The organism is Streptomyces sp. NPDC059373, from assembly GCF_042751495.1.
Classification (GTDB): Bacteria; Actinomycetota; Actinomycetes; order Streptomycetales; family Streptomycetaceae; genus Actinacidiphila.
Genome location: NZ_JBHYXC010000002.1, coordinates 553,306 through 610,976 on the forward strand (window position 1 = coordinate 553,306; position 57,671 = coordinate 610,976).

General features: G+C 68.3%; 51 protein-coding genes and 2 pseudogenes (1 of these 53 running past the window's edge). 35 read left to right on the plus strand and 18 right to left on the minus strand.

Going from position 1 to position 57,671, the window contains the following annotated elements:
• The 4 genes from mobC to ACFXJ5_RS06850 form a co-directional block, all read left to right on the plus strand.
• On the plus strand, positions 1-558 hold a 558-nt coding region (mobC, locus tag ACFXJ5_RS06835), incomplete at its 5' end, for a plasmid mobilization relaxosome protein MobC (protein ID WP_384627831.1).
• On the plus strand, positions 555-2,270 hold the full coding sequence (locus ACFXJ5_RS06840; protein WP_384627834.1) for a relaxase/mobilization nuclease domain-containing protein: 1,716 nt from the start codon (positions 555-557) through the stop codon (positions 2,268-2,270). The genes mobC and ACFXJ5_RS06840, both read left to right, overlap by 4 nt.
• A gap of 196 nt (positions 2,271-2,466) precedes the next feature.
• Entirely contained in the window at positions 2,467-3,276 is an 810-nt protein-coding gene (locus tag ACFXJ5_RS06845; RefSeq protein WP_384627835.1) for a hypothetical protein, read from the plus strand.
• On the plus strand, positions 3,263-4,432 hold the full coding sequence (locus ACFXJ5_RS06850; RefSeq protein ID WP_384627838.1) for a helix-turn-helix domain-containing protein: 1,170 nt from the start codon (positions 3,263-3,265) through the stop codon (positions 4,430-4,432). Before ACFXJ5_RS06845 ends, ACFXJ5_RS06850 begins: the two co-directional genes overlap by 14 nt.
• A 108-nt stretch (positions 4,433-4,540) precedes the next feature.
• On the opposite strand, the pseudogene ACFXJ5_RS06855 reads toward ACFXJ5_RS06850, so the two are convergent.
• Positions 4,541-4,705: pseudogene (locus tag ACFXJ5_RS06855) on the minus strand (IS5 family transposase); the annotation flags it as partial.
• Between the two features lie 299 nt (positions 4,706-5,004).
• Here ACFXJ5_RS06855 and ACFXJ5_RS06860 point away from each other — a divergent pair.
• Positions 5,005-6,186: pseudogene (locus tag ACFXJ5_RS06860) on the plus strand (recombinase family protein); the annotation flags it as partial.
• A 794-nt stretch (positions 6,187-6,980) separates the two neighbouring features.
• Here ACFXJ5_RS06860 and ACFXJ5_RS06865 read toward each other — a convergent pair.
• Both ACFXJ5_RS06865 and ACFXJ5_RS06870 read right to left on the minus strand, forming a co-directional pair.
• Complete coding sequence (locus ACFXJ5_RS06865; protein ID WP_384627842.1) at positions 6,981-7,889, minus strand: IS5 family transposase; 909 nt, start codon at positions 7,887-7,889, stop codon at positions 6,981-6,983.
• A gap of 425 nt (positions 7,890-8,314) precedes the next feature.
• A complete protein-coding gene (locus tag ACFXJ5_RS06870; RefSeq protein WP_384627845.1) occupies positions 8,315-8,812 on the minus strand; it encodes a hypothetical protein in 498 nt (165 codons plus the stop codon).
• Between the two features lie 196 nt (positions 8,813-9,008).
• On the opposite strand from ACFXJ5_RS06870, the gene ACFXJ5_RS06875 reads away from it, so the two are divergent.
• The 9 genes from ACFXJ5_RS06875 (at position 9,009) to ACFXJ5_RS06915 (ending at position 18,835) form a co-directional block, all read left to right on the plus strand.
• Positions 9,009-10,244, plus strand: coding sequence for a helix-turn-helix domain-containing protein (locus ACFXJ5_RS06875; protein WP_384627847.1), 1,236 nt, complete (start codon positions 9,009-9,011; stop codon positions 10,242-10,244).
• On the plus strand, positions 10,241-10,804 hold the full coding sequence (locus ACFXJ5_RS06880) for a flavoprotein (protein WP_459253980.1): 564 nt from the start codon (positions 10,241-10,243) through the stop codon (positions 10,802-10,804). The genes ACFXJ5_RS06875 and ACFXJ5_RS06880 overlap by 4 nt, the downstream gene beginning before the upstream one ends.
• A gap of 98 nt (positions 10,805-10,902) precedes the next feature.
• Positions 10,903-11,475, plus strand: coding sequence for an ATP-binding protein (locus tag ACFXJ5_RS06885; RefSeq protein WP_384627852.1), 573 nt, complete (start codon positions 10,903-10,905; stop codon positions 11,473-11,475).
• The gene (locus ACFXJ5_RS06890; RefSeq protein WP_384627855.1) at positions 11,472-11,879 is read left to right on the plus strand and encodes a hypothetical protein; all 408 of its coding nucleotides are present in this window, start codon (positions 11,472-11,474) and stop codon (positions 11,877-11,879) included. The genes ACFXJ5_RS06885 and ACFXJ5_RS06890 overlap by 4 nt, the downstream gene beginning before the upstream one ends.
• Before the next feature lie 151 nt (positions 11,880-12,030).
• Positions 12,031-13,260 carry a methyltransferase, FxLD system gene (gene fxlM, locus ACFXJ5_RS06895; RefSeq protein WP_384627857.1) on the plus strand — a complete coding sequence of 410 codons (1,230 nt, stop codon included), beginning with the start codon at positions 12,031-12,033 and terminating at the stop codon, positions 13,258-13,260.
• A 76-nt stretch (positions 13,261-13,336) separates the two neighbouring features.
• Positions 13,337-13,528, plus strand: coding sequence for an FxLD family lanthipeptide (locus ACFXJ5_RS06900; RefSeq protein WP_384627860.1), 192 nt, complete (start codon positions 13,337-13,339; stop codon positions 13,526-13,528).
• Between the two features lie 81 nt (positions 13,529-13,609).
• On the plus strand, positions 13,610-16,657 hold the full coding sequence (locus ACFXJ5_RS06905) for a lantibiotic dehydratase (RefSeq protein WP_384627862.1): 3,048 nt from the start codon (positions 13,610-13,612) through the stop codon (positions 16,655-16,657).
• A complete protein-coding gene (locus ACFXJ5_RS06910; protein ID WP_384627863.1) occupies positions 16,654-17,802 on the plus strand; it encodes a lanthionine synthetase C family protein in 1,149 nt (382 codons plus the stop codon). Before ACFXJ5_RS06905 ends, ACFXJ5_RS06910 begins: the two co-directional genes overlap by 4 nt.
• Before the next feature lie 22 nt (positions 17,803-17,824).
• On the plus strand, positions 17,825-18,835 hold the full coding sequence (locus ACFXJ5_RS06915) for a thiopeptide-type bacteriocin biosynthesis protein (RefSeq protein ID WP_384627866.1): 1,011 nt from the start codon (positions 17,825-17,827) through the stop codon (positions 18,833-18,835).
• Between the two features lie 149 nt (positions 18,836-18,984).
• Here the strand turns inward: ACFXJ5_RS06915 and ACFXJ5_RS06920 are convergent, their stop codons facing one another.
• Positions 18,985-19,842 carry an SIR2 family protein gene (locus ACFXJ5_RS06920; protein ID WP_384627868.1) on the minus strand — a complete coding sequence of 286 codons (858 nt, stop codon included), beginning with the start codon at positions 19,840-19,842 and terminating at the stop codon, positions 18,985-18,987.
• A gap of 760 nt (positions 19,843-20,602) precedes the next feature.
• On the opposite strand from ACFXJ5_RS06920, the gene ACFXJ5_RS06925 reads away from it, so the two are divergent.
• Positions 20,603-22,261: a GmrSD restriction endonuclease domain-containing protein gene (locus tag ACFXJ5_RS06925; RefSeq protein ID WP_384627871.1), complete on the plus strand. Its 1,659-nt coding sequence runs from the start codon at positions 20,603-20,605 to the stop codon at positions 22,259-22,261.
• A gap of 30 nt (positions 22,262-22,291) precedes the next feature.
• Complete coding sequence (locus ACFXJ5_RS06930; RefSeq protein WP_384627873.1) at positions 22,292-22,954, plus strand: RadC family protein; 663 nt, start codon at positions 22,292-22,294, stop codon at positions 22,952-22,954.
• Between the two features lie 25 nt (positions 22,955-22,979).
• Here ACFXJ5_RS06930 and ACFXJ5_RS06935 read toward each other — a convergent pair whose 3' ends face one another.
• The 9 genes from ACFXJ5_RS06935 to ACFXJ5_RS06975 all read right to left on the minus strand — a co-directional run bounded on the left by ACFXJ5_RS06935 (position 22,980) and on the right by ACFXJ5_RS06975 (position 34,270).
• Positions 22,980-24,128: a restriction endonuclease subunit S gene (locus ACFXJ5_RS06935; protein ID WP_384627875.1), complete on the minus strand. Its 1,149-nt coding sequence runs from the start codon at positions 24,126-24,128 to the stop codon at positions 22,980-22,982.
• Positions 24,125-25,630 carry an N-6 DNA methylase gene (locus tag ACFXJ5_RS06940; protein ID WP_384627878.1) on the minus strand — a complete coding sequence of 502 codons (1,506 nt, stop codon included), beginning with the start codon at positions 25,628-25,630 and terminating at the stop codon, positions 24,125-24,127. Before ACFXJ5_RS06940 ends, ACFXJ5_RS06935 begins: the two co-directional genes overlap by 4 nt.
• A 1-nt stretch (position 25,631) precedes the next feature.
• Positions 25,632-25,799: a hypothetical protein gene (locus ACFXJ5_RS06945; protein WP_384627881.1), complete on the minus strand. Its 168-nt coding sequence runs from the start codon at positions 25,797-25,799 to the stop codon at positions 25,632-25,634.
• 85 nt (positions 25,800-25,884) lie between these two features.
• Positions 25,885-26,484 (minus strand): hypothetical protein, encoded by a 600-nt coding sequence (locus ACFXJ5_RS06950; RefSeq protein ID WP_384627883.1) that lies wholly within the window; start codon positions 26,482-26,484, stop codon positions 25,885-25,887.
• A gap of 82 nt (positions 26,485-26,566) precedes the next feature.
• On the minus strand, positions 26,567-29,035 hold the full coding sequence (gene hsdR / locus ACFXJ5_RS06955; protein WP_384627885.1) for an EcoAI/FtnUII family type I restriction enzme subunit R: 2,469 nt from the start codon (positions 29,033-29,035) through the stop codon (positions 26,567-26,569).
• A 195-nt stretch (positions 29,036-29,230) separates the two neighbouring features.
• Positions 29,231-29,971 carry a restriction endonuclease gene (locus tag ACFXJ5_RS06960; RefSeq protein WP_384627887.1) on the minus strand — a complete coding sequence of 247 codons (741 nt, stop codon included), beginning with the start codon at positions 29,969-29,971 and terminating at the stop codon, positions 29,231-29,233.
• 470 nt (positions 29,972-30,441) lie between these two features.
• Positions 30,442-30,723 carry a type II toxin-antitoxin system RelE/ParE family toxin gene (locus ACFXJ5_RS06965; protein WP_384627890.1) on the minus strand — a complete coding sequence of 94 codons (282 nt, stop codon included), beginning with the start codon at positions 30,721-30,723 and terminating at the stop codon, positions 30,442-30,444.
• 4 nt (positions 30,724-30,727) lie between these two features.
• Positions 30,728-31,009 (minus strand): type II toxin-antitoxin system Phd/YefM family antitoxin, encoded by a 282-nt coding sequence (locus tag ACFXJ5_RS06970; RefSeq protein ID WP_384627893.1) that lies wholly within the window; start codon positions 31,007-31,009, stop codon positions 30,728-30,730.
• A gap of 402 nt (positions 31,010-31,411) precedes the next feature.
• Positions 31,412-34,270 carry a PKD domain-containing protein gene (locus tag ACFXJ5_RS06975; protein WP_384627895.1) on the minus strand — a complete coding sequence of 953 codons (2,859 nt, stop codon included), beginning with the start codon at positions 34,268-34,270 and terminating at the stop codon, positions 31,412-31,414.
• A gap of 123 nt (positions 34,271-34,393) precedes the next feature.
• Between ACFXJ5_RS06975 and ACFXJ5_RS06980 the strand changes: the two genes are divergently transcribed.
• From ACFXJ5_RS06980 to ACFXJ5_RS07020, 9 genes are all read left to right on the plus strand, one after another.
• Positions 34,394-34,771, plus strand: a complete 378-nt coding sequence (locus ACFXJ5_RS06980) for an insulinase family protein (RefSeq protein WP_384627898.1) — start codon at positions 34,394-34,396, stop codon at positions 34,769-34,771.
• An 11-nt stretch (positions 34,772-34,782) separates the two neighbouring features.
• Positions 34,783-35,871, plus strand: a complete 1,089-nt coding sequence (locus tag ACFXJ5_RS06985) for a methyltransferase domain-containing protein (RefSeq protein WP_384628342.1) — start codon at positions 34,783-34,785, stop codon at positions 35,869-35,871.
• A 194-nt stretch (positions 35,872-36,065) separates the two neighbouring features.
• Positions 36,066-37,496 (plus strand): VCBS repeat-containing protein, encoded by a 1,431-nt coding sequence (locus tag ACFXJ5_RS06990; RefSeq protein WP_384627900.1) that lies wholly within the window; start codon positions 36,066-36,068, stop codon positions 37,494-37,496.
• Between the two features lie 347 nt (positions 37,497-37,843).
• On the plus strand, positions 37,844-38,254 hold the full coding sequence (locus ACFXJ5_RS06995) for a hypothetical protein (RefSeq protein WP_384627903.1): 411 nt from the start codon (positions 37,844-37,846) through the stop codon (positions 38,252-38,254).
• A gap of 355 nt (positions 38,255-38,609) precedes the next feature.
• Positions 38,610-41,060 (plus strand): helicase-associated domain-containing protein, encoded by a 2,451-nt coding sequence (locus ACFXJ5_RS07000; RefSeq protein WP_384628345.1) that lies wholly within the window; start codon positions 38,610-38,612, stop codon positions 41,058-41,060.
• A complete protein-coding gene (locus ACFXJ5_RS07005) occupies positions 41,057-41,233 on the plus strand; it encodes a hypothetical protein (protein ID WP_384627906.1) in 177 nt (58 codons plus the stop codon). Before ACFXJ5_RS07000 ends, ACFXJ5_RS07005 begins: the two co-directional genes overlap by 4 nt.
• A complete protein-coding gene (locus ACFXJ5_RS07010) occupies positions 41,230-41,649 on the plus strand; it encodes a PIN domain-containing protein (RefSeq protein WP_384627909.1) in 420 nt (139 codons plus the stop codon). The genes ACFXJ5_RS07005 and ACFXJ5_RS07010 overlap by 4 nt, the downstream gene beginning before the upstream one ends.
• A 418-nt stretch (positions 41,650-42,067) precedes the next feature.
• Positions 42,068-43,489 carry an ATP-binding protein gene (locus ACFXJ5_RS07015; RefSeq protein WP_384628347.1) on the plus strand — a complete coding sequence of 474 codons (1,422 nt, stop codon included), beginning with the start codon at positions 42,068-42,070 and terminating at the stop codon, positions 43,487-43,489.
• Positions 43,474-43,608 carry a hypothetical protein gene (locus ACFXJ5_RS07020; RefSeq protein ID WP_384627911.1) on the plus strand — a complete coding sequence of 45 codons (135 nt, stop codon included), beginning with the start codon at positions 43,474-43,476 and terminating at the stop codon, positions 43,606-43,608. The genes ACFXJ5_RS07015 and ACFXJ5_RS07020 overlap by 16 nt, the downstream gene beginning before the upstream one ends.
• 22 nt (positions 43,609-43,630) lie before the next feature.
• Here ACFXJ5_RS07020 and ACFXJ5_RS07025 read toward each other — a convergent pair whose 3' ends face one another.
• Positions 43,631-44,317 carry a TetR/AcrR family transcriptional regulator gene (locus tag ACFXJ5_RS07025; protein WP_384627914.1) on the minus strand — a complete coding sequence of 229 codons (687 nt, stop codon included), beginning with the start codon at positions 44,315-44,317 and terminating at the stop codon, positions 43,631-43,633.
• Positions 44,318-44,436: 119 nt separating this feature from the next.
• Between ACFXJ5_RS07025 and ACFXJ5_RS07030 the strand changes: the two genes are divergently transcribed.
• Together ACFXJ5_RS07030 and ACFXJ5_RS07035 are read left to right on the plus strand one after the other, a co-directional pair.
• Positions 44,437-45,069, plus strand: a complete 633-nt coding sequence (locus tag ACFXJ5_RS07030) for an NADPH-dependent FMN reductase (RefSeq protein WP_384627916.1) — start codon at positions 44,437-44,439, stop codon at positions 45,067-45,069.
• A 15-nt stretch (positions 45,070-45,084) separates the two neighbouring features.
• A complete protein-coding gene (locus ACFXJ5_RS07035) occupies positions 45,085-46,506 on the plus strand; it encodes a DHA2 family efflux MFS transporter permease subunit (protein WP_384627918.1) in 1,422 nt (473 codons plus the stop codon).
• A 19-nt stretch (positions 46,507-46,525) separates the two neighbouring features.
• Here ACFXJ5_RS07035 and ACFXJ5_RS07040 read toward each other — a convergent pair whose 3' ends face one another.
• From ACFXJ5_RS07040 to ACFXJ5_RS07050, 3 genes are all read right to left on the minus strand, one after another.
• Complete coding sequence (locus tag ACFXJ5_RS07040; protein ID WP_384627921.1) at positions 46,526-47,755, minus strand: PP2C family protein-serine/threonine phosphatase; 1,230 nt, start codon at positions 47,753-47,755, stop codon at positions 46,526-46,528.
• A 99-nt stretch (positions 47,756-47,854) separates the two neighbouring features.
• Positions 47,855-48,613 (minus strand): IclR family transcriptional regulator, encoded by a 759-nt coding sequence (locus ACFXJ5_RS07045; protein WP_384627923.1) that lies wholly within the window; start codon positions 48,611-48,613, stop codon positions 47,855-47,857.
• Between the two features lie 79 nt (positions 48,614-48,692).
• The gene (locus ACFXJ5_RS07050) at positions 48,693-48,824 is read right to left on the minus strand and encodes a hypothetical protein (protein WP_384627926.1); all 132 of its coding nucleotides are present in this window, start codon (positions 48,822-48,824) and stop codon (positions 48,693-48,695) included.
• 224 nt (positions 48,825-49,048) lie between these two features.
• On the opposite strand from ACFXJ5_RS07050, the gene ACFXJ5_RS07055 reads away from it, so the two are divergent.
• Positions 49,049-49,654, plus strand: coding sequence for a DUF4328 domain-containing protein (locus ACFXJ5_RS07055; protein ID WP_384627928.1), 606 nt, complete (start codon positions 49,049-49,051; stop codon positions 49,652-49,654).
• A 123-nt stretch (positions 49,655-49,777) separates the two neighbouring features.
• Positions 49,778-50,008 carry a hypothetical protein gene (locus tag ACFXJ5_RS07060; RefSeq protein ID WP_384627931.1) on the plus strand — a complete coding sequence of 77 codons (231 nt, stop codon included), beginning with the start codon at positions 49,778-49,780 and terminating at the stop codon, positions 50,006-50,008.
• A 105-nt stretch (positions 50,009-50,113) separates the two neighbouring features.
• Here the strand turns inward: ACFXJ5_RS07060 and ACFXJ5_RS07065 are convergent, their stop codons facing one another.
• The gene (locus ACFXJ5_RS07065) at positions 50,114-51,961 is read right to left on the minus strand and encodes a sigma-54-dependent Fis family transcriptional regulator (protein ID WP_384627934.1); all 1,848 of its coding nucleotides are present in this window, start codon (positions 51,959-51,961) and stop codon (positions 50,114-50,116) included.
• A gap of 284 nt (positions 51,962-52,245) precedes the next feature.
• Between ACFXJ5_RS07065 and ACFXJ5_RS07070 the strand changes: the two genes are divergently transcribed.
• The 6 genes from ACFXJ5_RS07070 to ACFXJ5_RS07095 all read left to right on the plus strand — a co-directional run.
• Positions 52,246-53,889 (plus strand): methane monooxygenase, encoded by a 1,644-nt coding sequence (locus ACFXJ5_RS07070; protein WP_384627937.1) that lies wholly within the window; start codon positions 52,246-52,248, stop codon positions 53,887-53,889.
• A gap of 107 nt (positions 53,890-53,996) precedes the next feature.
• Positions 53,997-55,028 carry an FAD-binding oxidoreductase gene (locus ACFXJ5_RS07075; protein WP_384627940.1) on the plus strand — a complete coding sequence of 344 codons (1,032 nt, stop codon included), beginning with the start codon at positions 53,997-53,999 and terminating at the stop codon, positions 55,026-55,028.
• Positions 55,029-55,074: 46 nt separating this feature from the next.
• Positions 55,075-56,193, plus strand: coding sequence for an aromatic/alkene monooxygenase hydroxylase subunit beta (locus tag ACFXJ5_RS07080; RefSeq protein WP_384627943.1), 1,119 nt, complete (start codon positions 55,075-55,077; stop codon positions 56,191-56,193).
• Positions 56,190-56,558 (plus strand): propane 2-monooxygenase effector subunit MimD, encoded by a 369-nt coding sequence (mimD, locus tag ACFXJ5_RS07085; RefSeq protein ID WP_384627946.1) that lies wholly within the window; start codon positions 56,190-56,192, stop codon positions 56,556-56,558. The genes ACFXJ5_RS07080 and mimD overlap by 4 nt, the downstream gene beginning before the upstream one ends.
• A 17-nt stretch (positions 56,559-56,575) precedes the next feature.
• Positions 56,576-57,619: an amidohydrolase family protein gene (locus ACFXJ5_RS07090; protein WP_384627949.1), complete on the plus strand. Its 1,044-nt coding sequence runs from the start codon at positions 56,576-56,578 to the stop codon at positions 57,617-57,619.
• Positions 57,616-57,671, plus strand: the start of a protein-coding gene (locus ACFXJ5_RS07095; RefSeq protein WP_384627952.1) for an iron-sulfur cluster assembly protein. The gene runs 661 nt beyond the window's last position; the window shows 56 of its 717 coding nt (coding positions 1-56); its start codon is at positions 57,616-57,618; its stop codon lies off the right edge, out of view. The genes ACFXJ5_RS07090 and ACFXJ5_RS07095 overlap by 4 nt, the downstream gene beginning before the upstream one ends.

Consider the following 57,671-nt stretch of genomic DNA (forward strand, 5'->3'; position numbering starts at 1 on the left):
TTGTGTATAAGAGACAGGTTGTCCACCGCGCATGCCCTCGCCCAGGGGGGCGAGGGACCGGCTGGTTCCCGCACGAGGGCGCGCGGGAACCAGCCGGACCTGCGGCACCAGGGGGCGCCACAGGCCGGACCCACCAGCGAGCCCGAGCCCGCCTTCCCCGACCGCCGGCCACGCCGCCGCCCCTACCAGCCCAAGCAACGCAAGGACAGCATCACCGCCCGCTACACACCGCAGGAGAAGGCCGAAGTCACCGCCGCCGCGAAGGCGGCCAACGTCTTCCCCGCAGGGTTCCTCGCCGACGCCGGCCTGGCCGCCGCACGCGGCCACCTGCCCGCCTTCCGCGCCAACGACCAGCTGGACCAGGCGATCGACGAACTCGCGGCCCTGCGCACCCAGATCTCCCGCGTCGGCAACAACATCAACCAGATCGCCCGCGTCTACAACACCGACGGCCAACCCCGCCCCGGCGAACTCCACCAGGCCCTCGCCCACCTGGTCCGCACCCTGACCCGCATCGACGACGCCGCCCACGACCTCGTACACAAGCGAACCCGATGATCCCCAACATCCGGCGCGGCTCACGCACCCGAGGCCTGCTCCACTACCTCTACGACACCCGCAACCCCGACCACACCGACCCCCACCTCATCGCCTCCTGGGACGGCTTCGCCCCCGACCCCGGACGCGACCGAGACCTCGACCTCACCACCGGTCTCACCCAGCTCACCCGCGCCCTGGACCTGCGCGTCAACCAGCTCGGCGACCGCGCCCCCACCAAACACGTCTGGCACTGCTCCGTCCGTACCGCCCCCGAAGACCGGCACCTCACCGACGCCGAATGGGGCGACATCACCCGCCGCATCCTGCACGCCACCGGCATCGCGCCCGAAGACGACCCGGACGGCTGCCGCTGGGTCGCCGTCCGCCACGCCGACGACCACATCCATATCCTGGCCACCACCGTCCGAGGCGATCTGCGCCAACCCCGCAGCGCCTGGGACTTCAATCGCTCCCAGGCCGAATGCCGCAAGATCGAAAAGGACTACGGCCTCACCCAGCTCAACCACGGAGACGGCACAGCCGCAAAGCGCCCCACCCGCGCCGAAACGGAGAAAGCCCACCGCACCGGCCGCCAGCGCACCGCCCGCGAACACCTGCGCACCACCGTCCGCACCATGGTCGCCGTCGCCACCACCCCGGAAGAGTTCGTCGACCTCCTCTCCCGGACCGAGGGGGTGCTGGTGGAGATCCAGCACTTCCCTTCCGGCGACGTACGCGGCTACAAGGTCGCCCTCGAAAACGACACCAACGCCGCAGGCCAGCCCATCTGGTTCTCCGGCTCCACCCTCGCCCCCGACCTGTCCTTCCCCAAGATCCACGAACGCCTGACCGCCACCGAACCCCAGCCCACCACCCAGCAGCCCGGCGGCCGGCGCAGGCCCGATCCCTGGCACCAGGCCACCGCCGCCGCCGAACGCATCCCCACCCTCCTCGACCGAGACGACGACCAAGCCGCCCAGGCCCACCTCGCCGCCTTCGGCGAAGCCCTCGACGCCCTCCCCCTCATCGCCCCCGCAGCCATCCGCCCACAACTGCGCCAGGCCGCCAACGCCTTCGAACGCGCCACCCGCTCCCGCATTCACGCCGAACACCACCACGCCCGCGCCCTACGCGGCGCCATCCGCGCCATGCTCCGCGAACCCACAACCCCAGACGGCACCGGCCTCGCGATGTTCCTCGACGCAGCCGTCCTCATCGTCATCGCCGCCACCCGCTGGCACCACCTCCGACACCACGACCAACAAGTGGCCGCCACCCGCCAGACCCTGGCCCACCTGCAGGACGCCTACCAGCAAGCCGCAGCAGCACCCCTGGCCATCCTGGCTCAGCGCACACCACCGGCCCACACGATCGAACGCCACGCCCAGCACCTACGCGCCTACCTGCCCGAGCACGCCGAACAGGTCCTCGACGACACCAACTGGAGGGCACTCGCCGCCGCCCTGACCAGCGCCGAAGCCGCAGGCCACGACCCCAAACGCCTCCTCCAGCAAGCCGCCGACGAGCGAGCCCTGAACGACGCCCACTCGCCCGCACAAGCCCTCACCTGGCGCATCCACCGACTCACCCAACGGCCCGCCCCCAGCGCCCGAGCCCGCGCTGCACAAGCCCGCACAACGGCAATGACGCAGGCACCAGACCTCACCCACGCCGAGCCGATTCCACGGCCCCGAACTGACTCGATGCCAGGCCCCCGTCGACACCGCTAATTCAGTGTCAGCCACTGAGGACCTGGGCACCTCTGCCGCCACTCCAGCCCGGCAGGGGTGGCCTTCAGTCGAAAACGTACCGCCTGAGTGAATAGCGTGTCTCACAGAAGCGCTTGTGCAAGAAGTTAGACATCAACTAAAGTGCAACGCGTAGTGAAGTGCTCCAATGCGAAGTCCGGCCCGAGGAGTCGTCCGCATGAGTGTGCCTATTTCCCCCTGGGCAACCGACGTGTTCGGCAAACAGGCGCTGGCAGTCCGTGTGCTCCTGGGCCAGGCGCTGCGGAACATGCAGGCCAATGCTCAGGCTGCGCAGGAGCAAACCGATTCCCGCACCAACCACACCTACGGTTCGGCTCGGTGGCAGGGCCAGTTCGAGCGTGTGCAAGAGGAACTCAAGGATCTGCCGGGTGCCACACCCGTCCGGCCGTTCGGGTTCCCGTTCGAGCTCATGCTCATCGGCCACGGGCTGATCTATCCGTTCCTATACGCAAAGACCAAGTCGGATGTGCGGACGGCGCGCGTACCAAGCGAGTCCCGGCTGGTGAAGGAGCTGTTCACCCTCGCGCCCGAGTCAGCCCATGTACAGGACACGTTCGAGCTCGACGGCTTTGATGAGAACGGCGAGACGGTGGAGCGACGCGGTGGCCTCGCGACCGTGCCGCCTGACACGCGTCTGATCGTGGTTCCCTTCGCCTGCAACGCCTCCGAACTGCTGCAGGCCCACTGGGGCATCGCCGCATTGGGCGAGGAACGGCACCTGGACTGGAAGACCACCCCCGAGCCCCTCGCCCTGCCCGCTACCGTCACCTCGCAGAGTCAGCGCCTGACCAGCATCCCCACGCAGCCGAGATCGCCCGAACGGGAACACACCAGTTTCAACGACGGAACAGAGCCATCTCTTACGCTGTCGTCACGCGCGGAGGCGGACCGGCTGCGGGACGTTCCGCCGCAGACCGAAGCAGGACCAGCCGACGACCAGACCAACGAAGGCGATGCGACCCACTAAGCAAGACCTCATCCCGGGCCTGGAGGAGCGGGGCACAACGCCCCGTGCCATTTCCGACGGCTTCGATCCCGCCCGACTCACGCAAGCACGCCGGCTGGCCGAGATGACGAAGAAGGACGTCGCAGCAGGGCTGGGGGTGACTCCGGCGGCGGTGGGCCAGTATGAGACGGGGGTGTCCCGTCCCCGCCCCGAGCTGATCCCCCGTCTCGCTGAAATTCTCGGGGTTCCCGCCACCTTCTTCTTGCTCGGCCGTCCGGCAAACCGGCTCGACGCCTCCATGGCCCACTTCCGCAGCCTGCGCAGCACGCCAAAGTCCCAGCGCGAGCGAGCGCTAGCCTTCGCCGAACAGGTGTGGGAACTGACCTACGCATTGGAGCTGAGGATTCAGCTACCACTCGTGGATCTGCCTGGTTTCGCAGGCGGGGAGGTCCATCCCGGGGCTGAACTACCCACTGACCCAGCCGACGCGGCACGTGAGCTGCGTCAACACTGGGGAATGGGAGACGGCCCCGTCACCCATCTGGTGCGCCGCATGGAATCCCACGGCATCGTCGTGGTGATGCCGCCTGCGTCCGACCCCTCAGCCGCGACCGTGGACGCGTTCTCAACGCGGGCGGCCCGACCGCTTGTGATTCTCACGGCCAATCGGGCCGACGACGTTTACCGGCACCGCTTCACAGCAGCTCACGAACTCGGCCACCTGGTGCTTCACGGCGACGCCACCGGCGACAGCCGACAGGAAAAGGAAGCCGACGCCTTCGCGGCGGAGTTCTTGACCCCTCACACCAGCATCTTGCCGCTGCTGCCCAAGCGGATGGATCTGGCGCGGCTCGCCGAGCTCCGGCAGGTCTGGGGCGTCTCCATTCACTCGCTCGTCTACCGGTGCCGTGAGCTGGGACTGATTTCCGACGCCACCGCCAGCCGGACGTACCAGCGCCTACGGGCCTTGGAAGGCCAGCCCGGCTTTACCGCTGAGTCCGTGGCGAACTTCTCAGGCGAACAGCCCTCGCTCCTGCGACAGGCTTACGAGCTGGCCTCCAAGGAAGCAGACCTGTCAGTGGCCGCGCTCGCGCACGAACTGGCCTGGACGAGCAAACGTGTCCGCGAGCTGCTAGCCGTTCAAGAACAGCGGCCCGTTCTACACCTCGTGCAATAGCTCTACGGCACCGTCCCGGCCTGCCCGCGAACGTCTTCGTGGGCAGGCATGCCCTTAGAGGGCGTTTCGTCCCATTGTTTCATCCCGTATTGCCGGTTTAGCGATGGTTTAGGTGCCACGCCAGGTGGGGGTGGATTCGCCGGTCAGTCTGCGGGCCATGAGGTCGATCATCGCAAGGTGGATCATGGCTTCTGAGCGGTGCGGGCAGGCTTCATAGTCACGGGCCAGGCGGCGGTGCTGCATGAGCCAGCCCAGCGTCCGCTCCATCGCCCAAGCACACTGCGCTTATGGATAGTCAAAGCAGCGAGTGGACACCGATAATCGGCCGTGAGGGCCTGCAGCGGTTGGTCGTTGTGGCCCGACGGTTGCGGGGCCGGCTGAGCGACGAGGGGAACAGGTCGTCATGCGCGACGACAGTGACGTCGGCCCCAGAGGACGATTCCGGTGGTGCCGGACGGGCAGGTGTGGGCAGCGCTGCCGGAGGTGAGCCGGCAGATGGCGGTGGGGCACTTGGTGCGGCCGGCGAGCCGTGCGTTGTCGGCCGCCGCGACGGTGAATGAGCGGGACCGGCGATGACCTCGGTGACGCCGTGGGAGCGGTCCGGCAGCAAGATCGACGACCGTCACCTGCAGCGGCTCGCGGTGATCTATATCCGTCAGTCCACCCGCCAGCAGCTCGTCGACCACCAGGAGTCGACCCGGTTGCAGTACGCACTGGTGGACCGGGCGGTCGCGCTGGGCTGGCCGGCGGACCGGGTCCTGGTGATCGACGAGGACCTGGGCAAGTCGGGGTCGAGTGCGGTGGCCCGCACGGGCTTCCAGCGTCTGGTCACCGAGATCGGGCTGGACCACGTCGGTCTCGTGCTGGGGATCGAGATGTCCCGCCTGGCCCGCTCCGGCAAGGACTGGTACCAGCTGATCGAGCTGTGCGCCCTGTCCGGTGCGGTGCTGGCGGACACCGACGGGATCTACGACCCGGCCGAGTACAACGACCGGCTGCTGCTGGGGCTCAAGGGCACGATGAGCGAGGCCGAACTTCACCTGATCAAGCAGCGGATGTGGAGCGGGCGCCTGAACAAGGCCCGCCGCGGCGAGCTGGCCTTCCCCCTGCCCAGCGGTTACGTCCGCCGCCCGTCCGGAGAGGTCGCCTTTGATCCGGACGAGCAGGTGCAGACCGTGATCCGCCTGATCTTCGCGCAGTTCGAGCGGCTCGGCACGTTGCACGGCGTGCTGCGCTATCTCGTCGAGAACGACATCCAGTTGGGCATCCGGCTGCGGGAGGGACCGGACAAGGGCACCCTGGAATGGCGAAGGCCGAACCGGATGACGCTGCAGACCCTGCTGCACAATCCCGCCTATGCCGGCATCTACGCCTACGGGCGGCGCCGGGTCGACCCGCGCCGCCAGGACCCGGCCCGGCCGAGCACCGGACGGGTCGTCCGATCCCGGGACGGATGGCATGTGGTGATCCCGAATGTCCTGCCCGCCTACATCAACGTCGCCCAGTTCGAGGCGAACGAAGCGAAACTGGCTGCCAACCGCGCCCGCGCCGAAGCCATGGGCGCGGTGCGAGGCGGCCCCGCGCTCACGGCCGGGCTCGTGCACTGCGGACGTTGCAACCGGCGCATGAGCGTGCGCTACCACACCCAGCACAGCAAGGCCCTGCCCGAATACGTGTGCACCCGGGACATGACCAACTACGGCGCCCAGAAGAGCTGCCAGCTGCTCAACTCCGCCTGCGTGGACGCCTTCGTCGAACAGCAGGTCCTCGCGGCACTGACGCCCGCCGCCGTCGAGGTGTCCCTGCGCGCGGCCGAGCAGGTCCTGGCCGAGCGGGCCGAGCTGGAACGGCTGTGGTCGCAACGGCTGGAACGCGCCGCACAGGACGCCGACCGGGCCCGCCGCAGCCACCATCTCGCCGAACCGGAGAACCGCCTGGTCGTGCGCCATCTGGAGAAGGAATGGGAGGACGCACTCGCCGCCCAGCAGCGGCTCCGCGAGGACTACGACCGTTTCACCCGCAGCAGCCCGCACATCCTCACTCCGGCCGAGCGGCAGACCATCACGGCTCTGGCCGGCGACATCGAGGGCTTATGGCGTGCGCACAGCACCACGACAGCGGACCGCAAGGAGATCATCCGCGCGGTCGTCGACAAGGTCGTCGTCACCGTGCTCGGCACCAGCGAGCAGGTGAAGGTCACGATCGTCTGGGCCGGCGGGACGAATACGGCGGGAGAGGTCATCCGCCCGGTCCAGCGGCTGGAACAGCTCAGCTACTACCCGCAACTGACCGATCGGATCCGCGAACTCGCAGGCCAGGACATAGGAGCCAACGGGATCGCCGACCGCCTGGAAGCTGAGGGCTTCCGGCCCGCGAAGGGCGGCAAGCGAATCTCCGCTGCCACCGTCCGCGACCTCATGCGCCGCCTCGCCTGCCCCGCAGGCCGTGTCCACCAGCACCGCCCCGCACCACCCGGCGAGGAGCCCGGCCCGGACGAGTGGTGGCTCAAGCACCTGGCCGCCGAGCTGGACATGACCACCTCCACCCTCTACGTCTGGATCCACCGCGGTTGGATCACCACCCGCCGGGAGAGCTGCTGGCCCCACCGGCTCATCGCCCACGCCGACCAGCAAGAACTCGCGGAACTCCGCGAACGCCGCACACGTCCGCCTGGCTGGTACAGCCGCCGCATCTGGACCGAGACCGCCGAAACAGCAGGCCAACAGACTCCATGAGTGCACTGTGCTTGACAGATCTCTGCCACCCAGCGCCTGGGCAGCACCACGAATCCCTGCATGTCGTCGGTGCGTTTGACGATCTCCAAGGTCAGCGCGAGTTTCTGACGGCACCAGTCGACGAGGGAGCCGGTGTAGCCGCCGTCGGCCCAGACGAGGGTGATGTCGCGGTGCAGGCGGCGCAGCCGCCTCAGCAGGCCCACGGCGGCGTCCCGGTCGCCGATGTTCGCGGCGGTGACCGCGACGACCAGGAGCAGACCGAGGGTGTCGGTCACGATGTGCCGTTTGCGGCCCGGCACCTTCTTCCCGCCGTCGTAGCCGCGGGAGGCGGCCGGCACCGTCGCGGCGGCCCGCACCGACTGCGCGTCGATGATTCCCGCCGTGGGTTCGACCTCGCGGCCTTCGTGCTCACGGACCTTCCCGCGCAGCCGGTCGTGGAACTCGGTGATCAGCCCGTGCTCGCGCCAGCGGCAGAAGAAGGCGTAGACCCGGCCCCAGTCGGGGAAGTCCGTGGGCATCGCCCGCCACGAGATCCCGCCCGCGACCAGGTAGCGGATCGCGTCGAGCAGTTGGCGGTGGCAGTAGCCCTCGGGCTGCCCGCCTCTGCCCTGGAGCCAGGCCGGCACCGGCAGCAGCGGCCGGATGGCCGCCCACTCCGCGTCCGTCATGTCCGACGGATACCGGCGTTCCCGGTCGGGATGGTCGGCCGCGTTGCCGTACACGTGCGCGAGGCAATCACACGATGGTGCAGCCGAGTTGAACTGGACGGGCTCGGACGCGTACAACAACGACACCAGGGCCTCCCGGCATTGCTTGGTTAGATTCGCATCCCCGAGCTACCGAGAGGCCCTGTCTTCATGCGCGCACAACGGGAAGATCACCCCGGCGAGAAACCTGTTCGACCCACACGTTCCATGATCGGTTGAGATACGGCTTCTCAGTACACCCCACACGGCGGGGCAACTTGTGGGAGACCGTCGTGCTCATTCTCGGCGTGATCTTCTGTATCGTGGCTCTGAGTGTGGCAGTAGTCGGTGCCTCCAAAGCAGCTGGCGGGAACGGGCGACCGACCATCACCAGCGTTCAAACTCGAAGGCCCTCGATCCGATCTGAAACTGAGGTTCGACATGGGCGGCCCAAGCGGAGATCATCCGACATCATCGACGTGTGGACACAGTGGGCGCTGCTGGTAGCCGCCGCGAACACCGGCGCCGATGGAGATCCAGAACTCCTTTGAGTCGGAGAGGTGGCCGCCGAGGGTGTGCCATGACAACCCTGGGTACTCGGTGCGCAGCGCGGCAAGGCCAGCGGTAGCCAGTCCGCACCGCTGGTAAGGCGGTTGGGTGTAGGGCTGCTCGACCCAGCCAAGTCGGCAGCGCCGGCAGACCTGGTAGTCGACCTCGAAGGCGAAGTCGCCGTGCAGGTTGGCCGCGCGCTGACGCCAGCCCAACCGCTCGCCCGAAACCGTGTCCTGCCACGGTGTGCTGAGCTCGGGCACGACCGGCGGGCCGTGGCGGCGGCCCAGCCGCCCACCACTGATCCACTGCAGTACTTTGCGCCAGGGTTCCCGCCCGGACACGCGCCCAACCTGGCGAGCCTGCCCAGCAAGGCGTAGCACTGCCTGCATGTCGTCGTCGATTGCCATGCCCTCATCGTGCCCGACCAATCGCGAGGGGTATCCAGCCATTGCTCAGACCCGGACAGATCGTCCGCGTCTCCGCCGGTTGCTTCCGTCACCCTGAGCCGAGCAACGCAGGGATCGTCCGAGTCCTCGGCCCAGTCCGTCTCGGTGCCGCGTCGCTATCGTGGGGGACGCCCCTACATCACGGGAGGCAGTTCGTATGCGTGGTCTCGGAGATCACCTGAGCATCGGCGAGCGGATCGCCTTTCACCGCAAACGCCGTGGCTACACGCAGCAGGTACTGGCCGGGCTTGTCGGCCGCAGCACTGACTGGCTGGCGAAAGCGGAGTCCGGTCGGCGGAAGCCGCCGCGTATCGACATGCTTGCCGAACTGGCACGCGTGCTCCGAGTACCCCTTGGGGAATTGGTCGGCCAACCCGTGCTCATGGAGGACGACAGGCAACAGGACGACGTCCCGGCCGTGCGGGACGCGTTGATGAGTCCGCGTCGTCTGTCCCGGTTGTTGTTCGGCCCGGAGGCCGAGGCACAACTCCCAATCCCGGGCCCGGTGGCTGAGCTCGTAGAACAGGCGTGGAACGACTACCAGGCGGGGCGGCTCGGCAAGGTGATCGCCGGGCTCCCCGGTCTTCTGCAGACTGCCCAAGAGCTTGAGGACCGCGCTGCGCGGTCGGCAGCAGAACGCCGGGACTGCTGGGCTGTCTCCTCCCGGGTCCATCACCTGGCCGCCACGACGCTTGCCAAGATCGGCGAGTCTGATATCTCGTGGCTCGCGGCTGAACGCGCCATGCGGGCGGCTGACGAATCGGGCGACCCGCTGGTGGTGGCGTCCGCCGCGCGCTCCGGTGCCCATGCCCTGCTGGCCAATGGCCGGTATGACGAAGCGATGGAATTGGGTCAGACGGCGTCGGCGTGGTTGTCGGTCCAAGTCGACGAGAGCGATCCAGCCGCTCTGAGTCTGCTGGGCATGATCCATCTTCGGGCAGCCATTGCCGCCGCGCGGCACCAGGACCGGCCTACGGCGACGAGCCTGCTGAACCGGGCCGAGGCGCTCGCCGAGCAACTCGGCTCGGATGAGAACTACTGGCAGACGAGCTTCGGGCCAACGAATGTCGTGCTGCACCGGCTCTCCGCGGAACTGGACCTGGACAACGTCTCCTACGTCGTGGAACACGGTCGGATCGACGTGGACCACATGCCTGCGGAGCGAGGCGTCTCCCACCGCATCGACTTCGCCCGCGCCCTGTCGCTGGCGCGGCAAGGGGACAACGCCTTCGCGGAGCTGCGTACCGCCGAACGCGCGTCGCCGCAGCTCGTACGGAACAATCCCCGTGTGCGAGACACGCTGCGCGACCTGATCAAGCAGTCCCCGGTCGCCGGCAGCGCTCGTTCGTCGGAGTTGTTCATGATGGCTCAACGATGCAGGGCGGTGCAGTGAACAGCAAGAAGCGCGGAGTCCTGGGAGTCGTGGGCACAAGCGCCGGCGGAGTCGAGGACTTGCGGACCGGGCTCGTCGAACCGGCTCTGGCGCGCGGGTGGCAAGTCGCCGTGACGCTCACGCCCACGGCGGGCCGTTGGCTGCGGATGAGCGGCGAGGCCGACCGGCTGGAGAAGCTGACGGGCTTGCCCGTACGCGACGGGCCACGGCTGCCCGGCGAGGCGAGGCCGCACCCGAACGTCGACTGCTACGTGGTCGCCCCTGCCAGCGCGAACACGGTGGCGAAACTCGCGACGGGCATTGCCGACAACCAGGCGCTGACGCAAGTCGGAGAAGCCATAGGCACCCTGGGGTTGCCCGTGGTCGTCTTTCCGCGGGTGAACGCAGCCCATGCCCGCCACCCTGCCTGGCGGCGCCACATCGCAGCGCTCCAGGAGGCAGATGTCCACCTCGTCTACGGCCCGGACGTCTGGCCGCTGCACGAGCCACGGGAGGCGCCCGCCGGGCGCGACCTGCCTTGGGCCGCGGTGCTGGACGCCATTGACCGAGCCGTGGAATGACGGTTCGTCAACCTTTCTGAGCTGCATGAACAGAGGACCCGGACAAACTGTCCGGGTCCTCTGTTCATGGCGCATCGAAGCTTGCTGCCATGCCGGACATGCCCAAGCAGCACAGCGCGGGGAGCACACAGATGGACCACCGCACCCAGCGGTACGGCCCGCTCGAGCCCGCCGATGCCGTCGTCCGCGCTGCCGAGGTCCGGAGACACCTGGAGGCACAGCCACAGGCGACGGAAACCCTCCCCAACGAGGAAACCACGGCCGCCGGGACCGGGCGCCGACGGGAGATGAGCGTGGACATCGCCCCGCAACTCCACCTTGTAGCCCGCGTACGACACGCGGTAGTCGGCGCCCTCCGGCTGTGGGGTGTCCTAGGGATCGCGGACGACATGGGGCTGATCGCGACGGAGCTCGTCGGCAACGCCATCCGGCACGGCTCGGGCGACGGCGTCGGAGTGCTGCTGGCCGTACAGGACGGTCTCGCCCTTCTGGAGGTCACCGACGGCACCAGGGAGGAGCCGACCCACCGCCAGCCCGAAGACGGGGACGAGGACGGCCGGGGGCTGCTGATCGTCCGCGCGCTCGCCAAGGACTGTGGGTGGCGGATCAACGGCCGGGGCGGCACAACCGTCTGGGCCACTATGCCCTTCCCTCTCAGGAGGGCCGCATGAGGTCTGACTCCAGCCCGGGGGAGGATGCGCGTGTCCGGTTCGCCTGCGAGTGCTTCGCCTGGGGCGAGTTGCCTGGTGGCGGGAGCGCGTACGTGCGGCCCATGCACTGGATCAGCAGGATCACGGCCCTGGACGTCGATACGGCGGCGGCCTGGGTAATGGATCGCCTCGATCTGCTGGCCATGCTGCTGGACGAGCCATCCATCCACCGAGCACCACGGCAGATGGACGGTCCCGATGCCCGGTGGTGGGTAGCGGCCACGCTGCGCGCGGGCAGAAGTCTGGAGCTGGACATCACCGACTCCGAACAGGTCCGCTACCAGGTCGTCGTCATCCCCGTACGCCGGCGCTGCCGGACACCGCCTCGTGCGCGCTCACCTGCTGTCGCGACAGCCGCCGCATAGACCGCTGTCCCCGCCGCCCGGGCCCCCTACCCCGGGCGCCGGGGACAGCGCACCACGCCGCCTCTCTGAGGGGCGGCGGCCCCTCTGATCTGACGCCACCGCGGGGCGCGCACCGCTGAGAAGGAGAGAGTTCGTGAATATCGTCCCTGGCATGACGACTGACAGCTCGAAGTCCCCCATGTCCGAACAGCAGTTGCGCGACGCGATGGTCGAGGAACTGATTGAGCTGGGTGCCGCCCGGAGCCCGCATGTGGTGGACGCGTTCCGCCGGATTCCCCGGCACCTGGCCAGTCCCGGTGAGGAGATGGGCAAGGCGTACCAGGCGGAAAACGCCGCGATCACCAAGAAGGACGCTGACGGTGTGGCCATCAGCTCGGTGTCCGCTGCCCGCATCCAGGCCATGCAGATCGAGCAGGCGGACGTCCAGCCAGGAATGCGGATTCTGGAGATCGGCTCCGGGGGTGTCAACGCCGCCTACCTTGCTGAGATCGTCGGCCCGCAGGGCCTGGTCGTCACTGTGGACATCGACCGCGACGTCACCGCGCACGCTGAACGGTTCCTGGCGGAGTCCGGATATGACCGGCGGGTGCTGGTTGTCACCGCCGACGGCGAGTACGGCATGACCGAGCACGCCCCGTATGACCGCATCATCGTTACCGTGCAGGCCGCCGACATCCCGCCGGCCTGGGTCGAGCAGCTCGTCGACGGCGGCCGGCTCGTCGTGCCGCTGCGGATGCGCGGCATGACCCGCACCGTCGCGCTCGTCCGGCACGGCGACCGCCTCGTGAGCGACAGCGTCGAGCTGTGCGGCTTCGTACCGATGCAGGGCGCCGGGGAGAACCGCGTCCGCCTTGTCCTGCTCCACGACATCAAGGGTGAAGAGGTCGGCCTGCGCCTGGACGGGCACCCGGACCCGGACGTCGACGGGCTCCGGGCCGCTCTGGGCAGCCCCCGCCTCGAAGCCTGGACAGGGGTGACGCTCGCCGGCGACGAGTCGAACGAGCACCTGGATCTATGGCTTACGACCGCGCTGGACAACCTGCCGCTGCTAGCCGGGACACCTGCCGCCCGCGAGCGCGGCCTGATCGCATCGGTGTCGCCGCTCGGCGTGCCCACGCTCGTTGACGGGGACAGCTTCGCCTACCGCACGGTACGCCGCACCGACGACCCGGAGCGGTTCGAGCTCGGCGCTATCGGCCACGGGCCGCAGGGCCAGAAAGTCGCCGAACGGCTGGTCGAGGAGATCCAGCTCTGGGACCGCGAACACCGTGGCGACCGGGCCCAGGTCGAGATCCACCCGGCGGGCACGCCGCACGAGCAGCTTCCCGCGGGCCGCATCGTCGACCGGCCGCACACGCGGGTCCTGATCACCTGGCCGTAGCGCCGAGAGCGCTGTGGACCGGGCAGTAAAGGCACAAGTAAGGCACATCCCACCACCTGCACAGGAGGATATCGAGATGGCACCGCAGGGCAGCATCACGCTCAAGGCCGCCACGGACTTCGCGGCCGGCTCCGACTCGGACTTCGACCTCAACATCGAGATCATCGCGTCCGCCCCGGTCGTGGCCGGGCTGCTGAACGACACCGGCGACGGCTGCGGCTCGACCTGCCAGTCCGCCTGCTCCAACAGCACCTGCATCGGCGGCTGACCCACGCACCTGTGGGGCCGGGCCGGATCCCTCCGCCCGGCCCCACATCGCCGAGCCCGAGACGACCAAGGAGGCACTGCGATGTACCACGCCGTTGACGCGGCTCTGATCAGAGCCGCCGCACGGCCTCTGGCTGCCCAGCTGCCTACCTGGCCGGACCTGGACGGCAGCACCCTCGGCGACGCGGAACGCTGGCGAGCGTGGATCGGCGAGGTCTGGGCGGACGACGCCACGGCGGCGGCGATCGAGATCGCCAGCCCCCCGCTGGTCGAGGCCGTGCACGGTGTGCTCGACGGCCATGTGCAACGTCCCCGGGCAGTCCGGCGCACAGTCATCTCCCTGGTGCGCTACCTGCTGCGGATGCAGCACCGCGCCACGCCGTTCGGCCTGTTCGCCGGCCCCGCGCCCATACGCCTCGGACACCAGACCAAAGCCCACTGCGGCACCAGACATCGGGCTTTCGCCCGAGCAGACGCCGAGTGGCTCGCCGAGATCGTCACCACCCTGGAGGAGAACACTGATCTGCTGCGGCGCTTGCCCGTGATCGCCGACTCCACCTGCATCGTCCGAGGCGGCACAGTCGCAGTACCGCATCAGCCGGGCAAAGACGGCCCTGCCGAGGTCACCCTGCGGCGCACCCCTGCAGTCGAGACGGTCCTTGAGATCGCCCGCTCCGCGATCACGGTCGAGGACATCGTGGCCAAACTGCGCGCCGACTACCCCGACACCCCTGCCGCCGTGATCGAGGACATGGCGCATGGCCTTGTCTCACACCGGATCCTGATCACCAGCCTGCGTGCGCCCATGACCACCGACGATGCTCTGGGCCACGTCGTGGCCCAGCTCGACGCCGCCGACGCCCAGACCATCCCCTCAGCGGCAGCCACCCTCGCGCAGCTCCGGCAGATCCAGCAGCTTCTTCTCCGGCACGACTCCGCCTCCGTCTCCGAGCAGCGGACCCTCCGCATGGAGGCCACCCGGCGTATGACGGCCATGACCGGCGTGGCCGGGCGCACTCTGGTGGCGAATCTGCGGCCCGACTGCGATGTCGTCCTGCCCGCCGCCGTCACCCAGGAAGCAGAACGCGCCCTGGAGGTCATGGCCCGGATCACGCCGTACTCAGCCGGGCCTCCAGCCTGGCTGGACTACCGCACCCGCTTCCTGGAGCGCTACAGCATGGGCGCCCTGGTGCCGCTCCGCGACCTCACCGATCCCGACATCGGTCTCGGCTTCCCGGCTGGCTACCGCGACTCTGTCCTCAACCGTCCCGTCCAGGCCACCAGCCGCCGGGACGAACACCTCCTCGCCCTCGCCCAGGACGCTGCCGCTAACCACGTCCGAGAGATCGTCCTGATGGAAGACGACCTCGCCGAGCTCACTGCCGGTGACGTCACCCAGGTCTCCGCCCACGTTGAGCTGTGCTTCACCGTGCTCGCCACCTCCCTGGACGCCCTGCAACAAGGCCAATTCGCACTGAGCCTCGCGGGCCTTTCCCAGTCAGCCGGCACCACGACTGGCCGGTTCCTGGAGATGCTGGAGCAGCCCGACCGCGAGCGCATGACAGCCGCGTACGCTGCCCTGCCGACCCTCACTGCCAACGCGGAGCGCGCGCAGGTCTCCGCCCCGCCGCTTCGCCTGCGCACCCAGAACGTCAGCCGGGCCCCCGCCGTCGTGCCGCACCTGCTCGCGCTGGGCGAGCACAACCCGGCCGCCACCCTCGACTTGGACGACCTCGCCGTGACAGCGGACTCCCAGCGCCTCTACCTGGCCTCGCTGTCCACGGGCAAGCTGATCGAGCCGTCGGTGATGAACGCCGTCGAACTCACCAACGCTACCCACCCCTTGGTCCGCTTCGTCGCTGAGGTGCACCGCTCGCACACCGCCGTGCTGGCCCCCTTTGTCTGGGGCGCCGCCGCCCGGTTGCCGTTCCTGCCCGAAGTCCGCGTCGGCCGCACGATCCTCTCGCCCGCCTGCTGGCGGCTCCGGCGGCGCGACATCGGCCACCAGGACGGGCCTGGCTGGCTGCGGGACTTCACGCACTGGCGCTGCCGCTACGGCGTGCCCCGCACCGTCTTCATCGGCTCCGATGACCAGCGCCTCCGGCTCGGCCTCGACAACCCGACCCATCTGCAACTGCTCCGCATGGAGCTGAAGCGCACCGGCACGGTAACCCTGTACGAGGCGCCCGAGGAGGACGCGTACGGCTGGCTGGGCCGCACGCACGAAATCACCATGCCGTTCGCCTCCACCCTGCCGCCCGTGGCCCACCACACCCGGCAATTGGTCGTCACACGCCGCGACCACGGGCGCCTGCCCGGCACATCCCCGTGGGCGTACCTCAAGGTCTACTGCCACCCCGAGCGCGTCCGGGAAATCCTGACCGCGCATCTGCCCGCCCTGTTTCAGGAATGGGAAGGCAGCACACCCCAGTGGTGGTTCACGCGGTACCGCGACACCGGAACCCATCTCCGCCTACGGCTCCGGCTGCCGGGGCCGCACGCCTTCGGCGGCACCGTTCAGCGCGTCGGGGCGTGGGCGGCAGCACTCCGCAACGCCGGACTGGTCAGCCACATCCAGTGGGACACCGACGAGCCCGAGACCGGCCGCTACGGCAGCGGCCACCTGCTGGAAGCCGCAGAACAGTACTTCGCCGCCGACTCCACCGCCGCCACCGCCCAGATGGCGCTCGGCCTTCCGACTGGCCTGCGTCCGGCCGTGATCGCGGCGAGCTACGTGGACATCGCTGCCGCCTTCACCGGCAACCCAGCAGCCGGACGCCGCTGGCTGGTCGAGCACCTGCTCAAGGCTGAGGGCACGGCGCCGCCGCGCGAAGTCCAAGCGCAGGCCGTACGTCTGTCCTCCCTGGACAGCGGCTTCTCCGCACTGCGCTCCCTGCCAGGAGGCGAGCAGGTCGCCGCCGCCTGGGCCCACCGCCGCGACGCCCTACACACCTACCGGACCGCGCTCACCGACCACGGTGCGGACCCGGCCACGGTCCTGCCGTCCCTGCTGCACATGCACTACAACCGGGCCGCCGGCATCGACCCCGACGGCGAAGCCATCTGCCGCCGCCTGGCACGTGCCGCTGCCCTGTCCTGGACCGCACGCGCCGAAGGAGCACCGCGGTGACGGCCGCCCCGCCCCTCCTCAACACGGACGCCGCCACGCGGCAATCCCTCGCCCACGGTCCCCTCGGCATCGCCCTGCTCCACATCGAACGCGCCCGCCAAGGCACCGGATCGTGGCAGTCGGTCCACCGCCAACTCGCCGGCATCGGCCCCTTGATTGATGCGGGCGAGGCCAGCCTGTTCCTCGGCGCACCCGCGATGGCATACGTCCTGCACTTGGCTGCCGCCGACACTGGCCGGTACACCAGCGCCCTCCACACCCTGGACCGGATCGTGGCCACGCACACCCTCCGCCGTCTGGACGTCGCCCACGCCCGCATCGACAAGGGCGAGCCGACCAGCTTCACCGAGTACGACCTGCTGCGCGGCCTGACCGGCCTCGGCGCACTCCTCCTACGCCGCGCCCCGGAAAGCGCAGAGCTCAAGGGGGTCCTGGAGTATCTGGTGCGGTTGACCGAGCCGCTGCCCCGGCCCGACGGACGGACGCTCCCGGGCTGGTGGGTGTGGCACAGCCCGGTGAACCTCAGCGCACCCACCCCCGGCGGCCACGCCAACGCCGGCCTGGCCCACGGCATCACCGGCCCCCTGGCCCTGCTCGCGCTCGCCAAGCTGCGCGGCATCACCGTGCCCGGCCACCAGGAGGCGATGCAGCGGATCTGCCGCTGGCTGGACCGCATACGCCACAGCGACCGCCACGGAACCTGCTGGCCACGCTGGGTCACCGCGACCGCATCGATCCCCACCCACCCGGGGGTGCCGTCTTGGTGCTACGGCACCCCCGGCCTCGCCCGCGCCCAGCAACTCACCGCTCTGGCCCTCGGAGACGCCCCCCGTAAACGCATGGCGGAACGGGCACTCCTGTACTGCCTGGCCGACCCCCTCCAGCTCGACCAGCTCACCGACCGCGGTCTGTGCCACGGCGTCTGCGGCCTGCTCCGCGTTGTCCAACGCGTCGCCGAGGACGCCGACAAACCCGACGCCTTCACCAACCACCTCGCGCAACTCCGCGAATGCTTCCTGACCGCAGGGCCCCCGGCAGAGACCGGATTCCTCGAAGGAGCAGCCGGAGCGGTCCTCGCCTTCCAGGACGCCGAAGCGGGCACGGCGCCTGCCAGTGACTGGGACGCTTGCCTACTCCTCATCTGACTACGCCCGGAGAAGAGACCTGGTGGACCTGGACAGCAGCGCGGCCGAGCAGGCCATCCTGGCCGTCCTCACCGGCACGCCTATCGTGGAGGCCGCTCGCTGGGTGCGCGCCTCTCCCGAACGTCTCGCGGAAGCCGTCGAGCTGTACCGCGACGCCGGACGCGCCACCCTCGACGCACGGCCTGACTCCTCTGGCTGGCAGCAGACAAACATCGAATTCGCCTACTACCCGACCGCCGACCGCGTCTTCCGTACCTACCTTCTGCCACCACTGCGACAGGCAGAGGACACCGGGAGGATCGGGTCCTGGTGGTTCATCCGCAAGTACCCTTGCTGGCGCCTCCGCCTCACTCCCGGTCCACAGGCGCTGGTCGAGGGCATGACGAAACCGATCGCCGAGGCCCTCGACAGCGCGATCTCGCGAGGCGTCGTCAAGAGCTGGCGGCCGTCGTCCTACGAGCCAGAGACCACGGCGTTCGGTGGCCCGGACGGCATGCACATCGCCCACGCCTTGTTCCACGCAGACAGTGTCGGAGTGCTCGACTACTTGCAGCCCACGGGCACAAACAGCAGCGGATTCTTGGATCCCAAAGCGACTTCGCTCCTCGTTATCAGTCTCTTCCTACGTGCCGCCGGCCAGGAATGGAGCGAACAAGGCGATGTGTGGGCACGCGTCGAAATGGCAAGGCCCCTGCCGGACGACGTTCCAACAGAGCGCGTGACCGCCATGACCGGTTCGCTCCGCAAGCTCCTCACGATCGACACCTCCTCCTACGCGGTCAGCACCCTTCTGGCGCCCCTCGCCGAATGGACTGACGCGATGACGCAGGGTGGCCAGGCCCTCGGCCAAGCGGGACGCGAAGGGCGGCTCGGCCTCGGAACACGCAACATCCTGGCCCGACATGTCATTTTCCACTGGAACCGCATGGGCTTCACCACACGCCAGCAAGCCATCTGGGCGAGAGCAGCGCGGGAGACAATCCTCGGAGACTCGCCATGCACAGGGATGATGCGTTCTCAACTGGCGAGATGATCCGATCGCCTGCGTGCGCGCTGTCGCCGACGGTTCAACTGGGGTATGGACGGCGACTCCCTGGACGAGGCCGTGGACGCCGCTCGGCTGGTACGTGGACGACGGTCGACGAACCCGACGACACGCTGCTCGACGGATTAACCAACGGTTCAGGCGGACAGAGCACCACCAGGGCCTATTGTGAGCCGCTTACAGGTACCGGGCAGGTCGGCGTACAATTCAGGAAACAGTGTGTTAATGTCGATGCCTCCAAAATGCGATATTGCGTCGAGCTTTCCAAGCTCCGCCAGCATTCCTCTGTTGAAATCTGACTCCCGAAGTTCGCCATGCCACGCCCAGGAGATATCCATGCCGAGTGCGTTTTCCTCCTGAATGCGGTCCAGTAGCGATCTGGTGAAAGCGTCTTGCCACCCGCCGTATCCGCACACGACTACGTAATGCCCCCGCAGGCGTTCCCGGATTGACCCACCGAGTTTGTGCCGCTGCCGAGTCAACTGCCCCTGGGTGTGCAGCGTGTTGCCCATCCGCCAATAACCGTGTACGTGGGCAATTTCAACCACATCTTCTACGTCGGGGCGCTCTATCCGGCCATCGCCGTCCATCCACTGCGTTGAGGTCCCGCCACCAGACCTCCGCACGGAAATCTCTAGCAAGGGGTCGAAGTTGGTGGTGAGGATAGGTCCCCTCATGGACTCGTCCAACCACGTCAAGAAGCAGCCTAGCGCCTCCGCTCCCTCATTAAGTCGCCACGCCGATCCTTTCCTTGTCTCTATCTTCCGGAGCTCACTCTCATCGAGAAGCAGATTTCTAACCTCATTATCGGTCAGGTTAGCCCGCCCGCGCCAGGCTCGAAGCACGCCCAAGCGAATTATGCGGTTAAGTGAATCCTGGGATTGCCTATGCCTTATGAAGGAAGCGGCTTGCTGATATTTTTCACTCTCTGTCGGGCCTTCGACCTCGGAGTCGAACTTTTCGCGGAGTTTCTCTGTAGGCAGGCTTTCGCGCATGGCGGAAACGTACTCTTCCACCCCAGGAACCGATCCACGGGTTAGACCCGAGCCCACGACGAATGCAACAGGCTTAGTCGGGTCCTCGTCTACCCTATGGATGATTTGGTCATGGAGAGCTGACTGGTCACCAAATAGCATGGTGAGCCCCTTGTCTCGCGACCCATAGGGGACTTTTTAAGACTACGTCTTGCGAGTACGGGATGCATCTTGGCCCCGCATTCTGCCTGGGTAAGTCAACAGCGTTCGCGAATGACCCGACGACGAGGGAGTGCTGGCGCCTGGCCTCGTGCCCACCGCGAGGGCCGACCTCGCCCGGCCGTGCGAGCGCAAGAGCGGCGACGCTCAGCTGGTGACGCGTTCGCGCTTTCCCCTACATTTTCGTGGTCTCGCCCGCCTCATGTGAAGGCGCGCGATCGACTTGCACGCCCTCTGGCACTCCTCAGAGCATTCACGACCGGACGGTCGCTCGGGACCCAACACGAGAACTTCGGCGGCCACGGCCCGGTGCACGCTGGCAGGTCGGCGTGTCCTGGACGGTACCCCGTCAGCGGACAGGCGCGGCAGAAAAGCGTGCCCAGCTGCTGAGCGCGATCAACCGTGGGTAGCCGCTCAGGCCCTCCCACGCTTCGCTTGTCAGTCCCGCTCCGTAGGATCCATGCGGACACTCTTCTAGGGATCCGGGAAAAAGGGGGCATGCCCAGTGAGCGCACCAGGCCGTAGGCGTCAGTCGGCGAGTCCGGAACCGACGATCGCGCCGGTGTCCCGGCTTGCGGACCGGGTGCTCACCGGCGAGATCGTGCTGCCGAAATACCAGCGGGCATTCGTGTGGGGGCCGCACCAGATCCTTCATCTCCTGGATTCGGTGCTGCGCAACTACCCCATTGGCAGCCTGCTGCTTTGGGACACCACAGAGCAGCTCGCTAGCGAGGAGACTGTTGCGGGCCTAGAAGTGGAACCGCCGCGTCCTGGCCGCCCGGTCAAGTACATCCTCGACGGCCAGCAGAGACTGGCCAGCATCATTGGCGCACTGCATGGCGGTACCGGTCCCTGGGACATCGTTTACGACCTGGAAGAGGAGCGCTTCTTCCAGCGCACTCCCGAGACCTCGATGGAGCCGCACATTGTTCCCATGCGGAAGGTCAGCTCGGCAGGCTCCCTCTTTGGACAGGTAGCCGACCTCGCCCCCGAACTGCGCGAGCGCGCCACCGAGCTGTACGAGCAGTTCGCCAACTACCTTGTTCCGGTGGTGACGCTGGACCACATGTCGGCGGAGGAATCAGCGGAAGTCTTCGTGCGGATCAACAGCACGGGCACGACGATGAACATCGTCGACGTGGCGCGGGCCGGTACCTGGAGCCCGGACTTCGACCTTAAGGAGGAGATCGAGTCACTGCTCCAGGTCCTCGACGCAAAGCACTATGGCCGGGTCGACACCAAGACCATGCTCCGTACGATCGCTGTCGCGGCCGGATTCGGATTCTCGACCAAGGACATCAATCGCCTGAGGGAGTTGGACAAGGAGCGGTTGCGGAAAGCCGTTGGTGAGGCGGCGAAGGCGGCTGAGCGAGCGGTGGATTTCCTGAGCACTCAGATCCGTACACCTACGGCCGACGCACTCCCCTACTACAACCAGTTCGCGGTGCTCGTGGAGGTGTTCCGGCAACTGCCGAAGCCTTCATCCGCGCAGTACGACACGTTGCGGCGCTGGTTCTGGCTGACCGCGAGCGGTGAGTATTTCAAGGGCTGGAGCGAGGCTCAGATGGGTCCTGACCTGCAGGCGATCACCGCCTTCGCCGAGGGGGAGACGCGGGAGATCGACACGGGTGCAGCCCTGCCGCGCAGTGCCCTGTGGTGGCGCAGTGCGTTCTCGAAGAGGAACGCGCCCAGCAAGCTTCTTGCCCTGATCCTCGCGTACGAGGACCCGCTGGACTTGCTCACCGGACAGCGGATCGACGTGGGCAAAGCCTTGTCCTGGCAGAACGACAAGGAATTTCACCACTTCTTCCCCAAGGCCTTTCTTCGGTCGCGCGGAGTGAGTAGTGCCCGAACCAATGTCTGCGGCAATCTGGTCATGCTCACCTCACACAGCAACATTTGGGTGACTGACCGGCCACCGTCCCAGTACCTGCGGGACTTGGCCGACATCGAAGGTGAGGGACCCCTGCGTGAGCGATTGCGGACGTGCCTGGTGGAGGAGGAGGCGTACCAGGCAGCGCTGCGGGACGACTACGACACGTTTCTGCGCGTGAGGTCGGAAACGTTGCACCAGCGGCTGATGGAGTTGATCGGCTCAGCGGCGGCGCCGGCGAGCGTGGGCACGGCCGGTGATGCTGAGTCGTCTCCCAGCGGCGATGTGCTGGACGCGGACACGGGCTTGCTCCTGGACGAACCGGTTGACCGCGATTCGGCGGACTGAGCAGATTGACGGGGGTGTATGCGAGTGCGGATGGTCGAAGTGCCAGTCGCTGACCGGCCACGGGAGCGACTCCTGAGTCGGGGACCAGAGGCGCTCTCCGACAGGGAGCTGCTGGGGCTGCTGTTGGGCTCGGGGACAAGCGGCTGCGATGCCGTGGAACTTGCCGGGCGGCTCATCGCCCGGCACGGCGGGTTGTACGAACTGTCCCGGGCGGCTGCGCATGAACTGGCGGCAGGGCTGGCGGGGGTGGGTCCGGCAAAGGCAGCGCGGGTGGCGGCGGCGTTCCAACTGGGGCGGCGGACGGCTTCGGGGGACACTGGAGGCCGGCAACGCGTATGCGGATCGGGCGACTTGGCCACGGTTGCGGCACCCATACTGACGGGGTTGAGGCACGAGCGGGTCGTGGTCGTCGTGTGCGATGGCGCGGGCGCAGTGTTGCGTACTGCGGTGCTGACCGAGGGCGCGACTGACCGCTCTCTGCTTCCCGTCCGCGACGTGCTGGCCTTGGTGCTGGCGGCGGGCGGTACTGCCTTCGGGGTGGCCCACAACCACCCCACAGGCCGTGTAGAACCAAGCGATCCCGACCGCCTCGCAACGGCCCGCCTGGCGGCCGGGGCGGAGACGGTCGGGCTCAGGTTCCTGGATCATGTGGTGGTCACGGACCGGGAGTGGCGACGGGTGGAGTACGGCTGAGGAGTGGCTCGGGTGGGTGGGGCGGCTACAGTTTTCCGGAGAACGCGGCGTTGAGGAGCGCGGGGCGGAGGGAGGCTAGAACTTTGTCGCGGTGACGCTGGCGGTCGTCAAGGTGTCGAACCTTGTGCATGAATGCATTGACATCGGCTGCCGCCTGCCCGTGGTGCTCGGGTGGAATCTCGGGGATTTCCATGGCCAAAAGAAGACCCGACCGAAGGCGCGGAAGCTGGAGGTTGTGGGTGGCGTGCAGAACCTTGTCCAAGGTGGATTTACTCCGCAGGCCAGCTGCAATGAGCTCGCCAGGCATCGTGCCATTTGGGCGAATTACGTACTGCTCCACACTGCAGAGCCCAGCTCGATCGGAGAGCCACACCTTGTTCAGGTACGGGCGCAGGTAACCGTAGAGAACATCCCCAGGGGCGAATCTGAACTTACGTCCCTTCTCATCGCCGATGGCGCGTGATCCAGTCCGCGTGCCGAAGTGCGGTGCGATGTGTTCCAGACCGACGAACTCCTTTGCCGGGCTTGGATCGTCACCCGGGTGGACGGTGTCGTTTACGAGTGTGCAGGTCTGATCCAATCTGACGGTACCGGTCGCCCAGCGGGCGAGTACCTTGTCGAGCCCGGATACCGCAAGCTGCCGGGCACTCTCCGAGCTGGGAGAGGCTGCAGCAATTGCATTGAGCTTTGCCGTAAGGGTGTCAAGTTTGTTCGCGATTCGTCGCTGCTCGTCCGGGGCGGGTAGGGGAACCGTTGCCTTCTCGAAGTTCTTTGGTGAGAGCGTCTGGTTGCGAGCGACGGTTCCCGTGGAGGTCGAGCGAATCAACGAGCGTCCGTCTGTGCTTTGGAAGTAGTAGTTCAGGTAGCGAAGATCAACGTCGCCAGTCGCTCGGTAGCTCAGGAATCTGGCCGATCCGACGAATCCCTTCTCGCTCTCCGTCGATAGGCCGATTGCGCCCTCCCAAGCCATGATGTTGCTGACGATTAGGCGGTCGGGATGCACTTCAAAATATCTGAGCTTGCTTAGGTCGCTACCCAAGCAAGGGTCACGGTGAAAGATCCCATTGCCGAACGACTTGATGCCGATCTGATCATATTCCATCTCCAAGTCAACGTCGACGGGGATGCGTTCTAGTGTGAGAATTTCGCCAAGTCGAAACGAATCGAGTCTCACCGTTGGCCCCCTACCTCTTCGCGCAGCTCCTCCAGCAACCCCAGAATCTCACTCTCCGTCTTGAGGAGTTCGTCCGCGATCTCTTCCGGTGAGCGGTGGGTCAAATCCTCCCCGACATGTGGGTTCGGGATATCGAGGTTATATCCTGCCTTTTCGATGTCGCCGGCTGATACTCTCCACGCGTTGCCGCCATCTTCGCGGCCTTCGCGGTTCTCGCCGCCCCACCACTCCACACACGGGTCGAACTCTTCAACTCGCATCGGCTTCGTCTTGGTGTAGCCGCGGCGACCGTCCGGCAGCGGGACCTCGTAGAACCAGACGTCCTCCGTCGGCATGCCCTTCTCGAAAAACAGCAGGTTAGCCGGGATCTGGGTGTAGGGAGCGAAGACGCCCTGTGGCAGGCGGACGATGGTATGCAGGTTGCACTCCTTCATCAGCTTTTGCTTGATACGGGCACCGATGCTGTTCTCGCCGGTGGCGAAGAGGCTTCCGTTCGGCAGGACGATCGCGCAGCGCCCGCCCTTCTTCAGTTGGTCCAGGATCGCGTGCAGGAAGAGCCATGACGTCTCCTGGGTCTGGTAGCCCTTCGGAAACTTTTCGACCACTGACCGCTCTTCCTCACCGCCGAACGGCGGGTTTGTCAGCACCACGTCCACCCGGTCGGCCGCCGTCGCATCCCGCATCTGCAGTAGTGCGTTCTCCCGGACTAGGCGTGGCGCACCGACGCCGTGCAGCAGCAGGTTCATGCTGGCGAGCAGGTACGGCAAAGGCTTCTTCTCGACGCCCCGGATATCGGCGTGGAGCTGTTTGCGCTGGGTATCCGTGTCCACCTGCTGCACTAGGTCTTCATAGGCCTGTACCAGGAAGCCGCCCGTTCCGCAGGCCGGGTCGAGGATCGACTCGGCGAGCTTGAGGAAAGACTGCTGGACCATGAAGCGGTTGACGGGGCGGGGCGTGTAGAACTCGCCGGAGTCGCCGGCCGCGTCCCGCATCTCCTTGAGGATCGATTCGTAGACAAACGCCATGGTGTGGATATCGTCTGAGGAATCGAAGTGAATCTGTTCCACCAGGTTCACCAGGTCCCGGAGCAAAGTCCCGGACTGCATGCGGTTGTTGACGTCCTTGAAGATGGTCGACAAGACATTCCGGGGGTCGTCGGCGTCGCCGTCAGTGCCTTTCAGCTCGGCGAGATGAGGAATGAGTTCGTCGTTGACAAAGGTCTTCAGTTCGTTGCCGCTGAAGTCCGGGTTCGTTGCCCAGTCCTGCCAGCGGTAGGGCTTCTCAATGGCCGGACGGTAGTCGGGGTCGAGACGCGGCCCCACCTTCTCTACGCGTTGGTCGAACGCCTTGAGGAACAGCAGCCAGGACAGCTGGGGCAGCCGGTCGAGGTCGCCGTTGAGTCCGGCGTCCTTGCGCATGGTGTCGCGCGCCGACTTGATGATGGACGCGAGCCGTGCCCTGGACGTGGTGGCCGTGGCCACCTTCTTCTTGGTGGACGCCATCTCAGACTTTCTGCTTCGGTTCGGCTTCGCCGTTCTTGGATGTCTCGGCTGCCATGGCCCAGATGCCGCGCACCAGGTCGAGCGCGGGGTTGAGCCGAGGCGGAGTCTCGATCAGGTCTTCGGTCAGTTCGGGGTATGGGTAGGCCCAGTGCTGTACGGCGTCAGGCAAGGCACCGCGTCCGCATCGTTAGCCTGCTGTTTGAGTCGGACAACGTGGGAGCGGCGCGGCGCGTCGGCGTCACGGTAGGGTCCGGTCACCGTGCCTCCTGTAGCGCTCGCTCGATGCCGAGTTCCGCCCTTGCGTTTAGTCGCTGAGCGGCATGCAGGAGGATCCGCCGGGTAGCCAGCCCCCGTTCCAAGGCCTCGGTGACGGCGCAGTCCACCGTCTCCTGTGCGACCTGTACTGCCGCGCACTCAGTGATCGCCCGGACTGGTGTCGTCACGCGATAGCCGTCGCGTTCCTCTATCTCGTCCACGGTGAGCTCTGCCCGGTGAAGGATCACTGCACTGTCCTTCTGCCGGAAACTGGGCGGAACGGTGAGATGGATCTGGGAAGCGTTGGCCGCCCCCAATCCGTGGACGGAGAGCGCTGTGGTGTGGGAAACGACCGCGCGTCCTTTGCTCCACAGAGACCAGCGCACCAAGTGGCTGTCCTCACTTCCGGGCAAGGTGTCGAACTCGCGGAAGCGGTAGATACCACGATCGATGGATACCCAGTTGCCTCGCTGGGCGTGATGGCGCTGGGCCTGGTACGAATACCCGGCCTCCAGCGCTTGGGCGGCGGTGAAGTAGCCGCGCTGCCCACTGGCAACTCGCCAAAGGGCAGCTCTGGTGTCTGTGCGGTCTCTGAGCACCTTGTCACTCTAGCATCCGCGAAAACCTAAAAGTTGACTTTAGTTCTGCGTTGTTCATTCACGTAAACCTAAAGTCACTTTTTTACGATGCCTCCAGTAGGCGCTTGCTTAGTTCGTCGATGGCCTCGTGTATGGGTTTCGTGTCGCTGAACCGGTCCGCCAACTCGGTCACCGACCCCATCTCGGTGAAGGGGCGCACGTTCAAGGTCTCCGGCTTGAGTTGGGGCGAGCCGTACTCGGCGAACTTCAGCAACATCTCCTCCAGCACCTGCCGGGCCTGGGGCTGGAAGGACTCCAGAAAATCCCGGTGCTCGTGGAGGAACCGATACACCCGCTCCTCCCGGCTGACCAGGGGCAGCCCCCAAGCCACGTTCAGAAGTAGGTCAACCGGGTCTACATCCGGGCTGCCGAACTCCGCAGGCAATTCCTCCGACTCGACGTCGGCGGCACGCAGGATGGCCATGAGTTCTCGCCGGCTCTTGGCTGCGGCCCACTGAGAGCGCAGCTTGTCCGGCGCCAGGTCGAGTTCGAGCACGCGGTCGTGCACCCACTGCTGAATGGACACCAGTCTCATCGTCTGGCCGTTTGTGTCCAGCTGGTAGCGTCTCTCGCCCCACTTGTATACGGGGACCCCGTTGACCACGTACCGCTTACCCCGGGACCGGATGCGGTCTACCTCGTCCGGGTCGTCCACTGTGCCGTTGGCGCCCTGTCCTTCGAAGGTGCCACCCTCCGCCTGGGTGTAGTCGGCCTGGAGCTCGGCAACGGTCTCAGGGTCGGCTGCATCGCCTTCGGGTGTTTCTGGTGCGCGCCCGACAACGTGCCCCTGCTCGTCGGCAGTGTCGCGTACGACGCGGAGCGGAGGGCCGTCGAAGCCCGGGTCGTTGAAAAGCCGGGTGGCCTCGACGAAGTCGATGATGTCGAAGGAGCCCTTGCCGATCTCTGGGCACAGGCGAGTGCCCCGGCCGATGGTCTGCTTGAACTCCGACATCGAGCCGATACGGCGAAAGAGCACGATGTTTCGTACGGCGGGCAGGTCGATGCCGGTGTTGAGCAACTTCGACGTCACGGCGATCACTGGTTCGTCGGAATCGTCCTTGCGGAACTCGTCCAACTGAGCCCGCCCGTGTGGGCCGTCGGCGTCGGTGATGCGGACGACGTAGTTGCGGAGTGCCTGCACCTCTGCAGAGGCCGCGTTGAAGAGAGCCGTGCGCATGCGCGCGGCGTGGTCATTGTTCTCGCAGAACACGATGGTCTTGCCCTGCTTGCCGTCCTCCGCGGTGGAACGCAGATAGTCGATCACGTACTGGGCCGCCGCCTCTGTACGCTCCAGGATCACCATGACCCGCTCGAAGTCCTTTGGGCCGTAGACACCCTCCGGGATCTCGTTGCCGTACTTGTCTCGCTGCCCAGGGTCGGTCTGGTAACCCTCCATGTCCACGTTTAGCCGGACCCGACGCACGCGGTAGGGGGCGAGGAAACCGTCCTCGATACCGTCGGCCAGCGAGTAGGTGTAGACCGATTCCCCGAAGTAGTCGAAGGTGTCGGCCTCCTTCTTGCTGATCGGGGTGGCGGTCAGTCCGATCTGGGTCGCAGGTGAGAAGTGCTCCAGCACGCGACGCCACTGCGAATTGTCCCGAGCGCTGCCCCGGTGACACTCGTCCACGATGATGAGGTCGAAGTAGTCGGGCTCGTAACGCCGGAAGAGCTCCTCCTCGTCGCCCTTCTCAAGTGCTTGATACAGGGCAAAATAGATCTTCCGTCCCCGGACAGGGTCGCCGCTGATCTTGTGGACATCGTCCTGGCCGAAGACCGGCAGGAAGTACTTGTCCTTAGGGTCGTCGACGAGCATGGAACGGTCCGACAGGTACAGCACCCTGGGCTTACGCCCGGGAACCCACTGAGACTTGTGCAGCTTAGCGACTGTCTGGAGGGCCACCATGGTCTTTCCCGTGCCGGTGGCCAGCACGAGCAGGATCCGCTTCTGACCACGAGCGATGGCCGCAAGGGTGCGGGTTACTGCTACGCGCTGGTAGTAACGCGGGCGCTTGGCGGTATTGTCCGAATTCCGCAGTGTGTGGTCGTAGGGCACCATCAGGAGTTCCCGCCCGATGTCGGAGTCCGCCTGTAGGTCGATCAGATAGCGGGCCCACAGCTCGTCGGGGGACGGGAAGCGATCGATCTCTCGGATCGTGGGAGCGGCGCTGCTGTAGTCGATCTCTACGATCTGGCGTCCATTGGTCGCGTAAGCGAAGGACAGTCCGAGCTTCGCGGCGTACCGACGGGCTTGCTCAACGCCGTCGTTGGCGTCGATGCGCCAGCGCTTGGCTTCGACAACCCCGATGGGCAGGTCCGGCATGTACTCCAGCACGTAGTCGGCGACCAGGGGATCTCCATGTACATGACGCTTCGGTGTGGGGGTAAGCCGTCCGTCATTGATTCGGAACTGCGGCCGGATCTGATTGTTGGTCCATCCAGAGGATGTGAGGGCGGGCATGACGAACGCCCTGCACGTCTCTTCTTCAGTCATCCCATACGCAGCTGTCACCATACGGAGAGTAGTACTGCATATGGCTTACTGTCATTGCAGATGGCAAGGTCGCCGATAGACCCGAGTGGAAGTGCCTCGGCTGCTCGACCGGTCAGGCTCGCCCCTCGGCCTACGCCTTTGTGGGTACTGACAGTCGGCCGAACGCCCGTGGCGGGGGCGGCCGGGGCACGGGTAATCCCACGCATACACCCAGCGCTACGTGCTCTTTCTGGTGCCCCGTGCCTGCCGCTGCGGGCGGCTTCCCCGCTCCCTGTACGTCTTCTTCCAGCGGGCTCGGTGCTGTCGGTCGCCCTGGCCGCAGCCGTTGATGCTGATCAGGGATTGCAAAGTGGCTCCGCTGTTCCATAGTCCGAGGTGGTCGCGGTGGATGGCGAGGATGTCGTTGTGTACGCAGAGATCCTCGGACTGGCGGCTGAAGCGGGTGGTGGTGACGAAGACGGCCAGGTCTGCTCCGAAGTGGGTTTTCGAGCCCAGGAGGTCGCGAACCTCGCGGGGAGCGATTGTGCTGCGTGGTGTGTAGCGCTTGCACTGGATGATCATCGTGCGGCCGTCCGGGAGGCGGCCGGTGACGTCGGCGCCGTTGTCTCCGGATCCGCCGACGCGGCGGACGTCGTTGCAGCCATCGCGTCGGCACAGGGCGGCGACCAGTTCTTCGAATTCGGTGCCGGACATCTTGTCCACCTCGGCGAGGGTCCGGTGGCCGGCCTGGATCGCGTCCTGTTGTCGCCACTGCCGGTCCCGGCCGCGCACCAACCTGTCGGTACGCCACAGCCACCAGCTTCCGGTACCGAGGCCACCGAGTACGCCGGCCCCAAGCAGGTACGGCCAGATGGCCGACCAGAACGCCACGATTACGAGCAACAGCAGCGAGCCCCCACCAAGGAGCACGCTCCAGCGCTTGCGGGCAGCTGATCGCCGTCCTCGCTTCTTGACCATGGCTTCCCCTCCGTCGGCTCCCTGCCGTGGAGTGTGGACAGCGAAGTGGCCGCCGGGTAGACCGTCTCTTGGCCAATGGCCTGAATCCAGGTCGATGACTTGGGTGAACGGAGGTAAGAGGGTTGCAGTTTGGGTTGCATTCAGCCCCGTTCGCGAGCGTCCGCAGGGTGCCTGTCGAAGTGCTCAGCAGCAGGTCGGGACGCTGGCGGGCGTTACCGAACACCCGGACGAACATTTGGAAAGCGTGTTGGGGGCAACCCCTCACGAGTTCGAATCTCGTATCCTCCGCCAGTGCCTCACCGGGCACGATGTCGAAGGGCCCCACCGTTCGCGGCGGGGCCCTTCGTCGTGCGTGGTCGCAGTTTTGGTTGCATTGACAGGCGACATTCGAGACATCTCGACAAACAGGCAGGCGCACGCCCCCGCGACTCCCGGCAGGCAGTCGGCATCAACCTGCACTGCTGGAGGGCCTACGGAACTTGGCGATAGATGTCGCGGCGGTTGCCGGCGGCCAGGACCCACACGATCAACTGGCCGTCCTCGACGGTGTAGACGACGCGGTAGTCGCCAACCCTGAGCCGCCAGCGGGCGCTGTGCCCTTGGAGTGCCTTGATGTCGAACGACGTGCTGTCCCCCGCGTCCATTGCCTTCTGGAGTTCGGCCAGGCGGTACAGGATGCGCAGGGCGTCCGGGCGTGGGATCTTGAGCATGTCCCGCTGGGCGTGCGGCGTGAAGCGCGTGACGTACCCCATGAGATCAGCCTTGATCGGCGCGCAGCAAGGCAGCCATCTCTTCGAGCGAGACCGACCCCTCCACACCCTCGGAGTCGGCTTCGTCGGCCAGCTGGTTGAGCCACGCCTCCTCGGCGTTCTCCGCGATCTCACGCAGGCGCTGGTACTCCTGGATGTCGATCACGACGGCTTCCTGCTTGCCGCGCCGAGTGATGATCGTCGGGGTTTCCTCCCGGCGGGCGCGATCGATGACATCCGCGAGGTGACTGCGGACATCGGCCATGGATTCGATCACGGGATCATTCATGTCACCAATGTAGCAGATGTACATAATGGCCCGGACGATCTTCGGATCACCTTCAGCGCCCCGGCGAAGCCGAAGTCCATATCGCGCAGGATCGGCGCCACAGCATCGCCCGGGGCACGGTCGCCCGCACATCCCATTGCCCGTCTCCCTGAGCGCCACTGCTCGTAACCCGACCCGTACGACGGGCGCGACTTCCCCAGGTCAGGTGGTCACCGCGAGATACTTCAACGGCTCGGCCTGCCGCACCAACCCGCCATCAGCGAGTTCGGCCTCAACCCGCCCTTACCCGTAGGTAACAGTCACAGAAGAACGATAGCCCTGTGCGGGAGCGATCACCCGCTGAGCCTCCTCGCTTCCGGGGGCGGTGCGTGGCGAGGAGGAGCCGGGTGTTCCTGGGCGCGGTCAGCCGATGTAGCCCTCGAGGTCGGCGACGACGTTGACCGATCCGTTCGCGTTGTGGATGTGGACGTAGCCATTGGCGTCGACGGGGACCACAGCGAGGACTGGCCGGGTTTCGCCGGCGCTCAGGTTGTCGTTGGACACGTTCGGCAGGCTGCCCGCGCCGTAGGCGGTCAGGTGTGTGGCGGTGGTCGGGGTGACGCCGGTGAGGTTGACCAGTACGGCGGTCGCGTCGGCCGAGACTCCGTCGACTCCGGCGACCTTCACGGTGAGGGTGCTGTTCGCACCGAGTGGCTCGGCCTGGGCGCCCGTGCCATTGCGGGTGTCGAGGAGGCGGGTGGGGTTGGCCGGGACGAAGGGGCTGCCCCAGGGGGAGGTGCCGTCGACGATGGAGTTGGTGTAGAGGCCCTGGAGGTCGGCGATCAGGTCGACGTGTCCGCCACCGTTGTAGATCTCGATCGCGCCGCCGTTGCACACCTTCGTCACGACCAGGTTGGAGACGGCCTGCCCGGTGCGGTAGTTGAGGTTCGACGTGCTCGGGCGGCTGCCGCAGTAGACGGTGACCACGCCGCTGCTGGTGCCTCCGGTCACGGTGAGGTTGAGGACGGCGCCGACGGTGCCCGACCCCCGTGCCGCCTTCGGCAGGGTGATGGTCGTCGTGCTGCCGGGCGCGACCTTGCCCTTGGCGGCGCCGGTGCCGTAGCGGGTGTCCAGGACCCGGGTCGGGGTGACAGGTGCGAGGTTGCTCATGCGGTAGTCGCTGGTGCTGGACTTGGTCGTGAAGTAGCCCTGCGTGTCGGCGATGAGATCGACGTAGCCGTGGGCGTTGTACAGGTCGACGTAGCCGTCCGCGCCCACCCGGACCGTGACCAGGTTCGGGTTGGTCCGCCCCGCGGTGAAGTCGAGGTTGGACGCGGTCGGGCGGCTGGTGCCGTCCGGGTAAACCGTGACGTAGCTGCTCGCGGTGGCGTCGGTGTCGGTGACGTTCATGGTGACCGCGGTCACCCCGGAGGTCGGGATACCGCCCACGCCGAGGACCTTGAGGCGGATCATGCCCCCGGGCCCCACCTTCCGCTTGGCGGCGCCGGTGCCGTTGCGGGTGTCGAGGATGCGCTTCGGGCTGGTGGCGATATAGGCCGGGCCGGCGGTGGTTCGGGTGGTGTCGGTGGCGGTGCGTCCGTCGGAGTCGGTGAGCTGCTGGGTGACGGTGTACGTGCCGGCGGCGGCGTACGTGTGCTGGACGAAGCCCTTGGAGCCCGTCACGGAGACTGCCGCAGAGCCGTCGCCGTAGGTGATCCGGTCGCTGGTGATCGGGTAGCCGCTGAAACCGGAGGCGGTGAAGTTGCAGCCGGCGGTGTCCGGCAGAGCGGGGCCGGTCTGGCAGCTGAGGCTCCCGGTCAGCGGCGGCAGCGGATGGACGGGGAAGTCGTAGCTGACCTCGGTGCCCATCTTGGTGCCGTCCGGTCGGTACACCGTGACCGTGGCGTAGATGTTGGTACTCGTGGTGGGCTGCGTGTACGTGTGGGTGACCGAACCCGACGTGGACGTGGCCGTGGTGCCGTCCCCGAAGTCGAAGGTGTAGCTGTAGCCGTCGAGGGAGTCCGACCACGGGTTGACGAAGTCGGCCGTGAAGGTGACCGGCACGCCGACGTAGACGTCCTCGGACGAGCGGCCCGCTATCCCCAGGCTCAGCGGGTCCTGGAACTCGACCGCGCCCCGGTCGTAGTCGCCGGAGCCCGTGCCGGTTTCGGCGACGAGCGGGTCGTCGACCCGCTGCGCCCCGTGGAGGTCGGTGGGGAGCTCACCGGGCGCGCCGGCGTCCGCCGAGTCGATCAGCGGCGAGTGCTCCGAGGACAGTCCGGACGAGGTGGAGAGCGTCACGCCCGTCTGGTCCAGGTCGTGGGCTCCCTGGCCGGTGCCGGCCCGGAACACCTGACTGGTGCCGTACGCGGTGCCGGCCCAGTCGTAGTCGGTTCCGGTCGACCGGGGGTTGACCGCGTTGTAGTCCGCGGTGACCTGCGGTGCGGAGGTGGCGTCCACCGTGATCTCGGCAGGGGTGCCGGTGTCTGAGCAGGATGCCGTCGGGTCGGGGAGCGCAACGGTGTTCTCCACGGACCCGGAGCTGCCGTCGGTCAGGCTGATGGCGTTGCCGCAGAGCGTCTCGACGGTGTCGCCTGCCAGGTGGATGCCCGTGGTGCCGGCGGCCGAGATGCCTCCGCCGAGCAGAGTGCGGTCGTCGGCCAGCGTGATGTCCTGTGCTCCGGTCGCACTCGCGAAGGCCAGACCGCCGGATTCGGGCGCGATCTGCAGCCGGGTGAGCGAGAGGCCCGAGGACGATCCGTCGACGGTGATCGTCTCAGCGGTGCTCGGGGCCGCCTGAGCCGTTATGAGCGAGCCCCCGTCGTAGGTGATGTGCTGGGACCGGGAAACCACGAGGGTGTTCGTCCCTACGGACGAGAGGTTGAACCCGGTCACGTCGACGTACTGGGCACCGGAAAAGGTCATAGCCGGCGTCGAGGTCTTGGCCAGGACGACGGCGGCGGTGGCCGAGCTGTCGCCGGGAGCCGTGACGAAGGTGACGGGCGCGTCCGCGGTGCCGACCGACGCGATCGTCACCGGGGCGTACTGGGTCTTGTTCCGCGCCACGTAGACGGTGTCCCCGGGCGCCGCCGCGTCCGCGGCCGGCTGGATCTGGCAGAAGGGCTCCGCCTGCGAGCCGGGTCCGGTGTCGCTGCAGCCGGCGCCGGCATCGTCGACGTACAGGGCCGCGCCGGTGTCGGCGTGGACGACGCCGACACCGAGACCGCCGATCAGTACAGAGAGGACGGCAGCGGATGTCGCGAGCAGTCGCCTGCGGCTCATGGACGTGTTCCCCCCGGGCCGTGGGACGTCGGACGCCGGCGCGCACGGCCACTGAGATCCAGTCACCTGTCTGCTGGAGTTGGCGGAACGATACGGCAGATCAGGCACGGGCAGATCATCTGGATGCGGCTCCCCCTGCCGCCAGTGAGCCCCCTGAGACAAATCTTGATCAATCGAAAAGCGGCGCACTGCAGACTCTTGAGCCTCCCATTACCGTGTGCCCTCGTCAGCCGGTGCGCCGTCTTCGACGGGACGTGCGCCGGAAGAGAGTTCGGGCGAGGGGGCTGGTGGGCGGTGCCCGGGGACGGCTACACGCTGTCGCACCGTGAGATGCAGTGCCTGCGCCTGTTCAACACCGTCCTCGGCGGCAGCGCCAGCAGCCGTCTCAGCAGCAGGATCCGGGACCGGGAAGGGCTCAGCTACCGTGTGCGCTCCGTGTGGAGGCGCTTGACCCTCACGTGGCGTCATGCCGCATTGTCGGTGGCGTGGAAGAGAACCTGACCGTGGGACGTGTGGCCGAGCTGGCCGGCGTGAGCGTCCGCACGCTGCATCACTATGACGAGATCGGCCTCGTGCAGCCGTCCGCGCGGACCGCGGCCGGGTACCGGGCCTACTCGGCGGGTGACGTGGAGCGACTGCGGGAGGTGCTCGCCTATCGGCGGCTGGGCTTCGGATTGCGCGAGATCGCGGATCTGGTTGACGACCCGACCACCGACGCGGTCGCGCACCTGCACCGGCTGCGCGGCCTGCTGCTGGAACAGCGCGACCGCGCAGCTGCCATGGTGACGGCCATAGACAGGGAACTGGAGGCACGGGCCGTGGGTATCAGGACGACGCCGGAGGAACAACTGAAAGTGTTCGGCGCGCAGTTGTACGAAGCCATCGGGTCCGCTTACCCAGCGACGCGGCGCACCGAGCCGCGGATCGCCGCGAGGATCTGGGATTCGCTCGGGGACGCACGGACGGTACTGAACGTCGGGGCCGGCACCGGCTCCTACGAGCCCCCCGACCGCGACGTCACGGCGGTGGAACCGTCGGCGGTCATGCGGGAACAGCGTCCCGCGGGCGCGGCGCCGTGCGTGGCCGCCAGTGCGGAGAGCCTCCCGTTCGAGGACCAGTCCTTCGACGCCGCGATGGCCTTCAGCACCGTTCATCACTGGCATGACCCGATCGCCGGGCTGCGCGAGATGCGGCGCGTGGCCCGCCGCGTGGTGGTGTTCACGTACGACGCCAGTGACACCGGCTGGCGTCAGCGGTTCTGGCTCACCCGCGACTACCTGCCTGAATTCGCTGACCTTCTCGTCGGCTGGCCTTCACTGGCCGACCTGACCCGCGCGATCGGGGGCCGCGCGGAGCCGGTGCTCATCCCGTGGGACTGCGCTGACGGCTTCTTCGAGGCCTACTGGCGCCGGCCCGAGGCGTACCTGGACGAACATGTGCGCCGCGCGGTATCGGTATGGACCAGAGTCGGGCCAGAGGCCGAGCAGCGGGCAGTAAGCAGACTCCGCGACGACCTTTCCTCAGGCCGGTGGGTCGAACGCAACCGCGACCTCGTCGCCCTCGACGCGGCAGAGCTCGGCCTGCGCCTTCTCGTGGCCTGAACCATCGTGCGTGAGAACGCCGCAAGGAGCTGACCCGATGTAGGCGCGTCCCCGGACGTCGATGTCGATGTCAATGTCGACGCCGACCCGGACCCCGCCGGCTGCTCTCGCGCCGAGGTCCGCGTGTATGCCCCCTACAATCCTCGCCTGTGATGTCGGCGTACGCGAGGTGCGCCCGGGGTGAGGGGGTTCACATGATGAGCCTGCTGTCCAGGGGCAGTTGGAGATCGGCCGCCGTCCTGCTCGCGGGACTGTTGGGCGCGACGATGGTGTCGGCCGCCCCGGCCGCCGCCGTGCACGGCGCCGTCCCCGGCGACTTCAACGGCGACGGGTATCGCGACGCCGTGCTGCCCGCGCCGGGCGCGGACGTGGCCGGCCAGGAGGCCGCCGGCGCCGTCGTGGTGCTGTACGGATCGGCGTCCGGGCTGTCGGCGACCCGGCGCAAGACCATCACGCAGAACACCACCGGCGTACCCGGCTTTGCCGAGCTCTTCGACCGCTTCGGCAGCGCAACCGCCACCGCCGACCTGAACCGCGACGGCTACGCCGACCTGGTGGTCTCGGCGCCGTACGAGGACACCGCACAGGGGAAGGACTTCGGCCTGGTCACGGTCCTGTGGGGCAGCAAGAACGGGCTGACGAGCGCCACCGACCTTCCCTCCCCGACCAAGGAGCAGAAGTACTACGGCCTCGACCTTTCCGCGCTCGGCACCGGTCCTGGAGCGAAGACCCAGGTACTGGTCAGCAGCTGGTCCGGGTCCGTGTTGTTCCGGGGCCCCTTCAGCCGCACCGGCACCTTCGGCTCCGCCGCCTCCGAGGAAGAGACACCGACCGTCAACAGCGTCACCCTCGGCGACTTCAACGGGGACACCACTCCGGACCAGGCCGTCGTCACGGTCCGCCTGAGCGACCTGACCGGCGGCGCGGTCTACACGCATCCCGAGTACATGCACGACCCGCTCCCGGGCAACGGCCTTATCGCCGCCTCCGGCGACCTCAACGGCGACGGATACGCCGACCTCGTGGTCGGCGACCCCGACGATCCCGAAACCGCGGGCGTGGACGGTGCGTTGGGCGGTCGTGTGCTGGTCTGGTACGGCACGGCGACCGGCATCGCGTACGACGCCAAGCCCGTTCAGATCACGCAGAACACCACGGGCGTACCCGGGGCGAGCGAACGGGACGACGCCTTCGGCGGCGCGCTCGCCGTGGCCGACCTCAACCGGGACGGCCTCGCCGACATCATCGTCGGCACCCCGTACGAAGGGGCCGCCGGCAAGAACCGGTCCGGCCAGGTGACCGTCGTCCCGGGCCGGCGCACGGGCGCGCTCGGCACCGGGTCGTACTCCTTCAGCCAGGACACCGCGGGCGTACCGGGCGGGAACGAGACCGACGACTTCTTCGGTACGACGGTCGGCGTCGGCGACGTGAACAACGCCGGCAGGCCTGAGCTGTTCGTCGGCGCGGCCGGCGAGAACAATTCCACCGGAGCCGTCTGGGTCTTCCCGGGTGGCAACTCAGGGCCGACGGCCAAGGGCAGCCGCCTGTTCACGGCGGCCTCCGTCAACCTCAAACAGCAGAGCAGCACGCTGCTGGGTGGCAACGGGCTGCTCTGGGTGATCTGACCGGCGTACGGGCGTCAGCCCGCCGAGGACGTCTGCCCTCGCCGGGCGGCCGCGCGGGCGGGGTCGTGCGCTCGCGGGGGATACGGGTGGGAAACGTTTGGATCACCGAACGGGAGCGCGCCGGCGGGAGCGATCCAGCCGCTCCGGGGGTTCGACTGGTGGTCAGGGCGGGCAGACCTGCGCTTGCGGGTGCTCTGCGGGGGTTTCTTCGGGCGTTCGCCGGTCGGACCCGGCCGGCCGAGGCGGGCGGACGGTCCGGAAAAGGGCGCACAGATGTTCCATGGATTCGGTACCGTACGCGCCTGTCCTCAACGAGTGATCGTCTTATATCCATACGGGAATCCTCTGTGAACCTCGATTTTAGCGCCGAGCCCCTGTTCTCCTGGTACGTGGTGCTCCTGATCATCAGCGGTGTCGCGATGACCGCTATCGGTGCGGCCAGTGTCGGTGGCCTCAGCGCGGGCTGGCGCGTCTTCAACGTCCTCGCCGGTGTCGGTTTCGTCGGCTACGGCGTCTACCTCGGTTTCATCTTCGAGGGCGGCTCGTACATCATCTTCTTCAAGGCGTTCATCCTGCCCGTCGTGATGATCGTGAACTTCGTCCGCTCGATAGGCGCCCGGGACAAGGCCGTCGCCGGCCCCGTGCCGCCCCCGCCGCCGGCCCCGGTACAGGCGCAGGCCGCCCCGGCCGCGCCCGTCGCCGCGCCCGTCGCCCCGGCGGTCCCCGCGCCGGCCGCCGAGCGGCCGCAGGAGGGCTGACCGCCTGCCGACGCCGAGGCCGAGGCGGTGAGTCCCAGTCTCATCCGCAGTCTCGTTCGCCGGCGTTCGGGTGCGTTCAGCGAAGATCGCTAGACCTGCCCGATCTCGTATCCTCCGCATCGCCTGAACAGGAAAAATGAAGACCCCGACCGCCAAGCGGTCGGGGTCTTCGTCGTGAGCTGGTCTCACTTTTGGTCTCATTTATTTCCGGCATCAAAGGCTTTTCGGTCTTTTTGGCCAGGGGGAGGACCTTGGTCGCAGGGTGACGCTCGTGGGCCTGGATACGCCATTCTTGAGTTGCGTGCGGCGCTGGTCGGCCGGCGATGTTGTTGCTCGTGCGAGGTGAGGTGCCCTCATCGGTAAGTCAGGTGGATCAACGCTGGCGGCATGGCTGCGGGCTCTTGACGTCCCGCGCCTGGAGCGGGTGCTCGCGGCGCGTTCGGACGCGGTGTCCCCTCCGGAGCCGCGGTCGGTGGGGGAACTGGCGGACCGCTTGCAACGCCCGGGTTCGGTGGCGCTGGTCCTGCCCCGGCTTGCGCGGCCGTATCTGCAGGTGGCCGAGGCGCTGGCCGCATGGGGGGTGCCCGCGACACAGGACGCAGTCTCGAAGCTGCTGGGAGTGGTGGACGCGGAGGGCCTCCGCAGGCTGGACGCGGCGCTTGAGGTGCTGGCTGATCATGCGCTGGTCTGGCCGGACGGCAGCGGGATGCTCCGCATGGCGGCACCGTTGAGGCAGGCGTGGGACGCGCCGTTGGGGTTGGATTCGCCGCTGGAGGAGTTGCTGGCGGGTGTGACCTCCGATGAGTTGCGCGGGATGCTGGCGGCACTGGGCGTCAAGGCGCCCGGCACCAAGCAGCAGCGGCTCGCGTCCTTGGTCGACCACCACAGCGATCCGCAACGCATTGCCGAAGTGGTCGGGCAGGCACCTGCGGAAACCCGCAAGCTGCTTGAGCGTCTGGCGAAGTCCGGGTCCCGGCGGCAGCAGTTCGTCATGTTCGGGACTCCGGAGCCCGGCCCCGGACGGGCCGCCCGGTGGGCGCTGGAGCGGGGGCTGCTGGTCCAGGACCGTTACCGGTACGGCCCGGCCCGTATGCCCGCCCAGGTGGCGATGGCTCTGCGCGGCCCCGGCTGGCACGCGCCGTTCGAACCCGTACCGCCCGTCGCGTGGATGCAGCCGGTCACCAGCGAAGAGGTGGAGCGGGAGGCGGCGGCTGCGCTCACGGGGTTCGCCGCGCATGCCGCCTCCGTGTTGTCGGTGTGCGCGGCCAAGCCGCCGGCCAGGCTGAAGTCCGGTGGGGTCGGGGCGCGCGAGCTGGCCCGTATCGGCAAGGCGGCGCAGTGCGACGAGACCGTGGTGCGCCTCGTGATGGAGACGGCGTACGCGGGCGGGTTGCTGGCCCGGGAGGGCGATCTCGTTCCGGTGACCCAGGCGTATGACGCCTGGGCAGAGCTGGAACCCGGGGAGCGGATCCCGCTGCTGCTTCAGGCCTGGCGGACACTGCCGCTCACCCCTGCCCAGGCCCGCGACGAGGAGGGCAAAGCGCTGCCCGCACTCGCCGGGGCACCGCCCTGCAACGGCTGCGTGCAGGCCCGGCAGGGGCTGCTCACCGCGGCGGCGGACCTCCCTGCCGGGCAGGGCGTGCGCAACGCCCCCGATCTGGGGCCGCTGGTCGCGTGGCACCGTCCCCTGGCCGATCAACTGCCCCAGGAAAAAACGCCGTTCGCCACCGTCATCCGAGAAGCGGAACTGCTCGGCGTCCTCGCCCGCGGTGCCTTGTCCGGCATCGGTGCAGCCCTGCTGGCTGACGACGTGGAAGGACTGTCGGCCCGCGCGCAGCGGCTGCTGCCCGCGGCCACCGGGACGGCCCTCATCGGCGCCGACCTCACGGCCATTGCCACCGGGACCCCGTCCGTCCGGCTCACCACGCTCCTGGACTCCGTCGCCGACCGGGAAGCCGGCGGCACGGCATCGGTGTGGCGGTTCAGCCCCGGCAGCGTCCGCCGTGCCCTGGACGCCGGGCGCACCGCCGACGACATCGCCGCCGATCTGGCCGCTGTCGCCGCCGGGTCCCTGCCGCAGCCGCTGGCGTACCTGATCGCTGACACCGCACGCCTCCACGGACGCGTTCGCCTCGCCCCCGCCGCCTGCGTGATCCACGGTGAGGATGCCGCGCTCCTGGCCGAACTCACCGTCCACCGCAAGCTCGCCAAGCTCGGCCTGCGGCAATTGGCACCGACCGTACTGGTCAGCCGTACTCCACTCGACAAGACCCTCGCGGCGCTCCGGGCCGAGGGCTACGCGCCCGTCGCCGAGACCGCCGACGGAACCGTACGCATCGAGAAGGCCGAGCAGCACCGCGCCGCCGTGTCGGTCCCTTCTCCTCGCTCTGCGGGACGCACCTCCGGTTCACGGCGGCCGCCGTCCACCGCCGCGGAGCACGTTCGGGTGTCGGCCGGCGGCCTGCGGGCCCTGGCGGTCAGGCTGCGAGCCGCCCCGCCGACCAGCCCGGAGCCGGAACCGGACAGCGGGATCCCCTTCGACACCGACACCGACACCGAGGAGATCATCGCCGGGTACGCGAGCCGACTGTCCCTCACCGACGTACGCCAGCTCGCCCACGCCGTCACTGCCGGCCAGGCGATCACCATCGAGTACGTCGCCGCCTCAGGCGGCCACACCGTGCGAAGCCTCAGCGAACTGGACCTGGACCCGCCCTACCTGCACGCCTGGTGTCACCTGCGGAACGACGAACGTGTCTTCACGCTCTCCCGCATCCAAGGCGTCATGCCCGCACAGTCCCTATGATCCCCGGTCATGGACTGGCTGGGCTGCAGGAGTTGGTCGACTGGCTGGAGGAAGAGCACGGCCCGGTCACCGAAGGGGAGCGTGCGGGGGCGCTGGGGGAGTTGGACGACCTCGATGCCGAGCACGAGCGCCGCCGCGGGGCCGGCAAGGGCCGCGGGGGAGAGGCCGCGTGAAAAAACGAAGTGGCGAGCATGGGCCGCTGCGGATCTTCGTGCTCGACTCTGAGGCGTTGTCCCTGGCCGTGCGGGGCGACCGGATGATGATCGCCCGTCTGGATCTCGCGGCGCGCGGTGAGGCCGAGGTGGTCACGTCCCCCATGACGCTGGTGGAGGCGTACGACGGCAGGACGACTGGGCAGCGCTGGGACTGGGTGCTTTCCCGGCTCAAGGTCGCCGATATCGGGAAGGACGAGGCCCGAAAGGCTCGTCGACTCCTGGCCGGAGCAGGACTCCATGGCCACAAGTACGCGATTGACGCTGTGCTCGCCGTCGTTGCGCGACTACAGAAGGGGCAGGTCACCGTCTTCACCTCGGACGTGGATGACCTGGAGAAACTGGTCCCGGACGCGATCGTCGTCAGGAAAGTCTGACACGGGTCCCTGGTCTCAGTTCCGGTCTCATTCATCTCTGTTCAGGGGCGTCCGCCACCGCCTCCCCGGACCGTTCTACCGCAGGTCAGGGCCACCCCCGAACCTAGGCGAACCCCCGGACGGAGACTTGGGAAGCGTGTTGGGGGCAACCCCTCACGAGTTCGGATCTCGTATCCTCCGCCAGTGCCTCACCGGGCACGATGTCGAAGGGCCCCACCGTTCGTGGTGGGGCCCTTCGACGTGTGTGGTCTCCTTTGTCGCCCCACGGCTCAGCCTTCCTCTCGTGCTCGGCAGGCCCGATCGATCGCCCTGCGATGTTCGAGCGAGCCGTGTCGTGGGGTCTCGTTCAACGTTGTTTCGCGAGATAGTATCGATGGAGATAGTATCTGATTCGATACCATTGAGGGGATGGCTGCTCGTGCGACGTTTCATTGGACGGGACCGGGAGCTGCGCGTGCTCAACGCCGCGTTCGACGAGGTGCGTGAAGCCGCCGGATCGGCCAAGCCCGGACAGTGCATTCTCATGCGTGGCCGACGGCGAGTCGGCAAGTCCAGCCTGGTCGAGGAGTTCCTGCGCCGCGCTGAGGTGCCGTACATCTTCTTTACGGCAGCCGGCGGACTGGCTGAGGACGAGCTGGCGGAGCTGCTCGATGCCGTCGCCACGTCCACTCTGCCGGAGCGTGGTCTGTTCGCGGAGGAGGCCCCAGGGCAGTGGAACGCGGCCTTCAGGCTGCTGGCGGAAGTCCTGCCCGACGACACCCCGAGTGTGGTCGTCATTGATGAGGTCCCGTACCTCATGGACCGTATCGATGCCTTCGAGGGGATGCTGCAGCGGGCGTGGGACCGACTGCTCAGCCGCAAGCCGGTACTGCTGCTCCTGGTCGGGTCCGATCTGTCGATGATGGAGGCGTTGGACAGTTACGACCGACCCTTCCACCAGCGCGGGCGCGAGATGATTGTGGGGCCGCTGAATCCTGCCGACATCGGTGAGATGCTCGGTCTGGAACCGGCAGCCGCCTTCGATGCCGCCCTGGTCACTGGCGGGTTGCCACTGATCTGCGCGGAGTGGCGGGCAGGGGCATCGCTGTGGGAGTTCCTCCGGGACTCGCTGGACAACGCGATCTCGGCGCTCCTGGTCTCCGCCGAGCGTTCGCTGGCTGCGGAGTTCCCGCCGCAGGCGATGAGCCGGGAAGTGCTGCGGGCCATCGGGTCCGGGGAGCGGACCTTTACCAACATCGCGCGTGCTGCCGGAGGCATTGCCCACACGACGCTCACCAGGGCGACGGACGTCCTGACCGAGAAGCGGGTCGTGGCGGCTGAACTGCCACTCTCGCTGCGGCCGTCCAAGGAGCGCCGCTACCGGGTGGCGGATCCGTATCTGCGGTTCTGGCTGGCGTTTCTCGACCCGCACATGGCCGAGATCGAGCGGATGCGCGGCGACCTCACCCTGAACCGGATCAAGGAGCAGTGGACGAGCTGGCGGGGCCGCGCCGTCGAGCCGCTGGTCCGCGAGTCTCTCGCCCGCCTGCTGCCGGACGGTCAGCTGCCCGCTGTCCCGGCCATCGGTGGCTACTGGACCCGGAGCAACGACGTCGAGATCGACCTGGTGGGCGCCGACCGGGAGCCCGTGGCGAAGCGGCTGCTTTTTCTCGGCTCGGTCAAGTGGCTGGAGAACTCCGCGTTCGACAGCCACGATCTCGCGGCGCTGCACAAGCACCGGGCGGCGGTCACCGATGATCCCGTACCGCTTGTCGCGGTTTCTCGCAGCGGGGTCAGCTGTTCTGGGCTTCAGGCGGCGTATGGGCCGGAGGAACTGCTCAGCGCGTGGCACAGGAACTGAACCAGTGCGGCCCAGGGCTGATCAACAACGACGTGTATACGTTGGCGTTCAGTCCCGACGGCAAGACGCCGGCCACCGGCAGCAACGACGGCACGGTGCGGCTGTGGACGAGCCAGTGACCTTTCGCCGGACGGCAGCGGATCACGCGGCCCGGTACGCCCGGAGGAACGCGGCGACGCCGCCCGTGATCAAGCGGTCGGTCTCCTCCTTCGGCAGCGGGAGGACGCCGTAGTGGGAGAGTTGCACGATCGAGTGCGAGGCCAGCGCCATGAAGTGAGCGCCCGCCATGGCCGCGTCGCCGTGCACATCGATCAGGCCGGCCGCGGCGAGACCCGCCATCGCGTCGGCGAGCGCGTGGCCGACCGGACCCGGCCCGGCGTCGGTCCAGGCCTCCAGTACCTCGGGCGGTACGTGGTCGGCCTCGGCGTGGATGTGGCGGACGAGCGCGAAGTGGTCCGGGTAGTCGGCCATGATGCCGACGAACGCGCGGGCGAGGGCGACGAGGTCGCGCTCCAGGTCGTCCGGGTGAGGCGGGCGTTCGGGGTCCAGCAGGGCGTGGATCTGGGCGAGTTGGGCGTCCCGCACCTCGGTTGACGTCCAGGTGACGACGGTGCGGAAGAGCTCCGCCTTGCCGCCCGGGAAGTGGTTGTAGAGCGTGCGCGTCGAGACGCCGGCCGCGGCGGCGAGCGCGTCGACCGGGGCGCGTGCGTAGCCCTCGCGGCCGAAGACCGTGCAGGACGCGCTCGCGATGGCGATCTGCTTCTCCAGTTTTCGGGGCGGGACCTCGCGCCCCGCCTTCTCCATCCGGGCATCGTTGCTGCTGCCCACGCTCGCCTCCTCCTGACCGCGATGTACAACGGTCGTTGTATTTTTTACAGCGCACGTTGTACTTTACCGGAGGGGAGACCGCACGGGGTGGTCGACCCGCTCAACGAGGGGATACCACCATGTCTGCCACCGAACCGGGGCCCACCGCCATCGCCGCTCACAAGGACGCGCCGCTGCGCGTCGCCGTCGTTGTCGGCAGCGTCCGAGAGGGCCGCCATGGCCGCGCCGTCACCGACTGGTTCCTCGGCGCCGCCGCGGGCCACGGCGGCCTGGAACTGGACGTCATCGACCTCGCGGCCGTCCACCTGCCGCTGGTCATGCCCGACTGGGGCGGCGCGCCGAGCCCGGAGGCGGCCGCTGCACTGGCAGACGTCACGCCGCGGCTGGCCGCCGCCGATGCCTTCGTCATCGTCACCCCCGAGTACAACCACAGCTTCCCGGCCTCCCTGAAGAACCTCATCGACTGGCATCACGGGCAGTGGCACGCCAAGCCGGTCGGCTTCGTCTCCTACGGCGGACTCGCCGGGGGCCTGCGCGCCGTCGAGCAGCTCCGGCTTGTCTTCGCCGAGCTGCACGCCATGACGGTGCGCGACTCCGTCAGCCTGCACGGGCCGTGGTCGGGGCTCGCGGAGAACGGCGTGCCGCGCGACGCGGCTGTGTGCGAGGGCGCGGCCAAGGGCATGCTCAGCCAACTGGCCTGGTGGGGACGGGCGCTGCGGACGGGTCGCACGACCCAGCCCTACGAGGGTTGACGGGGGGCGCGCGAGGTGTCCGCGGCACAGGACGCCGGTGAGGATGTCGGGGCGCCGTCACAGGTGCCCCGGACCGCGTCCACGGCGCTCAACCGAACCCTCACCGTCGTGATCATCGGCTCCGTGATGTCGGTGCTCGACATGACGATCGTCAACGTCGCACTGCCCAGCCTCTCCGAGGCGTTCCGCGCCCCGCTGGAGACGATCCAGTGGACTGCCACCGCATACACGCTCGCGCTCGCCGCCGTCATCCCGACCGCGGCGTGGGCGATGGGGCGGATCGGTGCCAAGCGCGCCTACCTGACCGCCCTCGTGCTGTTCACGCTCGGGTCGCTGCTCGCCGCGTGCGCATGGGACGCGGGCAGTCTGATCGCGTTCCGTGCGGTGCAGGGGCTCGGCGGCGGGCTGCTGATGCCCGTCGGCATGGCGATGGTGATGCGCGCAGCGGACCGTGCGCTGCTCGGGCGGGCGATGGCGCTGCTCGGGCTGCCCATCCTCGTCGGGCCGGTGGCCGGGCCGGTGCTCGGCGGCTGGCTGATCGACGCCGCGTCCTGGCACTGGATCTTCCTCGTCAACCTGCCCGTAGGGGCGGCGGCGCTGGCGCTCGCCTCGAAGCTGCTGCGGCCCGACCCGCCGCGCGACACGCCATCGCCGCCCAAGCTGGACGTCCCGGGCCTGCTGATGCTCTCGCCCGGCCTCGCGCTGCTGCTGTTCGGGCTGGCGCGGGGCGGGACGCGCGGCGACTTCGCCGTCGCCGGCGCGCTCGTTCCCACGCTCGCCGGCACCGCGCTCGTCGCCGCCTTCGTGCGCCGCGCGCTGACGGCCCGTGAGCCGTTGCTCGACCTGCGGCTGCTGCGCGACCGGACGTTCGCCGTCGGGATCGGCACGCTCGCGCTGTTCACGTGCGGCTACTTCGGGTCCATGCTGCTCGGGCCGATGTACTGGCAGCAGGTGCGGGGCATGAGCGCGACGGCGGCGGGGCTGCTGGGCGCGCCGGTCGGGCTCACCGTCGGCACGACGATGCAGATCGCCGCGCGCAGCATCGACAAGGCGTCGCCGCGGCGCCTGATCCCGGCCGGGATCGCGGTGGGGGCGCTCGGGATGGCACTGACGGCGTTTCAGGTCGGGACGGACGGCGCGGCGGTCTGGCGGGTCGTCTGCTCGGCGATGGTGATGGGCGTCGGCTCCGGGATGGTGCTGATGCCGACGATGACGACCGCGAGCCGCGACCTGCCGAGGGACCGCATGGCCGCGGCGAGCACGGCGCTGAGCATCAACGCGCAGGTGTGGGCGTCGATGGGGACGGCGCTCATCTCCGTGGTGCTCGGCTCGGCGGGCGCGGACCCGGCGGGGTTCCGGATCACGTACGCGGCCGCGGCGGCCGTGCTCGCGCTGGCGCTGCTGCCCGCGTCGCTCCTCCCGGGGCGGCGGCCCTGACTGGTCGGGGCCTTCGTGCTCAACCGGTCAGCCCGGCTGCCTTGTACGACGGCTCGACAACGGCGTGATCCGCGGGCGCGCCGTCCGTGTGCCTCGGTGCGGCGAGAGCCGGGGCGCCGACGGCGGCGGGCTTGCGGAGGAGGAGGAGGGCGGCGTCGTCGTGGAGGCGGCCGCCGACGTGGGAGAGGAGCTCGGCGTGGAGGGCGGCGAGGGTTTGGGAGGGCTCGTCCGAGAGGTGCCGCGCCACCCGGTCGATGAGGGGGTAGAACTCGCGACCGCGGTTGCGGGCCTCGGTGACGCCGTCGGTGTAGAGGAGGAGCTGGTCGCCGTCGGCGAAGGGCAGCAGCTGGAGGGTGGGGGTCTCGCCGCTGAGGGCGCGGAGACCGAGCGGGGGAGCCGGGTGGGTCGGTTCGACGGCGAGGACGTCGGAGTCGCGGACCAGTAGGGGCGGGGCGTGCCCGCAGTTGACGACTTCCATGTGCCCGGCGCCGGGGTAGCCGACGACGACGGCGGTGACGAAGTCGTCGGGGCCCAGGTTGCGCGCGAGGCTGCGCTCGATCCGGCCGACGACGTCGAGGAGGTCGGGCTCGTCGTAGGCGGCCTCGCGGAAGACACCGAGGACCAGAGCGGCGGTGCCCACGGCGGGCAGACCCTTGCCGCGTACGTCGCCGACGATCAGCCGGACGCCGTACGGAGTCGGTACCAGCGCGTAGAGGTCCCCGCCGATCCGGGCCTCGGCGGCGGCGGCGCTGTAGCGGACGGCGACCTGGAACTGGCCGACGGTGGCGGGTACGGGCTTGAGGAGAGCGTGCTGGGCGGCCTCGGCGACCGAACGGACGGCGGCCAGTACGCGTTCGCGGCGTACGCGCTCCGCGCTGGCCAGGCCGCTGGCGAGGGCGACGGCGACCAGCGCGGACAGCACGATCGCCTGCTCGTGGCCCGGCGCACCGCCCCCGGCGCCGAGCAGGGCGCCCAGTGCCACGGCGAGAACGCCGATGCGGAGGACTCCCCACGGCCTGCTGGTGGCGGCGGCCAGGGCGGGCCCGACGGCGAGCAGCGGCAGCCAGCTCAGCCCGGATCCGGTGACGAAGGCGACCAGCGCGACTGCGCAGACGATCACTACGGGTACGCCGGCGGCGAGGTGTGCGGCGGCAAGGACGAGCCGTTTGGCGAGCTGCGAGGTCGTGGGTTGCGAGGTCGGCCAGTGGTCCCGCTGGTGGTCGCGCTGGTGGTCTCGGGCATGTGTCATGTCCGCTTTCGCAACTCTTTCTGCTCACGACGCGCGCGTCTGGATGTCCGTTTCATCCAGAGAACAGGTAATCGCGCAGGGGCCGCAAGGAGAGGATTTTCAGATAGTGAGCGAAAGGCCCCTGGTCACCCGGTTCGCCGTCGGGACCAGCCGCGCCCGGACCTCGTCGATGCGGGAGAGCCGGTCTGCCCGGAGAGAGACGCCGAGGGAGCCGAGGGTGTTCCCGCTGTACACCGGGACCGCGACACAGACCGTACCGAGGGAGTACTCCTCCAGGTCCATGACGGCCGAGGCGGCGGGGGACGAGTCGAGCTGGCGGAGCAGTTCGGAGCGGTGGGTGATGGTGCGCGGCGTGAGGTCGGCGAGGGAGTGCCGGGAGAGGTAGTCGTTGCGGGAGTCGCCGTCCAGTTCGCGCAGCACGCACTTGCCCAGCGCGGTGGCGTGCCCGGCGTCCTCGAATCCCACCCAGAGGTCGACCCGTGGTGCCCGGGGGCCGTCGACGATCTCGGCGACCCGGATCTCGCCGTCCTCGTAGAAGGTCAGGTACGTGGCGGCCGACAGTTCGTCGCGCAGGGCTGACAGCGTGGGCCGGATGCGGGTGAGGAGCTCCTGCCCGCGACTTCCGGCGTGCAGCAGGTGCAGCTTGTCCCCGATGACGAACCCGCCGTCGTCCAGCTTCCGTATGTACCCGTCATGGGCCAGCGTCCGCAGCAGGTGATAGGTGGTGGCCAGGGGCAGCCCCACCTCGCGTGCCAGCTGCTTCGCCGGGGCACCGCCCTCGTGCGCCCCTACGGCTTCCATCAAACGGAAGGCTCGCTGCACGGATGTAATGAGCGTAGGGCCGTCCTGAGCACCCATGCCCCAAGCTTGCACTCGGCGCACCGGGGCGGCAAGTTTCCGCGGCGGGGGCAGCCAGCGGGTCCACAAAGGGTCAGGGTCAGGTGCCGGCCCGGAGGCCGACCAGGCGCGATCCGTCGCAGTAGACGAGGCGGTCCCCGTCGAGGAGGAGTACGGGGCCCGTGGTGGTGCGCTGCCAACGGATGCGGCCCTGGAGGTCCAGAGCCAGCACCCGGCCGGAGGCGCGCGTACTGGACCGGGTATTCGCCGGGCCGCAGGCGGGCGTGCACGGTGACCTTGAGCGTGCCGCCGGACCACGCAACCGCGGGTCCGGCGTGCCGTGGGCCGCCGGCTTCGGGAAAGCGGACCGGGATGGTGCGGGCCGATCGTATGATCCAAGCCGCCCATGTCCTTTGCTGCCACAGTGCATGCCCGCGAGAAGTAGGTCCCCCCGGAATGCCAAGACCCGACGGCAAGGCCCCCTGGCTCCTCGCCCGCTGCGCGCAGGGCGCGATCGCGGCGGTAGTGGTTGCGGACGTGTTTCGGCTGGTGGCCGTCAGGGGGCGGCTCTTGCATCCCACGGACGCGTCGCTGAGCACGTCGGGCTTCGCTTCGATGGTCTTCGCCTACCTGATGACTCTGGCGGTCGTGCTCTTCCTTGTGTGGCTCGGCCGATGCCGGCGTAACGCGGAGGTTCTCTCCCCGGGCACTGCCGCCGTGAACGGTTTCTGGGCGGTAGTCGCCTGGCTCATACCGTTGGTCAACTTCTGGGTCCCGCGACGGTTCGTTCTCGACATCGACCGCGCGAGCGCCGGCCCGTCGGCGAAGGGGCGCAACACGGTTCTGGTGAACGCCTGGTGGGTGGCCCTGGTCGGGCACACGGTCGTGGGCGCGGTGGAGGTCCGGGCAGGCCAGGGAGCCACGATCGGCTTCATCGCGGTGTCGGCAGGGCTCAACACCGCCGCGGCGGTGCTGGCGGTCTGCGTCATCGAGCGCCTCACCGCACAGCAGGGCGCCGCGCTCCGCGCCGTGTCACCTGTGGAACCGCTCGCTCACGCCTGAGAATTCGTGGGCGTCTCCGGTGGCGCCGTGACGTCTCACAGTGAGACACCGTGCACTCCTCGCCTGCGGCAGCCTCGGAGCAGCGCCGCGCCAGGGCGAGCGCGAGTGGGAGGAGGCCGGGTCGTGGTGATGAGGTCGTGGGGACACCGGGAGCGGCTCAAGGCGCTGTGCGGGTTGGGGGTGGGGCTGGCTGTCGCAGGGACGGTCGCGACGGTGGCCGGCGTGTCAGGCGGCCCGGGGCTGGCCGTGGCCGGGGTGGTGCTCGGCTGCTGGGAGGCGGTCGGGCTGTGGCTGGGGAGCGTGTACGCCGCGGGGTCGGCCGGCGGATCGCAGCGCGGGCCTGGCGGGCGGTGAGGGGCTCAGAGCCGGATGCCGTAGGCGGTGACCTTGCTCTGGGGGCGTGTACGCGGCGGGGTCGGCCGGCGGATCGCAGCGCCGGTCTGGCGGGCGGTGAGGGGCTCAGAGCCGGATGCCGTAGGCGGTGACCTTGCGGTAGATCGTGGCGCGGGAGATGCCGAGGGCGCGGGCGGCCTTGGTCTTGTCGCCGCCGTGGTCCAGGAGGGCCTGGACGATCATGTCGCGTTCGGTGGACTCCCAGGGGGACAGGGGGTGTTGGGCCTGCGAGAGGAGGGTCGGCGGGAGGTCGGTCTCCTCGATCATCGGCCCGGTGCGGTGCGCCTCGGCGTACCGGAGGGATCCTTCGAGCTGGCGTACGTTGCCCGGCCAGGGGGCCCGGGACAGGGCTCGCAGGGCGGCGTCGGTACAGCGGATGGCGTCGTCGCCCCTGCTGTGGCGGGCGAGCAGGCCGGCCGCGAGGGCCGGGATGTCGGCGGTGCGGTGGCGCAGCGGGGGCACGGTGACCTCGGCGCTGAACCGTCCCGTCAGGGTGGCGAAGGCGGGGGCCGGGGTGCCCGGGCCGGCAGTGGTGTGGCGGTCGCGGGTGAGCAGGCCGACGACCCAGCCGGAGCGCCCGGCCGTGGCCCGCAGCACCCCGTCGAGCTGTACGGCAACGGCGGAGGGCAGCAGGTCGAGGTGGCGCAGGACGACGGTGCCCTGGTCCTCGGCGAGGCCCTGGAACACCGCCTGCAGCCAGCGTGCCGTCGCGCCTCGGGCGTTGGCGGCGTCGTGCACGGCGAACGGGGTCGTCGGACCGGTGTGCCGGTGTGCGCCCCGGACCAGTTCGAGCTTGCCGGTGCCCGCCTCGCCCTCCACGAGGGTCCAGCGGCTCTGTTGGCACTGACGTACGAGCTGGGCGACGGCGCTGCCGAACACCGGGCTCGAGCCGATGACGCCGGGCAGCCGGAGCGTACGGGACGGGGTGCGCGGAGCGGACTCCTGCCGTTCGGTGACGATACGCAGCTCGAGCAGATATCCCGCCGGGGCCCCGCCCGCCTCCGGGCCGGCCACCGGCTCGCCCCGCACCTGTACGGTCCGGCCGTCGCTGAGCAGCAGCCGCTGGTCGAGGCGGTCCGGCTGGTCGGCGGCGATCTCCCGGAGCCGGCGGTGGTCGGCCGGGCTGAGCAGCTCCGTGGCGGCGGCGTCGGCGAGCAGCAGGCCGTCGGTGAGGGTGACGAGCGCCCGGCGTGAGCTGGGGCGTGAGGTCAGGAAGGCGCGCAGGGCGGCGCGCTCACGCTCGGAGCCGATGTCGAGGACGCGTTCCTCGATGTCGGCGGCGGCCTCCCTGACCAGCGCCAGCATCAGCGGGGAGGCGGTGTGCTGCCACGAGGTCAGGTCGATCAGGCCGAGCAGCCGCCCGCTGGCCGGGTTGCGGATGGGGGCGGCGGCGCAGGACACCCGCTGGAGGCGCTCGGAGAAGTGCTCCGAGCCGAAGACGTGGGAGGTCCGGCCTTCCTCGGCGGCGGTGCCGATGCCGTTGGTGCCGACGTACTCCTCGGCGTAGCTGAAGCCGGGCGCGAGGCTGATGTCGTCGAGGTGGCGGTGGAGCGCGTGGTCGCCGGTCCTGCGTTCGCGCACCCGCCCCCGGGAGTCGGTCAGGATGAGGCACATCGGGGTGCCGTGCAGGGCGTCGGACAGCCGGTCGAGGACGGGCCGGGCGGCGGTGGCGAGCCGGGAGTGCGGGTCGAAGTCGGCGTTGTACGGGGTCTCGATACGGTCGGCGTCCACGCCGAAGAAGCGCGAACGGCGCCAGGAGTCGAGGATCGGCGGACGCACCTCGGTCCGTGAGTCGGTCTCGTCCTCCAGCTCGCCCTCCAGGAACCGGGTCCGCGCGCGGACCGGATTGAGGTGCGGGACGGGACGCTCCAGGCTGATCCGCACGCCCGTGAGCTGCGGTTTCCTCTGTTCCATGGGTGGCACGGGGTCCATGGGTTCGACGGCTTTCATCGGCGTGTGCCCCTCTCCCGTGGAGTGACTCTCCGGATTCGGGGGGTTTCCAGCACGTTACGTCCGGTGGTCCCGCGGTGGCCAGCCCCGTGTTCGCGAGGCTGTCTCAACTTGAGACGTCGGGCGCTCGCGGACGACCCCACGATGGGTCCACCCCAGCCGCAGACGGCAGTGCGCCGCCGCAGGACCGGAGGGGGCAGACCGAGGATTCCCACCTCGCCGCCGAGTCAGCCGGAGGAGCATCACCCGTGAGCCGACAGAGCCTGAGCAAGGCGCACAAGAAGATCACCGAGTTGTCGTGGGAGCCGACGTTCGCCACGCCGGCCAACCGCTTCGCGACCGACTACCGCTTCGACAGGGCCCCCAAGAAGGACCCGCTCAAGCAGGTCCTGCGCTCCTACTTCCCGATGGAGGAGGAGAAGGACAACCGGGTCTACGGCGCGATGGACGGCGCCATCCGGGGCAACATGTTCCGCCAGGTCCAGCAGCGCTGGATGGAGTGGCAGAAGCTGTTCCTGTCCATCATCCCGTTCCCCGAGATCAGCGCGGCCCGCGCCATGCCGATGGCGATCGGCGCGGTGCCCAACCCGCAGCTGCACAACGGACTCGCCGTCCAGATGATCGACGAGGTCCGTCACTCGACGATCCAGATGAACCTCAAGCGCCTCTACATGAACCACTACATCGACCCCGCCGGGTTCGACATCTCCGAGAAGGCGTTCGCCAACTGCTACGCCGGCACCATCGGCCGGCAGTTCGGCGAGGGGTTCATCACCGGTGACGCGATCACCGCCGCCAACGTCTATCTGACGCTGGTCGCGGAGACCGCCTTCACGAACACCCTGTTCGTGGCGATGCCCGCCGAGGCCGCCGCCAACGGGGACTACCTGCTGCCGACCGTCTTCCACTCGGTGCAGTCGGACGAGTCCCGGCACATCTCCAACGGGTACTCGATCCTGCTGATGGCGCTCGCCGACGAGGAGAACCGCCAGCTGCTGGAACGCGACCTGCGCTACGCCTGGTGGAACAACCACTGCGTGGTGGACGCCGCCATCGGCACCTTCATCGAGTACGGCAGCAAGGACCGCCGCAAGGACCGGGACAGCTACGCCGAGATGTGGCGCCGCTGGATCTACGACGACTACTACCGGTCGTACCTGATGCCGCTGGAGAAGTACGGCCTGAAGATCCCGCACGACCTCGTCGAGCAGGCCTGGCACCGGATCTGGGACCAGGGCTACGTCCACAAGGTCGCCCAGTTCTTCGCCACCGGCTGGCCCGTCAACTTCTGGCGGATCGACGGGATGACGGATGAGGACTTCGAGTGGTTCGAGTCCAAGTACCCCGGCTGGTACGCCGAGTACGGCGCCTGGTGGGAGGCGTACAACCGGCTTCGGCATCCGGGTGCCAACAAGCCGATCGCCTTCGAGGACGTCGGCTACCAGTACCCGCACCGCTGCTGGACCTGCATGGTGCCGTGCCTGATCCGGCAGGACATGGTGGTCGACAAGGTCGACGGCCAGTGGCGCACGTACTGCTCCGAGACGTGCGCGTGGACCGACACGACGGCCTTCCGGCCCGAGTACGAGGGCCGGGCCACCCCGTCCATGGGGCGGCTGACCGGCAAGCGCGAGTGGGAGACCGTCTACCACGGGCGGGATCTGGCCGACATCGTCACCGACCTCGGGTACGTACGCGACGACGGCAGGACGCTCGTTCCGCAGCCGCACCTGGACCTCGACGACCCGAAGAAGCTGTGGACGCTGGACGACGTCCGGGGCAACACCTTCGTCAGCCCCAACGTGTCGCTCAACGAGATGTCCGACGAGGAGCGCGAGGCGCACATCGCGGACTACCGCAGCCGCAGCAACATCACGCCGTCCACGGTCTGAGCCGACCGGCGGGGCCCTTGCGCCCCAGGGGCCCCGCCGCATCCCCGTCACCCGTACCCCCGTCACCCGTATCCGTACCCGTCACCCGTCACGGAAGGGCTGGTCCCGTGGGCGACAAGCACCGCATCCGATTCGAACCGGTCGGCATCGAGATCGAGGCCGACGAGGACGAGACCGTACTGGACGCCGCGTTCCGCCAGGGCGTCATGCTGATGCACGGCTGCAAGGAGGGCCAGTGCTCGTCCTGCAAGTCCTTCCTCCTCGACGGCGACCAGCAGATGGAGCGCTACTCCACCTTCGCGCTGGCCGACTACGAGAGCGACGAGGGGTACGTCCTGCTCTGCCGGACGCACGCCTTCGGCGACCTGAGCGTGGAACTCATCAACTACGACGAGGAGATGCTGCTCAACGGCATCCCGCCCCGCGAGGCCCGCACCACGGTCGCCGCGGTGCAGCCGCTCACCCCTGACATCGTCCGGCTCGCCCTGGACATCGACGCCGGCCACGAGATCCCGTACCGCACCGGGCAGTACGTGGACATCGCGGTGCCCGGCACCGACCAGTGGCGGTCCTTCTCGATGGCCGGCCTGCCGGGTGAAGGCCCCGGCGGCAGGCTCGAGTTCCTCATCAAGCGCTACCCGGGTGGCATGTTCTCCGGGCTGCTCGACGGTGCCATCGGCCCCGGCGATCCGCTGACGGTCAAGGGCCCCTACGGCACCTGCGTGATGCGCGACGCCCCGGACCGCGACCTGATCCTGCTGGCGGGCGGAGCCGGCATGGCGCCGGTCCTGGCCCAGCTGCGCGGCCTGGCCGCCACCGGCAGCGCCCGGCGCACCCGGTTCTACTACGGGGCGCGCACCGAGCGGGACCTGTTCGCCCTGGAGGAGATCGCCAAGCTCGGCCGGGGTCTCACGGACTTCGCCTTCCTGCCCGCCCTGTCCGAGGACCCGTCGGGCGGCTACGAGCAGGGGCTGATCACCGAGGTCGTCGACCGCCACGAGGGCGATCTGTCGGGCGCCGACGCCTATCTGTGCGGCCCGCCGCCGATGTGCGACGCCGCGATGGACCTGCTCACCGGCAAGGGCATGCCGGAGGAGCGGATCTTCCTGGACAAGTTCACCACTTCCACCGACACCTGACCCGACCTGATCCCATCCGACCTGACCGATGCGAGGAGCCGTACGCATGACCACGCAAGCCGACAAGCCGGTCAAGGAACAACGCAGCTTCCCCAAACCGCAGTTCACCGACGCCGAGGCGGGAGCTCTGGTCTTCCCCAGCTCCGGCAGCCGGGCGTTCACCTACTACAAGCCGCAGAAGATGCGCGCCACCATGTACGAGGACGTCACCTTCGACGTCCAGCCGGACCCCGAGCGGCACCTCCTCCAGGGCTGGATCTACGGCTTCGCCGACGGCGAGGGCGGCTACCCGCACGACTGGACCGAGCTGCGCTCCGGCGACTGGCACCGCTTCCGCGACCCGAACGAGGAGTGGGAGCAGACGATCTACCGCAACAACGCCAACGTGGTGCGGCAGATCCAGCAGAACCTCTCCAACGCCCGCAAGGCGGAGGCGTACCAGCAGTGGACGCCCACCTGGACCCGCTTCGTGGAGCGCAACGTCGGCGCCTGGATGCACGCCGAACAGGGCCTGGGCATGCATGTGTTCGTCACCATCCAGCGCTCCGCGCCCACCAACATGATCAACAACGCGCTCGCGGTCAACGGCACTCACAAGCTCCGCTTCGCCCAGGACCTCGCGCTCTACAACCTCGACATCGAGGAGCAGTTGTCCACCTTCGACGGCTCCGCGCACATCGCCGCCTGGCAGAGCGACCCGGTCTGGCAGGGCGTACGCGAGACCGTCGAACGGCTCACCGCCATCCAGGACTGGGCGGAGGCCACCTTCGCCACCAACCTGGTCTTCGAGCCCCTGGTCGGTGAGCTGTTCCGCAGCCACCTGGTCATGCAGATCGCCGCCCGCAACGGCGACTTCACCACCCCGGCGGTGATCGGCGCGGGCGAGGGCGATTACGACCGCGACCTGCGCTGGACCCGCGCGCTGTTCGAACTGGTCTTCAAGGACGAGGAGCACGGTGACGCCAACCGCGCCATCGCCGCGCGCTGGCTGGACCGGTGGCTGCCGCTCAGCCTGGACGCCGCCCGTCGGCTGCAGCCGCTGTGGTCGCAGGCCGACGAGAAGGTGCTGCGCTTCGAGGACAGCCTCGACCGGGCCAAGGACCGTTACGTCCGGCTGATGGACGGCCTCGGCCTCAGCTCCTCCGTAGAAGGGATGAACCAGTGACCAGCACGCCCGGGACCACACCCGCGTCCGGCTTCTCGGTCGACCGCAGCTCCTCCAACCGCTGCGGAGTCACCCTCATGAACAACCAGAACGGCCACGTCGTCGCCGACGTGATGCGCGGCAAGGAGAACGTCACCGTCACCGACTTCCCCTCCATGATCCGGGTGGACGGGGTGCGGCTGCTGACCTTCGACTTCGAGGAGATCTCCGAGGCGCTCGGCTTCGAGTTCGGGGTGAGCGACTTCGAGGAGATCATGTCCACCCACTACGGCCGGATGGTCCACCTGGACGACCGGACCATCCTGTTCGCCAACCCCGAGGACGCCGCCGAGTACATCGACTTCGACCTCGTCCCCGTCGACTGAGGAAGGCAGGAGCACGCATGTATCACAAGGACGGAGTCGACTACTTCATCGTCGACGGGCACATCCACTACTGGGACGCCAGCGAGGAGAACACCGCCAACAAGTACGGCGAGGGGTTCATCCGCTGCTTCTACGACTACCAGCGCAACCTCAGCCCGCAGGAGTGGGTCTGGCCGCTGGAGAAGTTCCGCAAGTACAGGGAACAGGACCTGGTCCACGACATCTTCGAGACCGGCTACGCGGACTGGGCGATCTTCCAGCCCACCTACCTCGGCGAGTTCTACCACGAGGGCTTCAACACCACCGAGCGCAACGGCGCGCTGGCCCGCAAGTACCCCGACCGGCTGATCGTCAACGGCGCCTTCGACCCGCGCGAGGGCGAACCCGGCCTGGAGCGCCTGGAGAAGCTGCACGCCGAGTGGAACCTGCGCGGCGTCAAGCTCTACACCGCCGAGTGGCGCGGTTCCTCCAAGGGCTGGAAGCTCTCCGACCCCGAGGCGCAGGACTACCTGGCGCTGTGCGCGCGGCTCGGCATCCGCAACATCCACATCCACAAGGGCCCCACCATCTGGCCGCTGAACCGGGACGCCTTCGACGTCGCCGACGTGGACCACGCCGCCAGCGCCTTCCCCGAGCTCAACTTCATCGTGGAGCACGCCGGCCTGCCGCGCCTCGACGACTTCTGCTGGATCGCCACGCAGGAGCCGAACGTGTACGCGGGTCTGTCCGTGGTCCTGCCGTTCATCCACACCCGGCCCCGCTACTTCGCCAAGATCATCGGCGAGTTGCTGTACTGGCTGGACGACGACCGGATCGTGTTCGGCAGCGACTACGCGATCTGGAGCCCCAAGTGGCTCATCGAGCGGTTCGTCGACTTCCAGATCCCCGAGGACCTGCAGAGCGAGTACGGCGTCCTGACCACCGACATCAAGCGCAAGATCCTCGGCCTCAACCACGCCCGGCTCTACGATCTCAAGGTCCCCGAGCACGCCCAGCTGCCCACCGCCCCGCCGGAGGACGGCGTGTCGGTCGGGCCGAACACCGGGTCGGCAGCGGCATGACCGCCGCCGTCACCGAGGCGGTGGACCGGGCCACCGCCGTCAACACCGCGCT

Bases quoted from the DNA above. Each gene is read 5' to 3' on its own strand.
- ACFXJ5_RS06990 (WP_384627900.1), top strand. From the start codon at position 36,066: ATGATGAGCCTGCTGTCCAGGGGCAGTTGGAGATCGGCCGCCGTCCTG.
- ACFXJ5_RS07065 (WP_384627934.1), bottom strand. From the start codon at position 51,961: ATGGAACAGAGGAAACCGCAGCTCACGGGCGTGCGGATCAGCCTGGAG.
- ACFXJ5_RS06900 (WP_384627860.1), top strand. From the start codon at position 13,337: ATGGCACCGCAGGGCAGCATCACGCTCAAGGCCGCCACGGACTTCGCG.
- ACFXJ5_RS07090 (WP_384627949.1), top strand. From the start codon at position 56,576: ATGTATCACAAGGACGGAGTCGACTACTTCATCGTCGACGGGCACATC.
- ACFXJ5_RS06905 (WP_384627862.1), top strand. From the start codon at position 13,610: ATGTACCACGCCGTTGACGCGGCTCTGATCAGAGCCGCCGCACGGCCT.
- ACFXJ5_RS07030 (WP_384627916.1), top strand. From the start codon at position 44,437: ATGTCTGCCACCGAACCGGGGCCCACCGCCATCGCCGCTCACAAGGAC.
- ACFXJ5_RS07080 (WP_384627943.1), top strand. From the start codon at position 55,075: ATGACCACGCAAGCCGACAAGCCGGTCAAGGAACAACGCAGCTTCCCC.
- ACFXJ5_RS06885 (WP_384627852.1), top strand. From the start codon at position 10,903: ATGCCCAAGCAGCACAGCGCGGGGAGCACACAGATGGACCACCGCACC.
- ACFXJ5_RS06975 (WP_384627895.1), bottom strand. From the start codon at position 34,270: ATGAGCCGCAGGCGACTGCTCGCGACATCCGCTGCCGTCCTCTCTGTA.
- ACFXJ5_RS06850 (WP_384627838.1), top strand. From the start codon at position 3,263: ATGCGACCCACTAAGCAAGACCTCATCCCGGGCCTGGAGGAGCGGGGC.
- ACFXJ5_RS06930 (WP_384627873.1), top strand. From the start codon at position 22,292: ATGGTCGAAGTGCCAGTCGCTGACCGGCCACGGGAGCGACTCCTGAGT.
- ACFXJ5_RS06920 (WP_384627868.1), bottom strand. From the start codon at position 19,842: ATGCGCGAAAGCCTGCCTACAGAGAAACTCCGCGAAAAGTTCGACTCC.
- ACFXJ5_RS07045 (WP_384627923.1), bottom strand. From the start codon at position 48,613: ATGGGTGCTCAGGACGGCCCTACGCTCATTACATCCGTGCAGCGAGCC.
- ACFXJ5_RS06890 (WP_384627855.1), top strand. From the start codon at position 11,472: ATGAGGTCTGACTCCAGCCCGGGGGAGGATGCGCGTGTCCGGTTCGCC.
- ACFXJ5_RS07040 (WP_384627921.1), bottom strand. From the start codon at position 47,755: ATGACACATGCCCGAGACCACCAGCGCGACCACCAGCGGGACCACTGG.
- hsdR (WP_384627885.1), bottom strand. From the start codon at position 29,035: ATGGTGACAGCTGCGTATGGGATGACTGAAGAAGAGACGTGCAGGGCG.
- ACFXJ5_RS06980 (WP_384627898.1), top strand. From the start codon at position 34,394: ATGCGGCTCCCCCTGCCGCCAGTGAGCCCCCTGAGACAAATCTTGATC.
- ACFXJ5_RS06960 (WP_384627887.1), bottom strand. From the start codon at position 29,971: ATGGTCAAGAAGCGAGGACGGCGATCAGCTGCCCGCAAGCGCTGGAGC.
- ACFXJ5_RS06840 (WP_384627834.1), top strand. From the start codon at position 555: ATGATCCCCAACATCCGGCGCGGCTCACGCACCCGAGGCCTGCTCCAC.
- ACFXJ5_RS06970 (WP_384627893.1), bottom strand. From the start codon at position 31,009: ATGAATGATCCCGTGATCGAATCCATGGCCGATGTCCGCAGTCACCTC.
- ACFXJ5_RS06965 (WP_384627890.1), bottom strand. From the start codon at position 30,723: ATGGGGTACGTCACGCGCTTCACGCCGCACGCCCAGCGGGACATGCTC.
- fxlM (WP_384627857.1), top strand. From the start codon at position 12,031: ATGACGACTGACAGCTCGAAGTCCCCCATGTCCGAACAGCAGTTGCGC.
- ACFXJ5_RS07055 (WP_384627928.1), top strand. From the start codon at position 49,049: ATGCCAAGACCCGACGGCAAGGCCCCCTGGCTCCTCGCCCGCTGCGCG.
- ACFXJ5_RS06875 (WP_384627847.1), top strand. From the start codon at position 9,009: ATGCGTGGTCTCGGAGATCACCTGAGCATCGGCGAGCGGATCGCCTTT.
- ACFXJ5_RS06940 (WP_384627878.1), bottom strand. From the start codon at position 25,630: ATGGCGTCCACCAAGAAGAAGGTGGCCACGGCCACCACGTCCAGGGCA.
- ACFXJ5_RS06870 (WP_384627845.1), bottom strand. From the start codon at position 8,812: ATGGCAATCGACGACGACATGCAGGCAGTGCTACGCCTTGCTGGGCAG.
- ACFXJ5_RS07005 (WP_384627906.1), top strand. From the start codon at position 41,057: ATGATCCCCGGTCATGGACTGGCTGGGCTGCAGGAGTTGGTCGACTGG.
- ACFXJ5_RS06845 (WP_384627835.1), top strand. From the start codon at position 2,467: ATGAGTGTGCCTATTTCCCCCTGGGCAACCGACGTGTTCGGCAAACAG.